The 56,564-nt window shown below is 70.2% G+C and carries 52 protein-coding genes (2 of these 52 running past the window's edge); 26 read left to right on the forward strand and 26 right to left on the reverse strand.

Going from position 1 to position 56,564, the window contains the following annotated elements; all coding sequences use genetic code 11:
• A protein-coding gene (locus tag FHY05_RS02110) for a bifunctional diguanylate cyclase/phosphodiesterase (protein ID WP_183942740.1) crosses the window boundary here: on the forward strand, positions 1-119 show its end. It extends 2,056 nt beyond the left edge of the window; only the last 119 of its 2,175 coding nucleotides appear in the window; the start codon falls outside the window, past its left edge; it ends in the stop codon at positions 117-119.
• Between the two features lie 96 nt (positions 120-215).
• Here the strand turns inward: FHY05_RS02110 and FHY05_RS02115 are convergent, their stop codons facing one another.
• Together FHY05_RS02115 and FHY05_RS02120 are read right to left on the reverse strand one after the other, a co-directional pair.
• Positions 216-1,244 (reverse strand): ATP-dependent DNA ligase, encoded by a 1,029-nt coding sequence (locus tag FHY05_RS02115; RefSeq protein WP_221190934.1) that lies wholly within the window; start codon positions 1,242-1,244, stop codon positions 216-218.
• Between the two features lie 87 nt (positions 1,245-1,331).
• Positions 1,332-2,072, reverse strand: a complete 741-nt coding sequence (locus tag FHY05_RS02120; RefSeq protein WP_183942742.1) for a DUF72 domain-containing protein — start codon at positions 2,070-2,072, stop codon at positions 1,332-1,334.
• A 392-nt stretch (positions 2,073-2,464) separates the two neighbouring features.
• Here FHY05_RS02120 and xth point away from each other — a divergent pair, with 392 nt between their 5' ends.
• The 3 genes from xth (at position 2,465) to FHY05_RS02135 (ending at position 4,994) form a co-directional block, all read left to right on the forward strand.
• Positions 2,465-3,292, forward strand: a complete 828-nt coding sequence (gene xth / locus FHY05_RS02125) for an exodeoxyribonuclease III (RefSeq protein WP_183942743.1) — start codon at positions 2,465-2,467, stop codon at positions 3,290-3,292.
• Between the two features lie 111 nt (positions 3,293-3,403).
• Positions 3,404-4,069, forward strand: a complete 666-nt coding sequence (locus tag FHY05_RS02130; protein ID WP_183942744.1) for an HAD family hydrolase — start codon at positions 3,404-3,406, stop codon at positions 4,067-4,069.
• A gap of 145 nt (positions 4,070-4,214) precedes the next feature.
• Complete coding sequence (locus tag FHY05_RS02135; protein WP_183942745.1) at positions 4,215-4,994, forward strand: SDR family NAD(P)-dependent oxidoreductase; 780 nt, start codon at positions 4,215-4,217, stop codon at positions 4,992-4,994.
• A gap of 152 nt (positions 4,995-5,146) precedes the next feature.
• Here the strand turns inward: FHY05_RS02135 and FHY05_RS02140 are convergent, their stop codons facing one another.
• On the reverse strand, positions 5,147-5,323 hold the full coding sequence (locus tag FHY05_RS02140; RefSeq protein WP_183942746.1) for a hypothetical protein: 177 nt from the start codon (positions 5,321-5,323) through the stop codon (positions 5,147-5,149).
• 152 nt (positions 5,324-5,475) lie between these two features.
• Here FHY05_RS02140 and FHY05_RS02145 point away from each other — a divergent pair, with 152 nt between their 5' ends.
• The gene (locus FHY05_RS02145) at positions 5,476-5,820 is read left to right on the forward strand and encodes a hypothetical protein (protein ID WP_183942747.1); all 345 of its coding nucleotides are present in this window, start codon (positions 5,476-5,478) and stop codon (positions 5,818-5,820) included.
• A gap of 52 nt (positions 5,821-5,872) precedes the next feature.
• Here the strand turns inward: FHY05_RS02145 and FHY05_RS02150 are convergent, their stop codons facing one another.
• Positions 5,873-6,280 carry a DUF3597 domain-containing protein gene (locus FHY05_RS02150; protein WP_183942748.1) on the reverse strand — a complete coding sequence of 136 codons (408 nt, stop codon included), beginning with the start codon at positions 6,278-6,280 and terminating at the stop codon, positions 5,873-5,875.
• Positions 6,281-6,419: 139 nt separating this feature from the next.
• Between FHY05_RS02150 and FHY05_RS02155 the strand changes: the two genes are divergently transcribed.
• The 6 genes from FHY05_RS02155 to FHY05_RS02180 all read left to right on the forward strand — a co-directional run bounded on the left by FHY05_RS02155 (position 6,420) and on the right by FHY05_RS02180 (position 11,143).
• Positions 6,420-7,007 carry a DUF4142 domain-containing protein gene (locus FHY05_RS02155; protein ID WP_183942749.1) on the forward strand — a complete coding sequence of 196 codons (588 nt, stop codon included), beginning with the start codon at positions 6,420-6,422 and terminating at the stop codon, positions 7,005-7,007.
• Between the two features lie 43 nt (positions 7,008-7,050).
• Positions 7,051-7,257, forward strand: a complete 207-nt coding sequence (locus tag FHY05_RS02160) for a hypothetical protein (protein ID WP_183942750.1) — start codon at positions 7,051-7,053, stop codon at positions 7,255-7,257.
• Between the two features lie 7 nt (positions 7,258-7,264).
• Positions 7,265-7,750, forward strand: coding sequence for a DUF2243 domain-containing protein (locus FHY05_RS02165; protein WP_311732343.1), 486 nt, complete (start codon positions 7,265-7,267; stop codon positions 7,748-7,750).
• A 237-nt stretch (positions 7,751-7,987) separates the two neighbouring features.
• A complete protein-coding gene (locus FHY05_RS02170; protein ID WP_221190935.1) occupies positions 7,988-9,382 on the forward strand; it encodes a hypothetical protein in 1,395 nt (464 codons plus the stop codon).
• Entirely contained in the window at positions 9,379-10,071 is a 693-nt protein-coding gene (locus tag FHY05_RS02175; protein WP_183942751.1) for a DUF2161 family putative PD-(D/E)XK-type phosphodiesterase, read from the forward strand. The genes FHY05_RS02170 and FHY05_RS02175 overlap by 4 nt, the downstream gene beginning before the upstream one ends.
• 283 nt (positions 10,072-10,354) lie before the next feature.
• Positions 10,355-11,143: a DUF1206 domain-containing protein gene (locus FHY05_RS02180; RefSeq protein WP_183942752.1), complete on the forward strand. Its 789-nt coding sequence runs from the start codon at positions 10,355-10,357 to the stop codon at positions 11,141-11,143.
• Positions 11,144-11,189: 46 nt separating this feature from the next.
• Here the strand turns inward: FHY05_RS02180 and FHY05_RS02185 are convergent, their stop codons facing one another.
• Complete coding sequence (locus FHY05_RS02185; protein WP_183942753.1) at positions 11,190-12,254, reverse strand: spore photoproduct lyase family protein; 1,065 nt, start codon at positions 12,252-12,254, stop codon at positions 11,190-11,192.
• A gap of 260 nt (positions 12,255-12,514) precedes the next feature.
• On the opposite strand from FHY05_RS02185, the gene FHY05_RS02190 reads away from it, so the two are divergent.
• The 5 genes from FHY05_RS02190 to FHY05_RS02210 all read left to right on the forward strand — a co-directional run bounded on the left by FHY05_RS02190 (position 12,515) and on the right by FHY05_RS02210 (position 17,293).
• Entirely contained in the window at positions 12,515-13,075 is a 561-nt protein-coding gene (locus FHY05_RS02190; RefSeq protein ID WP_183942754.1) for an FxDxF family PEP-CTERM protein, read from the forward strand.
• A 315-nt stretch (positions 13,076-13,390) separates the two neighbouring features.
• Complete coding sequence (locus FHY05_RS02195; protein WP_260181143.1) at positions 13,391-15,256, forward strand: glycoside hydrolase family 127 protein; 1,866 nt, start codon at positions 13,391-13,393, stop codon at positions 15,254-15,256.
• Between the two features lie 151 nt (positions 15,257-15,407).
• On the forward strand, positions 15,408-16,343 hold the full coding sequence (locus tag FHY05_RS02200) for a hypothetical protein (protein ID WP_183942755.1): 936 nt from the start codon (positions 15,408-15,410) through the stop codon (positions 16,341-16,343).
• Between the two features lie 124 nt (positions 16,344-16,467).
• The gene (locus FHY05_RS02205) at positions 16,468-16,941 is read left to right on the forward strand and encodes an SRPBCC domain-containing protein (protein ID WP_183942756.1); all 474 of its coding nucleotides are present in this window, start codon (positions 16,468-16,470) and stop codon (positions 16,939-16,941) included.
• A 1-nt stretch (position 16,942) separates the two neighbouring features.
• Positions 16,943-17,293: a metalloregulator ArsR/SmtB family transcription factor gene (locus FHY05_RS02210; protein WP_221190936.1), complete on the forward strand. Its 351-nt coding sequence runs from the start codon at positions 16,943-16,945 to the stop codon at positions 17,291-17,293.
• 73 nt (positions 17,294-17,366) lie between these two features.
• On the opposite strand, the gene FHY05_RS02215 is transcribed toward FHY05_RS02210, so the two are convergent.
• The 3 genes from FHY05_RS02215 to FHY05_RS02225 all read right to left on the reverse strand — a co-directional run bounded on the left by FHY05_RS02215 (position 17,367) and on the right by FHY05_RS02225 (position 19,482).
• The gene (locus tag FHY05_RS02215; protein ID WP_183942757.1) at positions 17,367-17,594 is read right to left on the reverse strand and encodes a hypothetical protein; all 228 of its coding nucleotides are present in this window, start codon (positions 17,592-17,594) and stop codon (positions 17,367-17,369) included.
• A 248-nt stretch (positions 17,595-17,842) separates the two neighbouring features.
• Positions 17,843-18,709, reverse strand: coding sequence for an NAD(P)H-hydrate dehydratase (locus FHY05_RS02220; RefSeq protein ID WP_183942758.1), 867 nt, complete (start codon positions 18,707-18,709; stop codon positions 17,843-17,845).
• Positions 18,706-19,482, reverse strand: a complete 777-nt coding sequence (locus FHY05_RS02225) for a histidine phosphatase family protein (RefSeq protein WP_311732344.1) — start codon at positions 19,480-19,482, stop codon at positions 18,706-18,708. Before FHY05_RS02225 ends, FHY05_RS02220 begins: the two co-directional genes overlap by 4 nt.
• A gap of 262 nt (positions 19,483-19,744) precedes the next feature.
• Here FHY05_RS02225 and FHY05_RS02230 point away from each other — a divergent pair, with 262 nt between their 5' ends.
• The 3 genes from FHY05_RS02230 (at position 19,745) to FHY05_RS02240 (ending at position 24,346) form a co-directional block, all read left to right on the forward strand.
• A complete protein-coding gene (locus FHY05_RS02230; RefSeq protein WP_183942759.1) occupies positions 19,745-20,224 on the forward strand; it encodes a MarR family winged helix-turn-helix transcriptional regulator in 480 nt (159 codons plus the stop codon).
• Positions 20,221-21,108, forward strand: coding sequence for an SDR family oxidoreductase (locus FHY05_RS02235; protein WP_183942760.1), 888 nt, complete (start codon positions 20,221-20,223; stop codon positions 21,106-21,108). The genes FHY05_RS02230 and FHY05_RS02235 overlap by 4 nt, the downstream gene beginning before the upstream one ends.
• 268 nt (positions 21,109-21,376) lie before the next feature.
• The gene (locus tag FHY05_RS02240) at positions 21,377-24,346 is read left to right on the forward strand and encodes a PAS domain-containing protein (RefSeq protein WP_183942761.1); all 2,970 of its coding nucleotides are present in this window, start codon (positions 21,377-21,379) and stop codon (positions 24,344-24,346) included.
• 87 nt (positions 24,347-24,433) lie between these two features.
• On the opposite strand, the gene FHY05_RS02245 is transcribed toward FHY05_RS02240, so the two are convergent.
• Positions 24,434-25,864 (reverse strand): M20/M25/M40 family metallo-hydrolase, encoded by a 1,431-nt coding sequence (locus FHY05_RS02245; RefSeq protein WP_183942762.1) that lies wholly within the window; start codon positions 25,862-25,864, stop codon positions 24,434-24,436.
• Positions 25,865-25,896: 32 nt separating this feature from the next.
• Positions 25,897-28,215: a TonB-dependent receptor gene (locus FHY05_RS02250; RefSeq protein WP_183942763.1), complete on the reverse strand. Its 2,319-nt coding sequence runs from the start codon at positions 28,213-28,215 to the stop codon at positions 25,897-25,899.
• A 300-nt stretch (positions 28,216-28,515) separates the two neighbouring features.
• Between FHY05_RS02250 and FHY05_RS02255 the strand changes: the two genes are divergently transcribed.
• Complete coding sequence (locus tag FHY05_RS02255; RefSeq protein ID WP_183942764.1) at positions 28,516-31,581, forward strand: glycosyl hydrolase family 28-related protein; 3,066 nt, start codon at positions 28,516-28,518, stop codon at positions 31,579-31,581.
• Between the two features lie 127 nt (positions 31,582-31,708).
• On the opposite strand, the gene FHY05_RS02260 is transcribed toward FHY05_RS02255, so the two are convergent.
• Positions 31,709-32,023 carry a helix-turn-helix transcriptional regulator gene (locus tag FHY05_RS02260; protein ID WP_183942765.1) on the reverse strand — a complete coding sequence of 105 codons (315 nt, stop codon included), beginning with the start codon at positions 32,021-32,023 and terminating at the stop codon, positions 31,709-31,711.
• Positions 32,024-32,152: 129 nt separating this feature from the next.
• On the opposite strand from FHY05_RS02260, the gene FHY05_RS02265 reads away from it, so the two are divergent.
• Positions 32,153-32,887 carry an SDR family oxidoreductase gene (locus FHY05_RS02265; protein ID WP_183942766.1) on the forward strand — a complete coding sequence of 245 codons (735 nt, stop codon included), beginning with the start codon at positions 32,153-32,155 and terminating at the stop codon, positions 32,885-32,887.
• Between the two features lie 37 nt (positions 32,888-32,924).
• Here FHY05_RS02265 and FHY05_RS02270 read toward each other — a convergent pair whose 3' ends face one another.
• From FHY05_RS02270 to FHY05_RS02280, 3 genes are read right to left on the reverse strand one after another with little or no spacing between them, the layout of a single operon-like run.
• Positions 32,925-33,098 carry a hypothetical protein gene (locus tag FHY05_RS02270; RefSeq protein ID WP_183942767.1) on the reverse strand — a complete coding sequence of 58 codons (174 nt, stop codon included), beginning with the start codon at positions 33,096-33,098 and terminating at the stop codon, positions 32,925-32,927.
• The gene (locus tag FHY05_RS02275) at positions 33,085-34,044 is read right to left on the reverse strand and encodes a cupin domain-containing protein (protein ID WP_183942768.1); all 960 of its coding nucleotides are present in this window, start codon (positions 34,042-34,044) and stop codon (positions 33,085-33,087) included. The genes FHY05_RS02270 and FHY05_RS02275 overlap by 14 nt, the downstream gene beginning before the upstream one ends.
• A gap of 26 nt (positions 34,045-34,070) precedes the next feature.
• The gene (locus FHY05_RS02280; protein ID WP_183942769.1) at positions 34,071-35,384 is read right to left on the reverse strand and encodes an MFS transporter; all 1,314 of its coding nucleotides are present in this window, start codon (positions 35,382-35,384) and stop codon (positions 34,071-34,073) included.
• A 117-nt stretch (positions 35,385-35,501) separates the two neighbouring features.
• Between FHY05_RS02280 and FHY05_RS02285 the strand changes: the two genes are divergently transcribed.
• From FHY05_RS02285 to FHY05_RS02295, 3 genes are read left to right on the forward strand one after another with little or no spacing between them, the layout of a single operon-like run.
• Positions 35,502-36,395 (forward strand): cupin domain-containing protein, encoded by an 894-nt coding sequence (locus FHY05_RS02285; protein WP_311732345.1) that lies wholly within the window; start codon positions 35,502-35,504, stop codon positions 36,393-36,395.
• A gap of 19 nt (positions 36,396-36,414) precedes the next feature.
• Positions 36,415-36,831, forward strand: a complete 417-nt coding sequence (locus tag FHY05_RS02290) for a hypothetical protein (RefSeq protein WP_183942771.1) — start codon at positions 36,415-36,417, stop codon at positions 36,829-36,831.
• Between the two features lie 2 nt (positions 36,832-36,833).
• Positions 36,834-37,832 carry an SMP-30/gluconolactonase/LRE family protein gene (locus FHY05_RS02295; RefSeq protein WP_183942772.1) on the forward strand — a complete coding sequence of 333 codons (999 nt, stop codon included), beginning with the start codon at positions 36,834-36,836 and terminating at the stop codon, positions 37,830-37,832.
• 141 nt (positions 37,833-37,973) lie between these two features.
• On the opposite strand, the gene FHY05_RS02300 is transcribed toward FHY05_RS02295, so the two are convergent.
• Both FHY05_RS02300 and FHY05_RS02305 read right to left on the reverse strand, forming a co-directional pair.
• Positions 37,974-38,315, reverse strand: a complete 342-nt coding sequence (locus tag FHY05_RS02300; protein ID WP_260181085.1) for a hypothetical protein — start codon at positions 38,313-38,315, stop codon at positions 37,974-37,976.
• Positions 38,316-38,326: 11 nt separating this feature from the next.
• The gene (locus tag FHY05_RS02305) at positions 38,327-40,249 is read right to left on the reverse strand and encodes a PQQ-binding-like beta-propeller repeat protein (RefSeq protein ID WP_311732346.1); all 1,923 of its coding nucleotides are present in this window, start codon (positions 40,247-40,249) and stop codon (positions 38,327-38,329) included.
• Positions 40,250-40,406: 157 nt separating this feature from the next.
• On the opposite strand from FHY05_RS02305, the gene FHY05_RS02310 reads away from it, so the two are divergent.
• Together FHY05_RS02310 and FHY05_RS02315 are read left to right on the forward strand one after the other, a co-directional pair.
• A complete protein-coding gene (locus FHY05_RS02310; RefSeq protein ID WP_183942773.1) occupies positions 40,407-41,594 on the forward strand; it encodes a CaiB/BaiF CoA-transferase family protein in 1,188 nt (395 codons plus the stop codon).
• A complete protein-coding gene (locus tag FHY05_RS02315) occupies positions 41,591-42,367 on the forward strand; it encodes an enoyl-CoA hydratase (protein WP_183942774.1) in 777 nt (258 codons plus the stop codon). Before FHY05_RS02310 ends, FHY05_RS02315 begins: the two co-directional genes overlap by 4 nt.
• 46 nt (positions 42,368-42,413) lie before the next feature.
• Here the strand turns inward: FHY05_RS02315 and FHY05_RS02320 are convergent, their stop codons facing one another.
• The 10 genes from FHY05_RS02320 to FHY05_RS02365 all read right to left on the reverse strand — a co-directional run.
• Complete coding sequence (locus tag FHY05_RS02320) at positions 42,414-42,863, reverse strand: c-type cytochrome (RefSeq protein WP_260181087.1); 450 nt, start codon at positions 42,861-42,863, stop codon at positions 42,414-42,416.
• Positions 42,863-44,974: a PQQ-binding-like beta-propeller repeat protein gene (locus tag FHY05_RS02325; protein WP_183942775.1), complete on the reverse strand. Its 2,112-nt coding sequence runs from the start codon at positions 44,972-44,974 to the stop codon at positions 42,863-42,865. The genes FHY05_RS02320 and FHY05_RS02325 overlap by 1 nt, the downstream gene beginning before the upstream one ends.
• Complete coding sequence (locus FHY05_RS02330; RefSeq protein ID WP_260181088.1) at positions 44,971-46,437, reverse strand: NAD-dependent succinate-semialdehyde dehydrogenase; 1,467 nt, start codon at positions 46,435-46,437, stop codon at positions 44,971-44,973. Before FHY05_RS02330 ends, FHY05_RS02325 begins: the two co-directional genes overlap by 4 nt.
• Before the next feature lie 17 nt (positions 46,438-46,454).
• Positions 46,455-47,699, reverse strand: coding sequence for an iron-containing alcohol dehydrogenase (locus FHY05_RS02335; protein ID WP_183942777.1), 1,245 nt, complete (start codon positions 47,697-47,699; stop codon positions 46,455-46,457).
• 17 nt (positions 47,700-47,716) lie between these two features.
• Positions 47,717-49,051, reverse strand: coding sequence for an MFS transporter (locus FHY05_RS02340; protein ID WP_183942778.1), 1,335 nt, complete (start codon positions 49,049-49,051; stop codon positions 47,717-47,719).
• Positions 49,048-50,448, reverse strand: coding sequence for an amidohydrolase family protein (locus FHY05_RS02345; protein ID WP_260181090.1), 1,401 nt, complete (start codon positions 50,446-50,448; stop codon positions 49,048-49,050). Before FHY05_RS02345 ends, FHY05_RS02340 begins: the two co-directional genes overlap by 4 nt.
• Before the next feature lie 92 nt (positions 50,449-50,540).
• On the reverse strand, positions 50,541-51,257 hold the full coding sequence (locus FHY05_RS02350) for a GntR family transcriptional regulator (protein ID WP_260181091.1): 717 nt from the start codon (positions 51,255-51,257) through the stop codon (positions 50,541-50,543).
• A 288-nt stretch (positions 51,258-51,545) separates the two neighbouring features.
• A complete protein-coding gene (locus FHY05_RS02355) occupies positions 51,546-54,566 on the reverse strand; it encodes a TonB-dependent siderophore receptor (protein WP_183942779.1) in 3,021 nt (1,006 codons plus the stop codon).
• A 456-nt stretch (positions 54,567-55,022) separates the two neighbouring features.
• Positions 55,023-56,213: an esterase family protein gene (locus FHY05_RS02360; RefSeq protein ID WP_183942780.1), complete on the reverse strand. Its 1,191-nt coding sequence runs from the start codon at positions 56,211-56,213 to the stop codon at positions 55,023-55,025.
• A gap of 347 nt (positions 56,214-56,560) precedes the next feature.
• On the reverse strand, positions 56,561-56,564 hold the 3' portion of the coding sequence (locus FHY05_RS02365) for a TonB-dependent receptor (RefSeq protein ID WP_183942781.1). 3,068 nt of this gene lie beyond the right edge of the window; the window shows 4 of its 3,072 coding nt (coding positions 3,069-3,072); the start codon falls outside the window, past its right edge; its stop codon occupies positions 56,561-56,563.

Here is a 56,564-nt window from a genome sequence, read left to right on the forward strand (position 1 = left end):
TGGCGCAGGGCTACCTGTTCGGCAGGCCGATGCCGGCCGATGACGCGGGGGCGCTGCTCGCTGCCGCCGCATCGACGATCGGCGCTCCCAGATGTGATCGTCCCAGATCGCGCACCTGACCGACGATCGCGCGTCTCGACACCAAGGCGCAGAAGAAGCGGGCGCCCAGGCGCTCGATGCGACGGCGCCATGATCGCGGCACCGTCGACGCGGGCTCAGGTGCCACCCGCGCCAGGGTGTAGCGTCGCCAGCTCGGCCGGACGGATCTCGTGGACGAGCTGGTCCATGCGGCAGTCATGCGGCGCCTTGTCCGGACGCCATCTCAGCAGCTTCGTGCCGTGCCGGAAACGGTCGCCGGTGACCTGATCGTAGATCACCTCGACCACCAATGCGCTTCTGAGAGGCTCCCACTCGCTGTCCTTTCCGTTGTTCCACCTGCTGGGTCCGCCCGGCGCCTCGCCGGTGAAGCCCGGCGCCTGGATCAGCGGCGTGAGACGGGCGAGCAGATCGACCCGCTCGGTCGCCGCGATCCCGGCGGTGAAGCCGACATGGTGCAGCCGACCGGTAACGTCATACAGGCCGAGCAGGAGGGACGCGACGCCCTCACCCCCTCTGACGCGGCGGAAGCCGCCCACGACACAGTCGGCGGAGCGTTGCTGCTTGACCTTGAGCATGGCGCGCTCACCAGGCCGGTACGGCTCGTCGAGCTTCTTCGCGACGATGCCGTCCAGCGCCCCTCCCCCGCGTGCCAGCCACGAGCGCGCCACCGCGGCGTCCCGCGTCCGGTCCGACAGCAGGATCCCCGGCCCGCCATGCGCGCGATGAAAGGCCTCCAGGTGCAGCCGCCGCTGCGCCAGCGGCTCGCGGAGCAGGTCCCGGCCGTCAGTCATCAGACAGTCGAACAGCATGATCTGGGCCGGCGTCTCGCGCGAGAGTCGCTCGATGCGACTGGCGGCGGGATGCAGGCGTGCCTGCAGCGCGTCGAACGAGAGCGCCGCGCCGATCGGCAGGATCAGTTCGCCGTCGAGCGCGAAGGCGGCGCGATCGACCGCCCTGATCGACTGCACCACCTCGGGAAAGTAGCGGCTGAGTGGCTTGCCCGACTTGGACATAATCTCGACCGTATCGCCGTGACGGAAGATCAGCGCGCGGAAGCCGTCCCACTTGGGCTCGAACTGCCACGTCCCGCCGTCCGGCAGGTCCGGTACGAGCTTCGCTTCCATCGGCAGGAGATCGGTTCGCATGATGCTGGCGCTTCGCTCCGACGGCCCCGACGACAACGTCCCGAACGCGCGATGGGCGCGCCCGTTCACGCCCGCGCTGGGGTCGGGTCACGGCGGCGTGGCGCCGCGTTCCAGCGAGCGCGCGAGCGCCAGCGCGTCGCCGAGCGCGGCCGAGGCGGCCGTATTGTCGAACATGCACCAACTGGTTCGCCCCGCCGCGATGTCCGCGGCGATCGCGTCCGCATAGGAGCGCAGTCGCTCCGCGCCATAGGCTGATCGATACATCACGGGCGACCCGTGCAATCTCCGGTAAGAGAGGCCGCGCCAGCCACCGGGCTGGCCTGCCGCGGGCACGTTCGCCGGATCCGCCGCGACGCGCGGGACCGCGAGAGCATCGAGCAACTCCTCGACGTCCTGCGAGAACCAGCTCGGATGCCGGGGCTCACATACGATGCGCGCGCTGGTGCGCGACGAGGCCGCCGCGAGGAAGGCGGACACCACGTCGGCGTCGAAGGCGAAACTCGGCGGTAGCTGGAGGAGGATCACGGCGAGCTTGTTCCCGAGACCACCGGCTTCCTCCAGGAACCGGTCGAGCGCGTCCGTCGCGTCCACCAATCGTCGGAGGTGACTGATCTCCTTGGGTAGCTTGGCCGCGAAGCGGAAGCGGTCGGGCACCGCGGCGGCCCAGCGCTCCCAGGTCGATCGCCGATGCGGCTTGTAGAAGGAGGAGTTGACCTCGACGCAGGGGAAGGCCGCGGCATAACGCTCGAGCGCGGTGCCGCCGTCGGGGAATGAGTGTCGGAAGGCAGTCGGGATCGACCAGCCCGCGGTTCCGATCAGCGGCGACATGCCCTACCTACCCAGTAGCCACCGAACCGTTCCATCAGCGCGATTTCTCCCCGACCATCCAGGGGCAGTCCGGAACCAATTGAATCAAGTGACGATTTCGCCGCCGAGGAGGACGGGATGGCTGACGATAGCGGCAGGCGCGGCGCCGCCGACAGGGCGTGGGTCGTCGGCGGTGAGGGCCCCGCGGTGAACACCTTCGCACACAAGCACGGCACCACCAAGCAGCCGGCGCGCGAACGCGTGGAACGGTTGGTAACGGTCGCGAGAGGCTGGACGCGGCCGTGGCCGAGCCGAGGAAGGTCAAGTGATCATGGATTGTGTCGTCCGTGCCCGATCGCACGAGCGCTCGCCCGCTGGGGAGCCGGTGAGTCCAGCCGGGTCGCTGAGCAGCGGTGAAAGTCGCCACCTTCAACGTGAACGGCGTCAACGGGCGCCTGCCGGTGCTGCTGCGGTGGCTCGAGGAGGAGCAGCCCGATATCGTCTGCCTGCAGGAGCTGAAGGCACCGCAGGATAAGTTTCCGGCGGCGGCGATCCGCGATCTCGGCTACGACGCGATCTGGCACGGCCAGAAGAGCTGGAACGGCGTCGCCATCCTCAGCCGGGTCGGCGAGATCCACGAGACGCGGCGCGGGCTGCCGGATGATCCCGACTCGACGCAGAGCCGCTACATCGAGGCGGCGGTGAACGGCATCATCGTTGGCGGCCTCTACCTGCCCAACGGCAACCCGCGCCCGGGGCCGAAGTTCGACTATAAACTCGCCTGGTTCGAGCGGCTCCTCACGCACGCCGCGGCGCTGCTGGCGAGCGGCCTGCCGGTGGTACTGGCCGGCGACTTCAACGTCATGCCGACGGAGGCCGACGTTTACCGGCCGGAACGCTGGGTCGATGACGCCCTGTTCGCACCCGAGGTCCGGGCGCTCTACGCCCGCCTGCTCGGACAGGGGTGGACCGACTCGCTCCGCGCGCTGCACCCCGACGAGACGATCTACACTTTCTGGGACTATTTCCGGAACGCCTACGGACGGAACGCGGGATTGCGGATCGACCATCTACTGGTCAGCCCCGCGTTGGCCGGCAGGCTCGACGATGCGCAGGTGGATCGACATGTACGTGGCTGGGAGAAGACGAGCGACCATGCCCCCACGTGGATCCGGCTCGCGGACGGTGGCGCAGCGCCCGGGTCCGGTCGTCCCGGCCGGCGCAGGAAGGGCCTTGGCTGAGAGCAGGCCGTCACGGGCCAGGAGCGGTCCTCCCGCGCCCCCACCGCGCTGGCGTCCCGCCCCCTTCTCTCCCCGCCGAGCGTTCAAGCGCCTCAACGGGAGCAGCGTAGCATGACGGTGAAGGCAGTCCTTTTCGATATCGACGGCACGCTCGTCGACAGCAACGACCAGCACGTCGCCGCGTGGCAGGACGTGCTCTCCCGCGCGGGGGCAACGCTCGACGCCGCGGTGATCCACGAGCAGATCGGAAAGGGGACCGACATGCTCGTGCCGGCGCTGCTCCCGAGCGCCGATGAGGCCGAGCAGGAGCGACTCGGTCAGGAACATGGCGCGCTGTTCAAGGAGCGCTTTCTCGACCATATCAGACCCTTCCCCGGCGCGCGCGCGCTGTTGGAGAAGGTGGCGACGAGTGGACGACAGGTGGTGCTCGCCTCGTCCGCCTCCGCCGACGAGCTCGAACATTATGTCGACCTGCTCGAGGCGCGAGATCTCGTCAGCGTCTCCACGACGTCGGATGACGTCGAGGCGACGAAGCCCGCGCCCGACATCTTCTCGACCGCGCTCGACAAGCTGGCGCCGCTCGCGCCGTCCGACGTCGTCGTCGTGGGCGACACGCCTTATGACATCGAGGCCGCGGCGAAGTGCGGTATCCCGGCCGTGGGCGTCCGCTCCGGCAAATTCAGCGACGAAGCGCTGTTAGACGCCGGAGCCATAGGCCTCTATGACGATGTCGCGGCGCTGCTCGACGGTTTCGCGGGATCTCCGCTCAACCAGTGAGCGAGCAACGATCCGCGTCTCGTCGCTGCGGCATCGGCACGCCGCGCCGCTCCCGACGGGCTGGCATACTCGCCGGCCCGGACGGGCGACCTATCACGAGGGCGGTCGTCGCGCTCCCGCCCCAAACCACCGGAAGGATGCGTGAATGTCAGATCCGAGCGGGACGGCGGTGGTCACCGGCGGCAACGACGGTCTCGGGCGCGAGATGGTGCTGGCGCTCGCGCGACGCGGCTGGGACGTCGCGTTCAATTTCCTGACCGGCGAGGATCACGCCGCGACGCTCGTCGCGGCGGTGGAGGCCATGGGCAGACGCGCGCTCGCACGCCGGTCGGACGTCGGCGTGAAGGCTGACGTCGATTCCTTCTACGCCGCGCTCGCCGATTGGGGTGGCACCCCCGACGTCCTGGTCAACAATGCCGGGGTTCAGACCTGGTCGCCGCTGCTGGATCTCGCGGAGGAGGAGTGGGATCGCGTGATCCGCACCAACCTCAAGGGCTGCTTCCTGCATACCCAGGCTGCGGCGCGGCGGATGGTCGCGGCCGGCAAAGGCGGCGCCATCGTCAACCTGGGATCCGGCTGCAACCTCCTCGCCTTCCCGCGCCTGGTCGACTACACCGCCTCCAAAGGCGGCATCGAGCAGTTGACCAAAGTGTCGGCGCTCGAACTCGGCCCTCACGGCATACGCGTCAACTGCGTGGCGCCGGGTGCGATCGAGACCGATCGCACTCGTGCCGAAGTGGGCGATTATGCTGGCCGGTGGTCGCCGATCACGCCGTTGCGACGCGTCGGCACGGTGGCGGATGTCGCCGCGGCCGTGGTGTGGCTGGCCGGACCCGAGTCGGCCTTCGTCACCGGCCAGACCCTGCTGGTCGACGGAGGCGTCTTCTCGCAGGCGGTCTGGCCCGACTATGGCGGCGCCGACTAACGCGCCAGCGAACCGTCTCCGCGCCGCCACGGCGCGGTAGAGGTCCCGCGCCGGCGACGCGGCGGAAGACCTGCGTCGGAGCCCGGGACCGCCGTGGCGGCGCGCCCGGGCTCGTCACGCCGACGCCGGGGGGCACTGCACGGCAGCGGACGTCATTCGTCCTCGCCGTCAGCGTCTTCCTCTTCGAGCAGTTGATCGACCGCCTCGCCGAGCAGGTCGAGTTGCTCCAGCGAGGCGACCAGCTCGAGCGCCTCCCCGGCATCGCTCTCGATGTGCAGCAGATACGCGTCACCGTCGCGCTCGATCGTGAATTTTGCCAGCTTCGCCATGCGCTCACTCCTGTATGTCGGCGGCCCAACGCGGACCACGGGCGCGAGATCCGGGGGAGCGCACGCCGCGCCAGCGCCGCTCGGAACGACGCGGCTCAGCGCGACGGCAACCCGGCGCTGGCTCGCTGGTTGAGCGACCGAGGAGACGGTCGATGCCCCACGCCAGCCACGTGGTCGAGTGCGCCGGGCCCGACTGCCCGCACGCGTTCGACATCATCCCACTGCAACCGCGCAACGGCGCCCTCGACGCGCGCTGTCCGGTCTGCCACGGCCACGGCCAGTGGAATGTCGAGATCGATCTCGTGAGCTTCCGCTGCAAGCGCGCCGTCTGCCCCCGCTGCCTCGGGGCGGGTTGGGTGGAGACCGGCAGCGATCCGGTGGGTCACCCCGACATCGTCATGAACGCCGGCGGCTACCCCGAATGGGTCGTCGCCTATGCGCCGGCCGACGCGGCCGAGGCGAGCGGGCCCTCGCCCAGCCCGCTCGCGGCCGGCTGAGGCGGCGCTCGCCAGCGCCGCCTCACCTGTCGCCTCGCTCCCCGGACGACGGTCAGCCGCGCAGGCTATCGGGCACCACGCCGCCGTTCTCGGCGAGCTTGGCCATGACCGCCTTATGCAGCGCGACATTCTGCTCCGCGCTGCCGTCAACGCCGGCGTGGACGCCGAGCTCGGTGCCCAGCTCCTTGCGCGCGGCGAGGCTCGAGTCGAGGTCGAGCAGCTTGAGCAGATCGACGATCGACGACTGGTAATTGCCTCCGCCGCCCTTGAGCGACGCCATCTCCGAGAGGACCGCGCCCACGTCGACTCCCGCCACCGGCGCGGGCGCCTGGGTCGGGGCCGCCGCGGCCGCCGGCGCCGCCGGCTCCGGCGACGGCGCCGCGCCCGCGCCGGGTTGGTTCGTCGGCGCGGCCGATGGGTGATGGAAGATCTTGTTCATGATCGTGCCGAAGATGCTCATGCTCGCATGCTCCTCAGGAGGGGTGTCGGCGCTGCCGCGCTCGCCGATAACGACGATGCGACGCGATCGGGCTCGTCGCTCCGGAACGTTGCGCGCGCGAACGCGCTTACGTGGCGAAGCTTCGGAGAGGTCTGATATCATGAGCCTTCGTACGACGATCCTCGCCGCCACCGCCGTGCTGGCGCTCGGCGCATGCAGCCGCGGCAACGATGCGACCTCGACCGGCGCGTCGAACGGCAGCGACCTCGGTGCGACCGGCATGGCGACCGCCACGCCCACCGCCACCCCCGCCACCCCCGCCAGCGCCAGCCAGAGCTTCGCCGACGCCGCGGCGGCCAGTGACGCCTTCGAGATCGAGACCTCGCGACTGGCACTCGCCAACAGCTCGTCATCGGCGATCAAGCGCTACGCGCAGGCGATGATCGACGCGCATGAAGCGTCGACCGCCAAGCTGAAGACCGTCGCGGCGGGCCTGTCGCCCGCGATCCAGCCGGTCGCGACGCTCAACCCCGAGCAGCAGCAGCAGGTCGAGAGCCTGCGCGCGGCCAAGGGCGCCGCGTTCGACAGCGCCTATGCCGCGGCGCAGGCTACGGCACACCAGCAGACGCTCGACGTGCTCAAGGCCTATGCCGCCTCGGGCGACGTGCCGGCGCTCAAGACGTTCGCGCAGGGCTTGGTGCCGACCGTCACCGCGCACCTCAACATGGCGAAGGGGCTCAAGGCCTAGGCCGGGCGAGGCGGGCGATGTCGCGACCGTCGCGCGGTGTCACGTGAACCTCGCCGCTCGCCTCGCGGCGCTGCCGCTGCTCCTCGCCGCGTCGCCGGCCTGGGCGTGCACCTTGTGTCACAGCCGGGTCGGCGCCGCGGTACGCGCGGCGGTGCTCGGGCCCGACGTGCTGAGCAACTGCGCCGCGCTGATCGCGCCCGTGCCGGCGCTGCTCATCGCCGCCTGGGCGGCTCGCCGGTATCTCCTGTGAGGCACCGGTGACGCCCGACCGCGCGACGACGACAGCTCCCCTCACCACCGCGGGCATGGTGCTGGGGATCGGAATGGGCGGCTTCGTCGACGGCATCCTCTTCCACCAGATCCTCCAGCTCCACAACATGCTCTCGGCGCGCATTCCGACCGACACGCTCGTCGGCGCCAAGACCAACATGGTCTGGGACGGTCTCTTCCACGCGCTGGTCTGGATCACGACCGCCGGCGGCGTCGTCCTGCTGTGGCGGGCGGTCACCCGTGCCGACGTCCTGCTCTCTGGTCGCGCGCTGTTCGGATCCTGCCTTTTCGGCTTCGGCCTCTTCAACCTGGTGGAGGGCGTCGTCGAGCACCACCTCCTCGCGCTGCACCACGTCTACGAGCGCCTGGGGGAGTCCGTGTGGGACTATCTGTTCCTGGCGTCAGGCGTCGCGCTGATGCTGACGGGCTGGCTGATGGTCCGCGAGGTCCGGGCGCGAGCGACGAGCGGGTGAGAGGAACCCCATGTCCCCGGCGGGAGGAAGCAGCGCAGCACCCACCGCGAGGAGGAGACCAGCGCCCCACGGTCCCTGACGTGGCCCGTCCGGCAGCGCCTGAGCTAACAATCAGATTGCGGGAGATTAATTCCAGCGGCTCCGCGCGGTCGCGCCGGTGATTTGGCGGTGGTGCCGGCACGCCGGACTGGCTAGTCGGCGCTGGTGCATGTTCCGCTAGGTTCGCTCGCCCCGGCGATGGCCCGCGTCCGCGTGGTGCCCGGATCGCCCTATTTCATCACCGAAGACGGCGCGTCCTGGACCCCGATCGGGCACAATGACGCGATCACCTGGCCCGACCTCGCGCCGCTGTTCCGGCGCCGCGACCTGGCGGCGGTGGAACGGCACCTGCTCGAACTCCGCGCCCACGGCGTCACCTGTATCCGGCTGATGCTGGAATATTGCCACCGCGAGCACCGCTATCTCGAGCGCCCCGCCGGGCGCTTCGTACCCGCGATGGTGCGGCTCTGGGACGACCTGTTCCGCCTGCTCGAGCGCGTCGGGCTGCGGGTATTGCTCACGCCCTATGACACGTTCTTCATGTGGGTTCGCTGGCAGCGCCACCCCTATGCGCGCGCGAGCGGTGGGCCATGTGCCGGGCGCGACACGTGGCTGACCTGCCCGGAGACGCGGCGCGCGATCAAGCACCGACTGGCGTTCGCGAGCGATCGCTGGGGCCGCAGCCCGGCGCTGTTCGCCTGGGACCTGTGGAACGAGATCCACCCGGCGCACGGCGGCGGCGACCCGGCCGCGGTCGCGCCGTTCATCGACGACCTGTCGGCATGGCTGCGCGCGCATGAGCGCGAGCGGCTCGGCTATGCCAATCTGCAGACCGTCTCGATCTTCGGGCCCGAGCTGATCCGCCATCCCGCGCTGGTCGAGCCGATCTTCCGGCATCCGTCGCTCGATTTCGCCAACACCCACCTCTACGAGCACGGTACGATCGACGACCCGCGCGACACCGTCGCGCCCGCGCTCGCCGCCGCCCGGCTGATGCGCGACGCGGTGAACGCCGCCGGACGAGCGCGGCCAGTGTTCGACTCCGAGCACGGGCCGATCCACAGCTTCAAGGATCGCAAGCGAACGCTGCCGAGCGCCTTCGACGACGAGTATTTCCGCCACATCCAGTGGGCGCATCTCGCCAGCGGCGGCGCGGGCGGCGGCATGCGCTGGCCGAACCGCCACCCGCACGTCCTCACCCCGGGCATGCGCCTGGCGCAGCGGGCCCTGGCGGACTTCCTGCCGCTGATGGACTGGAGCTCCTTCCGGCGCCGCAATCTCAGCGCGGTGCTGCGCTGCGCGGATCGCGGGGTCGCGGCGATCGGTTGCGGCGATGACCGGCAGGCGCTCGCCTGGCTCGTTCGAACCGACGCCATCGGGCCGGACGGATTGCTTCACCGCTGCGACGCCGCGGACGCCACCGCGCTCCACGTTCCCGGGCTGGCCGACGGTGCCTATCGCGTCGTCACCTATGACACGCGCGCCGGCGCCGTCGTCGGCCGCAGCCACGCCGAGAGCACCGCGGGCGAACTCACCGCCGCGATCGGTGCGGTGCACCGCGATCTCGCCGTCGCGATACGCGCCGCGGCATGAGCGCGGTGACCGAGCCGGGCGACTGGCGCGAGACGGCGCTGTACGCCCCGGTGAAGACCTTCCTCGAGGCGCAGGGCTTCGTGGTGAAGGGCGAGATCTGTGGCTGCGACGTGGTCGGGCTGCGCGGGGACGAGCCACCTGTGCTCGTGGTCGCGGAGCTCAAGCTATCCTTCACGCTCGAGCTGGTGTTGCAGGCGGTCGACCGGATGCGCGGCGCCGACATCGTCTACCTCGCGGTGGCCGCCTCGCGACGCGGGCGCGATCAGGACCAGCGAGTCACGCGGCTGTGCCGGCTGCTCGGCGTCGGGTTGCTCACGGTCGACCTGCGGCTCGGTGCGGTGGCGGTACGCTGCGAGCCGATGCCGTACCGTCCGCGCGCGAACTTACCGCTGCGGCGCCGGCTCGTGAGAGAACATCGCCTGCGGAAGGGCGATCCGAGCGCGGGCGGTTCGTCGCGCCAGCCGATCATGACCGCCTATCGCCAGCGCGCGCTCGCGTGCGCGGCGGTGGTGCGCGACACGATCGTCCGTCCGCGTGACCTCCGTCACGTGGCGGAGGACGCGGGCGTCATCCTGTCGCGCAATGTCTACGGCTGGTTCGAGCGCGTGCGGCCTGGTCACTACCGTCTGACGGAAAGCGGACGTACGGCGGCCGCGGCAGCGCGGGCGGTCGATCCCGAGCTCGCGTGACCGTCGCGGACATGTCGCGCTTCTGCCGCGTTGCCGCAGCGAAGGAGACGTTCGAATGACCGATCATCGCGCCGACGACGACGCCGCGCCCGAGCCGGAGCAGGAAGCGGAGGAGATGGAGAAGGTGCAGGAAGACGCCGCGCGCGAGCGTGAGCAGAACGGCGGCTATCAGTAGACGCGCAGCACCGGCCGCGCCTAGGTGATCCCGCGAGGTCGGGGCGCGCCGGTGCTCCGCCTCGAGGCCACGAAAGTGTCACCGCGCGGGCCGCGGCAGGGGGATCGCATGGACACCAGCTCGCGCCTGACGGCGCTGACCAGGATCGGATTCGCGACTCGCGGCGTCCTCTATATCGTCGTCGCGCTGCTCATCGTTCGGACGGGCAGGGCGGAGGATCCCAGCGGCGCGATCGCATATCTCGGCCAAGGTGGCGGGCAGCTGCTGCTCGGGGTGATCGCGATCGGCCTCACCGCGTACGGCATCTGGCGACTGGCGGACGCGGCGCTGGACGTCGAGCGCCACGGCGCCGATCGCCACGGCGCGATGGAGCGCATCGGCGCGGGCGTCAGCGGCGCCATCCACCTCCTGCTCGCGTGGCAGGCGGTCCAGCTGATGCGCGGCGCGGCCTCGTCCGGCGACGGCACTCAGGAAGGTGCCCGGACGGCGCTGCAATTGCCCGGCGGCTGGGCGCTGGTCCTGCTCGGCGCGGCGGTGCTGGCTGTCCTCGGGACGGTTCAGCTGGTCAAGGCGGCGAAAGGAACCTTCCTGCGCTACCTCGACGGGTCGGTGGCGAGGCGGGCCTGGGTGCGGTGGAGCGGGCGGGCCGGCTATGCCGCGCGCGGCCTGGTGTTCCTCATCAGCAGCTACCTCCTCGCGCGCGCGGGGCTGGAGGAGCGAGCCAGCGAGGCGGGCGGCATGGCGCGGGCGCTGTCCTGGCTGACCAGTCCGTTCGACCTGATCGTCGGTGTCGGACTCCTGGCGTTCGGCCTCTTCAGCCTCGTAGAGGCGCGGCATCGGCGGCTGCATGACGTTCCGATCGAGGGAGCGCTACGGCGCGCGACCCGCTGGCGCTGAGGACCGGTGAGCGCCTGTACGTAAGCTGCCGTTTCCGCCGCGCCGCTCAGAAGGCGTAGCGCACCGCACAATAGGGCATGGCCTCGCTCAGCCAGCCGAGGAAGCGATCGAGCCACTGCCGCTTCCAGGCCGATCTGTAGCGCAGGTTGCGCATGCCCGACTGGCTCCATTTGCGCTCCTGCAGGTCGGGGCGCCAGAGCCATTCCTCCGCGCGCGGGTGCCACATCAGGTTGAGGTCGTGGAGCGCCTCGTTGTGGGTCAGGAAGATGACCTCGCACTTCAACTGCGCCCGCGCCGCGGGGGAGAGCGCGGCGTCGACCTCGGCGAAGAGCGCCTTCCAGTCGGCCTCCCAGCCCTCGTGGACGATCACGGGCGAGAAATTGACGTGTACCTCGTAGCCCGCGTCGACGAAGTCGTTGATCGCGGCGATGCGCTCGCTCATGGCTGACGTGCGCACGTCGACGACCTTGGCGATCGTCTCGGGCATCAGGCTGAAGCGCAGGCGGGTACGCCCCTGCGGGTCATAGTCGAGCAGGTCGCGGTTGACGAACTTGGTCGCGAACGAACCCTTGGCATGAGGCAGGTGGCGGAAGGCGGCGACCAGATCGCGCACGTTGTCGGACAGCGACGCGTCGATCGACAGGTCGCCGTTCTCACCCAGGTCGTAGACCCAGTCGAGCGCGTCGATGCTGTTGGGCTCGGGCTTGGGTCCCAGCTTGGCGGCGTGGCGCCCGATCGCCCGCGCGATCGCGTCGATGTTGACGAAGATGCTGATCGGATTGGCATAGCCTTTGCGCCGACCGACATAGCAATAGGCGCAGGCCATGGCGCAGCCGTTCGACGACGACGGCGCGATGAAGTCTGCCGAGCGGCCGTTCGGCCGCATCGCCAGCCCCTTCTTGACCCCGAGCACGAGGATGTCGCGCTTGACCCGCAACCAATCCTCGGCAAGCGCCGGATCGGACAGCGCCTCGATCTTCCAGTGGCTCGGCACCTCGACCCGCTCAGCGTCGGGAAAGCGCGCCAACACCTCGCGCCCGCGGGCGAAATCGCGCACCGCCGGCTCCAGGTAGATCAGCTTCGGGTCGATCAGCGTGCGGGGCAGTGCCATGGTGACGATATGGGGTGCCGCCGCGCCCGCACCATGCGCTCAGGCCGCGGCGAGGCTCGCCTCCCCTCGGCCGTGCCCGCGCTCGCGCGACGGCGCAGGCGAGCCGCTCGGCTGGCGCCGACCGTGTCCTTCGGGCCGCAGCGGCGCAGAAAGAACGGGGCACGTCATTATTGTGTTAACCTTCTTCGCCGCCGGTGGCAGGGACGCCGCACCGCGGCCGAGCGCCGCATCCCCGACGATGTGACGTAGAAGGAACGCGTATGAAGAATCTCGTGGCTCTGGCCCTGGTGGCCACCGCCGCCACCGGCGCGGCTGCACCGGCCGCCGCCGCCACCTTCCCGGTAGGCTCGCGCAACTTCAAGGCCACGGCGGGTGCCGGCGGTTCCTTCTCGGGCGCCTTCTTCAACCGCGGCATCCGCGCGGGCGCGTTCACCGACGTCTTCACCTTCACCCTGCCCACCGACGGCGTGGGCAGCGGCACGGTGACGACGAGCGTGACCGATCTCGGCTCGGTCAGCGACGTCGATTTCACGTCGGTGTTCATCAACGGCGTCGCCGCGCAGATCACGCGCACGGCGGGCGGTGCCTTCGAGGTGGCGTTCGTCAACAACGTGCCGATCGTCGCGGGTGAGCTGAACCGTCTGGTGGTCAACGGCATCTCGCGCGGGAACGGCGCCTACGGCGGCCAGGCGACCTTCGCGCCGCTGAGCTCGGCGGTGCCGGAGCCGGCGACCTGGGCGATGATGATCATGGGCTTCGGGGTGGTCGGCTACACGATGCGCCGCCGCCGCGTGAGCTTCCGCCCGCGTCAGGCGATCTGATCGGCGATCAGCCCGGATCATACCGGCATGCTGGGGGGAGGGGCGTCGACGCGGCGCCCCTCCCCTTCGCCGTTCGTAGGTCTCCGCCGACGATGCCCCGGCGGGGCGAGCCGACCCCCTGCTCGAACAACTCCCCGGCCTTTCTCTGGCGCGAACACTTGACCGACTGCCCTCGCTCGCGCACGCTGTTGGTAACGATACCGCCGACCGAGTAGCAGGCAGGAGAAAGCGCCGGTGAGGCTACCGAGGGTCACGATCAGCGGGGCCCGCGCCCTCTCGCGTCGCCGCTTCCTCACCAGCGCGGCGGTACTGCCGCTGGCGGGGACCGCCGCCCGCGCCGGGGCGGCACCGGTCAGCGCGACGGTGGCGGATCGGCTCCGCCCCTTCGACCTGCGCGACGTCGATCTCGCCGATGGGCCGTTCCTCCATGCTCAGCGGCTGACCGAGGCCTATCTGCTGCGGCTGGCGCCGGATCGGCTGCTGCACAATTTCCGCGTGAACGCGGGGCTGGCGGCGAAGGCACCCGTCTACGGCGGGTGGGAGTCGGAACCGACCTGGGCCGACATCAACTGCCACGGCCACACGCTCGGCCATTATCTCAGTGCCTGCGCGCTGGCGTGGCGCTCGACCGGCGACGCGCGCTTCCGCGAGCGGGTCGACTATATCGCCGACGAGCTCGCCGCGTGCCAGCGCGCCGCGCGCAGCGGCCTGGTCTGCGCCTTCCCCAGGGGGCCGGCGCTCGTGGCGGCCCATCTCCGCGGTGAGCCGATCACGGGCGTGCCCTGGTACACGCTCCACAAGCTCTTCGCCGGGCTGCGCGACGCGGCGCTGCTGGCGGACAGCCAGCGCGCGCGCGCGGTGCTGATCCGGTTTGCCGACTGGGCGGTGGTGGCGACGCGACCGCTGTCGGACCAGCAGTTCGAGGCCATGCTCGAGACCGAGCACGGCGGCATGAACGAGGTGTTCGCCGACCTCTACCTCATGACCGGGAAGCCCGATTACCGCAGCCTGGCACAGCGCTTCTCGCACAAGGCGATCCTGGAACCGCTGGCGCGTCAACGCGATCACCTCGACGGGCTCCACGCCAACACGCAGATCCCCAAGATCATCGGCTTCGAGCGAGTCTATGCCGCGACCGGCGAGACGCGCTACCGCGACGCCGCCGCCTTCTTCTGGCGCACGGTCGCGCACACGCGCTCGTTCGCGACGGGGGGACACGGCGACAACGAGCATTTCTTCCCCATGGCCGACCTCGCCGAGCACGTCTTCTCGGCCAAGGGGTCGGAGACCTGTTGCCAGCACAACATGCTCCGGCTGACCCGCGCCTTGTTCCTGCAGGACCCCAGCACCGATTACGCCGACTTCTACGAGCGCGTGCTGTACAACGGCATCCTCGCCTCGCAGGACCCCGACAGCGGCATGGCGACCTATTTCCAGGGCGCCCGCCCCGGTTACATGAAATTGTACCACACGCCCGAGGACTCCTTCTGGTGCTGCACCGGCACGGGCATGGAGAACCACGTCAAATACCGCGACTCGATCTACTTCCACGACGATCGCTCGCTCTACGTGAACCTCTTCATCCCCTCCGCCGTGCGCTGGGCCGAGCGACGGGCCACGCTGACGCAGACGACGAACTTCCCGGAGCAGCCCGGCACCGCGCTGCGCTGGACGCTCGCGGCGCCGACCGAGCTGACGCTCCAGCTGCGCCACCCGCGCTGGAGCCGCGAGGCGACGGTGCGGGTGAACGGCCGCGAGGTCATGCGCTCGCGCGCACCGGGACGCTATCTGGCGCTGACCCGGACCTGGCGCGATGGCGACCGCGTCGAACTGGGATTGTCCATGGACGTGACGGTGGAGGAGGCACCGGCAGCGCCGGGCGTCGCCGCGATCCGCTACGGGCCGCTGGTGCTGGCGGGCGCGCTCGGGCGCGACGGTCTCGCCGCCGGCGCGGACATCGTGGCGAACGAGCGCCGCTACGGCAGCTACAACGACGCCCCGTTCACCGCTCCCGTGCTCGCCGGTGACACCGCGTCGCTCGCTCGGTCGGTGCGGCCGACAGGCGCCCCCCTGGAGTTCACGATCGCCGCGGCCGATCGACGCAGCGTCCGCCTGATCCCCTATCACCGCATCGCGCACGAGCGATACGCGACCTATTGGCAGCTGGCCGACCCGACCTGACCACCGCGGGAGCGAAGCCGAGCGATGCCCGCAGTCCGGCCAGGGAACGTCCTCAGCACCGCGCGACCGCAGCCCGCGCCGCCCGACGAAATCTTTTCCTCAGCGTTACTTGAGCGTAATGACTCCGCGAATCGATCAGGGGGAGAACGAAGTGCGGGCTTTTCTGCTCGGGGCGGTGGCGGCCTCGCTGGTGGCCACGCTCGCGGTGCCGGCGTCCGGCCAGTTCGGCATGCTGAAGAAGCTGGTGCCGGGCGGGATCAACCTTCCGACGCTGCGCAAGGAGCCGATCTCGACCAGTCTCGGCGACGCGCGATGGGCGGATCCGACGCAGGACGATTTCACACCGCCCGCACCCAAGCGCCCGCTGGCCGAGCTCCAGCGCACGCCCGCGGGCGGCTTCATCCTCCGGCCCGGCTACTACAGCTTCCACGATCAGAGCTACTGCCTTCACGCCGGGACGTACGGGCCGGGCGGTGGCGACGGCTACCTGTACGCACCGCCGCTCGGCGCTGCCAAGGACGCCGTCATCACGATCGTGCGCAACTCGGTCCAGCATCCGGAGATCGATCAGCACGACATCCAGACGCTGCTATGGGCGATCGTGGCGCGCGCCAAGCTCGAGGATCTCTCCACGGAGCACAAGGCGATCGCGGCGCAGCTGCTGCCGCCCCGCCAACTCGCCGCGCTCAACCGCTCCGTCCTCGACATGGTGTCGCAAGGGCCGATCGCCGACAATCTGCCGCGCGAGGTGCGGCAGGCGATGCAGGCGGAGGCGGACCTGCGCCGCATGCTGGTGACACCCGGAACCAGCTTCGGCGACCTCGAGCGCGTCGCCGTGCTCGCCGGTGCCGCCCCCGCGGGCCGGGGCAGCCTCGACGTGCCGAGTGGGCGCTGGAGTCATCATCCCGACGGCTATTGGGTGCGCTACCTGCCGGTGAGCTATTCCAACACGGTGGTAGAGCTCTGGGTACCCGACGACGCCGCTGGCGTGGGCCATGAGTTCGACCCGGCGACCCATATCGCGGTACCGGGCAACACCGCGCGTCAGCGTCTCATCCAGTCCGGACGAACGTACAAGCCCTCGTGACGTCACTGCCCGCGCGCGGCGGGGCCAGCGAGCGTCATCGCCGTCTCACATAGTGAAGCGAATACTTGACCGACCTGCCGGTCCGCCGTACGGTGAGGCCGTTACTTCAGTGTGGAGGTTTGTCATGGCCCGAACCGTCGGTGTACCCGGGAGTTTCACGATCGAGCGCCGTTATCCGGCGACGCCGGCGCGGGTCTTCGCTGCCTTCGCGGACCCGTCGCTCAAGAAGAGCTGGTTCGCCGCGAGCGACACGCACGAGGTCGAGGCGTTCACGAGCGACTTCCGGGTGGGCGGCGCCGAGCGGCTGACCTATCGGTTCGGCGCGACGACGCCTTTTCCGAGGGCTCTGCTCACCAGCGAAGGCGTCTTTCACGACATCGTGGATCAAGAGCGCATCGTCACGTCGTCACGCATGTCGATCGAGGGAACGGCGATCTCGGTAGCGCTCGAGATGATCGAGATCGTCGACGATGGGGCTGGCACGTGCGTGACCTGCACGTTCCAGGGGATCTTCTTCGAGGGCAGCGACGGTGCGACGATGCGCGAGCAAGGCTGGCACGTGCTGTTGGACCGGCTCGGCGCGAGTCTAGCACGCTGACGTGGCGCGACCTCACCGCTTCAGCGACCCCTCCCCGATCGATCGCTTGTTTCACGCTCTGGGCGATCCCACGCGGCGGCGGATGGTCGAACTCCTGTCGGTCCGTCCGCATTCGGTCAGCGCCCTGGCCGAGCTATGCGGGATCAGCGTGACCGGAGTCGGGCAGCATATCCAGTTGCTCGAAGGGGCGGGCTTGGTGGCGAGCAGCAAATTGGGACGTGTTCGATCGTGCCAGCTGAGGCCCGACGGCTTCGACCTGCTCAAACAATGGCTCCTGGCGTGTCGGTCGCCCTGGGACGCTCGTCTGGATGCATTGGGCGCGGTGCTCGAGCCTCCGGCAGAACACCGGTGAGCCGGTAGCCGCGCCGCGCTGGACCTTCGTGCGCATGGCGCCGGTGCAAGCCGGCGTCCTGCTCGTTCAGCGTCTACTTCAGCACAATCAGCGTGCCGTCCGCGAGTTCCTCGAACCGGAACGCCGTCGCATCCAGCTCGTCCGCGAAGGTGCCCAGGGTTCGCGCGATCAGCGCCCGATCGTGGTCGCCCTGTTCGTCCGACAGGAGGTGAGGGAGCGCCTTGGTGCGCGCGAGGCGCGCTGCCGTCCGCAACCCCTCGGCGAGTATCTGTATTCGACGATCAGCCGGTCCGCCAAGCACGGGTACACCTGGGTCAATCTTGGCTCTCTATGGTGCCACGGCCTTTGTTCGCTTGCTTCAACGTGTGTTAGACTTCGAGGTCGCTCCCTCCCGCGCCTCGTCGCGATGACTGAGATCGCCTGATCCGCCACCTTCCGCGGCGAGACGCATGCCGCCGATCTTGCTCGCTCGACCTGCCCGTTCGTGCGGTAAGAGCCAGCCGGACGACAGTACGCGGCTGCTCTGGCCGATACGACGCCGCTCCCGCCTCATCGCGGCAGCGCGCGCGACACCTCGGGCAGCAGCTCGCGCGCCAACCACCCGATCGGCGCCGCCGTCGCGGCGAGCGCCCGTCCCGCTTGACCGTGGAGCCACACCCCCCATCCCGCCGCGACCCGGGGCGCGAGACCGCGCGCGAGCAGCCCGGCGATGACGCCGGACAGAACGTCGCCGGAACCGCCCGTCGCCAGCCCCGGCCCACCACCGGCGAGATGGAGCATCGTACCGTCGGGATCGGCGACGATGGTGTCCGTGCCCTTGAGCACGATCACGCCGCGATATCGCGCCGCCGCCTCCCCCGCCGCGCCGCCGGGATCGCGGCGAACATCGTCGATCCCGCGTCCCAGTAGCCGCGCCATCTCGCCCTGGTGAGGCGTGAGCACGAGGCGCCCCTCCCACCCGCGCAGCGCGGCGCCTTCCTCTCGCGCGCAGGTCGCCGCCGCCGCGTCGAGCAGCAGACTGGTCTGAGCGGCGGAGGCCGCGTCGAGCCCTTCGATCAGCTGAGCGGCGACATGCTCGCTCCCCATCCCGGGCCCGAGCACCACCGCCTCGTGTGCCGCGGCCTGCTCTCGGAGCGGCGCGGCATCGGCAGCGATCTCCCCGTCGGCCTCGCGCAGGGCCACGATCCCGAGCTCGGGCGAGAGCACGCCCACCAGCGTCGCGGCACTGGCAAGCGTCGCGACGCGGACTCGCCCCGCGCCGGCGCGCAGCGCCGCCTCGGCGGTGAGCCGAACGACTCCCGGCGCGCGCGCCGACCCACCGACGACCAGGACCCGCCCCCGGCTCTTCTTGTCCACCTCACCGGTCGGGAGCGGGAGCGGATGCGCGGCACGCCAAGGCTCGTCGATCTCGATCATCTGGGTTCTCCCGTTCGAGCCGGCTCGACCGTGACCGCAGCTTGCTCCTCGACGAGCGGGGCGGTGACGTTGAAGTGCGCCAGTCGCAGCGCCCCGTCCCGGCCCGCCAACGGATCGAAGATGTATTCGCTCACGCCGCAGTTCGCGACCGGCGCCTCCCGGTCGATCGCGAGGATCCGCTCCTCGTCGAGATTCTCCAGGATGTAGCGCAGGCAGAGGACGACCACCTGGTGCGCCACGATCATGACATCACGCTCGCCGTGATGCAGCGAGACCGTGTCGAGCAGGGAGCGTAGCCGCAGGATGACGTCGCACCAACTCTCGCCGCCAGGTGGCCGGTGGTAGAACTTGCCCAGGGCATGACGCAGTCGAGCCTGCTCCGGCGCGATGGCGGCGATGCCCTCGGCGGTAAGTCCGTCGAGGATGCCGAACTCTTTCTCCCTTAGCCGCTCATCGGGGCAGATCGGTTCGCCAGCGGCGCAGCCACCCGCCTCGCGGAACAGGCGTGCCGTCTCACATGCACGAGTGTACGGCGAGGTCAGCATCACGTCGGGGCGCGCCGCGCCGTCCCGGGCGAACCAGCGCCCGAGCGCCCGCGCTTGCTCCCTGCCGAGCGGCGACAGCGGCACATCCATGTCGCGCTGCTCGAGCGCTATCCGTGTCGCACCGGCGGCGAGTGCCTGACGCCGCGCGACATTCCCGGCGCTCTCGCCGTGGCGAACGATCCACAGCCGGCGCGGCCAGCGCGGCGTCACGTCGATCTCCTTCGACACTCACGTGCCATGCGCTCGTTCGCCACCATAAGGAGCTAACTATCTTTGAAAGCAAGAGTTCTATTGACGAGCTGATCCAGCGTGGAGCGGTGTCTCTCCCGCCGGCTCGCGAGCGGACCGATCACGCGGAACGAACGAGCCGACGTCGTGCGACAGGCTGACTGGCCCGCGAGGCGTGCGTGCGAAGCCACCGGCCCGCGGGAACCCGACGACCGACGCGAAGTTACGACAGCATGTTGTCAACTTGGTAGGGCAGTTTCGGATGACCGAGGCGCGAGACCTCGCGATGGCGGTGTTCGCCGCGAATGGCAGGCTGGTCAGCGCCGGGAACGAGCTGGTCGAGCCCCTGGGCCTCACGAGCGCCTGGTGGCAGGTGCTGGCGGCGGTGCGGTACGCGCCGGCACCGATCTCGGTCGCGTCGATCGCGCGCAACATGGGTCTGACGCGGCAGGCGGTGCAGCGGATCGCCGACCTGCTCGCCGCGCAGGGCTTGGTCGCGTTCGCGGACAATCCCACGCATCGTCGCGCCAAGCTGGTGGTGCTTACCGCGTCGGGGCTCGCTGCCGTGGAGGGCGCCGAGAAGGCCGTCGCCCCGATCGACCAGGCCATCGCGGAACGGATCGGGACGGAGCAGATCCGCCAGGCCGTGGCCACGTTGCGGGCGACGGTCACGGTCATCTCAGAGCAGCTTGATCGGTCAGCCGCGTCGCCTTCTCACCCCGGAAAGGACCCTGCACGATGATCCTCGTCTCCGGCGCCACCGGCGGTATCGGCGGTGAAGTCTGCAGGCTGCTCACGGCAGCAGGCGAGCCCTTCCGCGGCATGGCGCGCAGGCAGGCGCAGGTCGACGCGTTTCGCCAACGCGGCATGGAGGCGGTGCCCGGCGACTTCGATCGTCCCGAGACGCTCGCCGCTGCGATGAGGGGGATCGATACGATGTTCCTCATCACCCCGCCCACGCCCGGCCAGTTCGATCAGGAGATCGCCGCGATCGACGCGGCCGGTCGCGCCGGCGTTCGCCGCATCGTCAAGCTGTCGGCGTCGGACGCCAACATCCGCTCTACCGTCCCCTGGGCACGGACCCACGCGCGCATCGACCATCAGCTGCGCGCGTCGGGCGTGGAATGGACGATCCTGAAGCCGACCGCGTTCATGCAGAACTTCCTGTGGTTCAAGGCCCCGATCGCGCGGGGGTTCCTGCCGCAGGTGGCGGGCTCGGGATCCGTGTCGTGGGTCGATACCCGCGACGTGGCCCGCGTCGCCGCTACCGTGCTGCGTGAGGATGGGCACGCGCGCGCGACCTATTTCCTCACTGGTCCCGAAACGCTCGACATGCGGCAAGCCGCCGCCCGGCTCGGTCAGGAGACCGGGCGCAAGGTGCGCTATCTCGACCTTCCCGACCCGCTGTTCGCCGCGCTCCTGCGGGTGACCGGCAACTCGCGGTGGATGACGCATGGTCTGATCGTGCAGTTCGCCGACGTCGTCGCCGGCCATCACGACATCGATCCCACGTGCGAGATCGAGCGGCTGACCGGCATCCCACCGCGCGATCTCGCCACCTTCATCCGGGATCACCGCGACGCCTTCGCACCGGTGCCACCGCGCGGCGCCGCGCGGGCGGCATGAGTCCGGCGGTCTGTCTGACCGGGGAGGCCGATAGGGGGAGCGGCTGGCGTCCTCGGGCTCGGGCCGGTGCCTCGGACGGGTCCGACCGTCTCTGTTTCCAGCCCGCGACGGGGCGGGGATCGCGGCTGGTCCGCCGCGCGAGCACCGCGACGCTGCGGCATCGCTATATCGCGCCACGCCGCTATAAAGCGCTCCTGATGTCACCTGGCGCGAGCGGCAGGAGGGCGGCGGTGCCCCTTCGCGGATCGTGCAAAGAACGCGAGCGCAGATGCCCTCTACCGACGACCGCTCTGACGAAGAAGCGCTGCACTTCATAGCGGGCGGCGGCGAGTTGGGCTCCCTGATCCGCGCCCGCGATTGGTCCTCCACGCCGCTCGGCGCGCCGGCAGCGTGGCCGCAATCGTTGCGCTCGGCATTGTCGATCTGCCTTCACTCGAGCTTCCCCACGGCGATCTATTGGGGAGCGGAGCTGCGCCTGCTCTATAATGATGCGTGGCGACCGGTCGCCGCGGAGCGTCACCCATGGGCTTTGGGGCGACCAGGCGCCGAAGTCTGGAGTGACATCTGGGACATCGTCGGCCCGCAGCTGGCCGACGTCTTGCGGACCGGAGAAGGGTTCTCGACGCTCGACCAGATGCTGCCCATCACGCGTGACGGAGCGGTGCGAGAGACGTACTGGAACTACAGCTTCACCCCGATCCGTGGCGAGAACGGGACGGTCGTGGGGGTCTTCAATCAAGGGAATGAGACCACCGCGCGCGTGATGACCGAGCGCCGCTCACTCGCCGAGCGCGAGCGGTTGCGCTTCCTGGGTGCACTCGACGATCGGCTCCGCGTCTCGCGCGACCCGACCGACGTCATGAAAGCGGCGGCCGAGCATCTCGCGCGACACCTCGACGCTTCACGGACCGCCTATGCGGACGTGGACGCCGACAACGACCGGTTCGCCATCCGCGACGACTACACCGCGCCGGGTATCGGTAGCTCGGCGGGCAGTTACCGCCTCGATCTCTTCGGCCCGCGTGCCGCCGCGGACATGCGCGCCGGCAACACCTTGGTGATCGCCGACGTGTCGCAGGAGCTCGGCCCGGGTTCCGGTCGGGAGATGTTTCAAACCATCGGCATAGAAGCGATTATCTGCTGCCCGCTGCTGAAGGACGGGCGCCTGGTTGCCATGATGGCGGTGCACCAGGCCAGCGCGCGCGACTGGAAAGCGGAGGAGATCGCGCTGGTCGAGGCGACGGTCGAGCGCTGTTGGGCCTATGTCGAGCGCGCCGGCGCCGAAGCGCGGCTGCGCGAGATGAACGAGACGCTGGAGGAGCGGGTCACCGCCGCCCTTGCCGAGCGCAAGATCTTCGCGGACCTCTTCGAGACGACCAGCGCTTTCGTGCAGATCCTGGATCGCGACTATCGCTTCCTGGCCATCAACAACGCGTCGGCCGAGGAATACCGCCGCGTCTTCGGCATTCGACCCGCGGTGGGAGACAATCTGCTCGAGCTGCTCGCTGGGTCCGACCAGTTCGAGGCGGTTCGTGCGCTGTGGTGCCGGGTACTGGCGGGCGAGAGCTTCGGCGAAGTCGCCCAGATGGGTGAGACGCACCTCGGCCCGACCTGGTACGATATGAAGTTCGCTCCCGTGCGGTCTCCTGCCGGAGAGACGATCGGCGCCAGCCTGTTCGGTTACGACGTCACCGATCGGGTACGGGAGCAGCAGCAACTCGCCGAGACCGAGCTCGCCAGACGCGAGGCGGACGCGCTCTATCGCGCCTATTTCGAGCACACCGCGGAGGCGTTGTTCGTCATCGGGATCGTCGACGGCGCCGGTTTCACGATCGAGGAGCTCAACCCCACCCACGAGACGCTCACCGGCCTCAGTTCGGTCGCGATCAGGGGAAAGCCGATCGAGGAGCAGCTACCCGCCGACGTGGTCGAGGCGGTCGTAGCGAACTTCCGCCGCGCGATGCGCGCGAGACAGCCGATCAGCTACCGTGAGGTCGTCGATCTTCCCAATGGCCGGCGCCATTGGGACACGATCCTCGTCCCCGTAGAGGGTGCCGACGGCCGGATCAACCGGATCATCGGCAGCTCTCGCGACGTCACCGCGCGCGTGCAGGCCGAGGAGCAACTGCGGCAGAGCCAGAAGCTCGAGGCGATGGGCAGCCTGACCGGGGGCGTCAGCCACGATTTCAACAATCTGCTCGTCCCGATCCTGGGCGTGCTCGACCTCCTGCAGCGTCGCGGCGTGGGCGATGATCGGGAGAAGCGACTGATCGACGGCGCGCTCCAGTCGGCGGAGCGAGCGCGCCTCCTGGTGCAGCGCCTCCTCGCCTTCGCGCGGCGGCAGCCGTTGCAGACGGTGTCCGTCGACGTCGCCGAGCTCGTCGGCGGCATGGCGGACCTGATCGGGTCGACGCTTGGACCTCAGATCAGGATCGAGGTGGAAGTGGCGGACGACTTGCCCGTCGCCTCAGCCGACCCGAACCAACTCGAGATGGCGCTGCTCAACCTCGCGGTGAATGCGCGCGACGCGATGCCGCAGGGCGGAACGTTGCGTATCTCGGCACGCGGCGAGGAGGTGAGGAGCGGCGGTGCAGAGGGCCTCGCGCCGGGCCGGTACGTTCGCTTGTCGGTCGCCGACACGGGCGTCGGGATGGATCAGGAAACGCTGAAGCGTGCGGTGGAACCGTTCTTCTCGACCAAGGGGATAGGGAAGGGAACCGGCCTTGGCCTCAGCATGGTCCACGGACTCGCCGCCCAGCTCGGCGGGGCCCTCACCATCGCCAGCCAGCCTGACAGCGGAACGACCATCGAGCTCTGGCTACCGGTCGGTGACGCACCGATCGTGGGCTCGGGCAGCGACAGTTCGGTCCCGTCCCATGTAAGCCACGATGGCACCGCGTTGCTGGTCGACGACGAGCCCCTCGTCAGGGCGAGCACTGCGGACATGCTGAGCGACATCGGCTTCGCCGTGGTCGAAGCGAGCTCGGCCGAGGAGGCGATGGTGTTGCTGGACCGCGGCTTGCAGCCGAACATCGTCGTGACCGATCACCTCATGCCCGGTCGCTCGGGCAGCGAGCTGGCGGCCGAGGTACAGGGCCGGTGGCCTCGGCTACCCGTTCTGCTCATCTCCGGGTACGCCGATGCCACTGGTGTCGACCCCGCCCTCCCCCGCCTGACGAAGCCCTTCAAGCAGGCCGAGCTAGTTGCCTCGGTCGGCGAGCTGATCAGGCACGACTAGCCGCAACGCAACGATCTTCGCGCGAGTGGCCCACGAGCGAACGGCCGGACCATCCCGCCCGCCGCTCCGGTCGGCCGCTCGGTCACCTCACCGTTGAACGACGTAGGTGACGAGATCATAGATATAGTCGCGGCCGCGATACAGCGCGTCGACCGGAATGCGCTCGTTGAGCCCGTGCGTGCCAGCGGTGGCGGGGTCGTTCCACAGCCCGGGGATGCCGTAGGTCGGCACGCCGATCTTGCTCAGGTAGGTCGCGTCGGTCGCGCCGGCGGACTGGGTCGGGATGACCGGCACGCCGGGGAAATGCTTGGCGCCGACCGCGGCGATCGGTGTCAGGATCGCGGGGTCAAGCGGCGCGCTCTCCGCCACCGGACGCTCCTGGATCTTGCTGCGCAGAACCTTTACCTGCGGGTCAGCGACGACCCGCTCGATCGCGGCGCGCGTCTCGTCGGCGGTCTCGCCCGGCACGATGCGGCAGTTGACCGAGGCGGCGGCGCGCTGCGGCAGCGCGTTGGCGGCGTGCCCGGCCTCGAGCATCGTGGCGACGCAGGTGGTGCGCAGCAGCGGGTCGAGCGCGAGGTCGCGCGACACCGCCTCGGCGGCCGCGGGATCGCCGGGCGCGGCGGCGAGCCGCACCATGGCCGCACCGGTCGCGTCCTTGCGCAGGGCGCCGGCCTTGGCGAGATAGGCCAGCGACACCGGGTTCAGCTTGACCGGGAAGCGCAGGGTGCTGAGCCGGGTCAGCGCGGCGGCGAGGCGGTAGATCGCGTTGTCCGGCCGCGGCTGGGAGCTGTGGCCGCCGCGATCGGTCACCTCCAGGATGAAGTTGCGCGGTGACTTCTGCGCGACCTGGACGCCGAGCGTCTCCGGACCGCCGCCCGGCGCGGTGCGCCCGCCGCCGCCCTCGTTGAACGCGAAGCCGGCGCGGACGAGCTCGGGGCGATGATCGACCAGCCAGCCCGCGCCGTTGAGCACGCGCTCGTTCGAGCCCTCCTCGCCGCACGTCAGCGCGAGCTTGACGGTGCGCTTCGGTGCGGTGCCGCGCTGCTTGAGGCGGATCATCGTGTCGGCGAAGATCGCCGCCTGCGCCTTGTCGTCGCTGGCGCCGCGCGCGTAGAAGTAGCCGTCCTCCTCGATCAGCTTGAACGGGTCGCGCTGCCAATCCTCGCGCTTCGCCTCGACCACGTCGATATGCGCGAGCAGCAGCAGCGCGGGGCGCTTCGCGTCCGACCCGGCGAGCGTGGCGACCAGCCCGCCATCGCGCGGGCGCCCCTCCGGGACGTAGATCGTGAGATCGGAGTCAGCATATCCCGCCGCGCGCAGCCGCGTCGCGACCTGGCGCGCCGCCTGGGTGCAGTCGCCGACCGAGGAGGTGGTGTTGGTCTCGACGAGCTCGCGGTACAGCTCGCGAAAGGCGGTGCGGTCCGGGCGCGCCGCGGCGGCGGGAGCCTGCCCCGTGGCGGCGAGTGGTTGGAGCAGGGCGGCGGCCGCGGCCGCGGCGGTGACGAGGCGGTACATGACTTCTCCTCTCGGACGGCGGGAAGGACGGATCAGAAGCTCTGGCGCAGGTTGACCCCGATCGTGCGGGGGCGCGTGCTGACGTAGTAATCGGGCGTTCCCGTCGCCGAGGCGACGCGGTTGAGGCCGTTCTCGTTGAACAGGTTGCTGGCGAAGACATAGGCGCCGAAGCCCCGCCCCTCGATCCCGACGCGCGCGTTGACGATGCTATAGTCGCCGATGCGCCGGTAGAAGGCATTGCTCTCGCGCAGCTCGGTCGTCATCCGGCCGGTATAGGTATAGTCCAGCCGGAACAGCCCGTTGAATCGGTCGTCGATCGGCGGGGCATAGTCGATCCCGGCGGCGGCGGTGGCGCGCGGGACATAGGTCAGCACGTCGCCCGAGCGCCCCGGCGCGGTGATGAATCCCGTTGAGTCGACCTGGTCCGAGGTCAGCTTCGCGTCATTGTAGTTGACGCTGCCGCTCAGCGTGAGGTGGCGCAGCGGGCGCGCGCTCGCCTCGAGCTCGACTCCCTCGACGCGCACGCCGGCGAGATTGTAGATGAAATTGAAGTTGCCGCCGCCCTGCTGGAGGGTCGAGACGCTGGTCTGCACCTCGTCCCAGTCGGTGCGGTAGACCGCCAGGTTGAGCGTCAGCCGTCGGCCGAACCAGGAAGTCTTCGCCCCGAGCTCGTAGTTCCACAGCGAGTCGGGCCGGTAGACGAGATATTGCGCGGGCAGGTTGGGGATGTTGTTGGCGCCGCCCGGCCGGAAGCCCTGCGCGGCATTGGCATACACCAGCAGGTCGCGCGCCAGCTGCAGCTCGGCGTTGAACTTCTTCACCCAGCCCTTCGCGTTCGCGGTCGTCTCCTCATAGGCCCGCGGTTCCTGGCCGTTGGTGAAGTTGTAGCCAAGATACGCGCCGCCGACCGTCTTGGTATAGTCGAAGTGACGGAGCCCGACGGTGAGCGTCAGCGGCGCGAACAGGCGATAACCGAGTTCGCCGAAGAAGGCGGTCTGCTCGACGCTGGTGAGGATGTTGCGGCCGCCGAGATCGTCCACCGGGTCGCGCTGGCCGCCAGTGATCGGGTCGCCCGCGAAGGGCAAGGTGTCGACCCGGTCGAAGCGATCCTCGTGGAACAGGCCCACGGTGTAGGTCAGCGGGCCGGCGCCGTTCGAACCGAGCCGCGCCTCCTGGATGAAGTTGCGGACGTAGCGCGGCTGGTAGGCGCCGAACGGCGCCTTGGAGCGGGCATAGGCCTGATAGGCGCTGCGCTGCGCGGCGGTGCAGCTGGTGACCGGCACGCCCAGCGCGACGCGGGTGTAGAGCGGGCACCAGCGCGCGCCCGAGACCACGCTGGCGAAGGCGGCGTTGTTGTCGTTGGTGCTCTCGACGTCCCAGCGATACCAGGAGGCGCTCGCGGTCAGCGTCGCGAAGCCGAGGTCGAAGCGGCCGACGCCGTTGTACAGCTGCAGCTTGTCGTGCCAGGGCTGGAAGATCTGGAAGTCGGCGCGGTACGGACCCAGCGCCGAACTGTACTGCGAGGTGCCGGCGATGTCCTGCGTCTGCAGCAGCGCGGTCGCGGTCAGCGTCACCGCGCTGCTGGGCGTATAGGCGAGGATCGCGCGCCCGCCCTCCAGCGTGGCCCGATTGGTGTCGCGGCGGTCGAGCAGTGTATAGTCGACGAAGCCCGGTTGACGCTCGCGATAGCCGACGACGCGGAGCGCCAGCCGATCGGCGACGATCGGCACGTTGAGCGCCCCCTTGGCGACATAGCCGACGCCGCCGTCGCGCGTACTGCTCGCCTGGAGCTCGACCGTGCCGGCGTAGGTGGTCGGGTCCGGCTGGTTGAACAGCACGCGCAGCGTGCCGCCCATCGAACCCGAACCGTACAGCGTGCCCTGCGGGCCGCGCAGCACCTCGACGCGCTCGACGTCGAAGAGGTTGAGGTTGGGCGTATTGCCCGCCGGGTCCGAGTTGGTGCCGGAAGGGCCGGTGAGCGGCGTCTCGCCGTAGTAGAGACCGACGGTACTCTCGCCCGAGGCCTGCACGCCGCGGATCGAGACTCGGGTGCGGCCCGAGTCGCTCTCGGTCAGCTGCAGCCCAGGCACCTGGCGGATCACGTCGGCGATCGTGGTGGCGCCTAGCCGCGAGAGCTGGGTCTCGCCGAGCGCCGAGATCGCGATCGGCGTGGTCTGCACCGTCGACTGGCGTCGCAGCGCGGTGACGACGACGTCGCCGGCCTCGTCGGTGGTGGTCGCAGCCTCGCCGGCCGCGGCTGGGGGAGCGGGAGGACGCGCGACCTGAGCGAGCGACGGCGTGGGCGCCGCGATCGTGACGAGAAGGAACGCGGCGGGCCCGATCGGTCGCATGATACCCCTGTTGTCTCTCTGCGAGATGCTCCGCCGAGCGGCGAGCGGACACCAGCATCGTTGCTAACTCCGATCGGAGCAATAGGCTTTATGCGCTTGAGGAAGTTTGCCTTCTGCGAGCCGTCGCGCGTGTCTCGGGTTCGCCGCACGGTCCGCGATCCCGCTCGCTGGCATCGATCCCGCAGCGACCACGGGGCCAGGATGCGACCTTCGTCGCAGTTCCTCCCGCCGCTACGGCTACTTACAGTGTGCGGGCCGGATCGTCTCCGACGCGGGAAGCGGCAAGAAGAGGTCGACGCCATGTCTGTATCCCGCCTGCTCGCCGCGCCTCTCGTCGCGCTTCTCGCCGCACCGGCCGCAGCGGCGCCGGCGGGCGGCCCCTCCGCCTTCGCCTCCGCGCCCATCGACGCGCGGGCCACGACGGTACGCGGCGTCGGCGACGGCCATGCCGACGATAGCGCCGCGCTCCAGCAGGCGATCGATGCCGCGGCGGACCAGGGCGGCGGCGGGATCGTGTTCCTGCCGCAGGGCCGCTACCGCATCACGCGCACGATCTTCCTGTGGCCTGGCGTGCGCTTGTTCGGCATCGGCGCGCGACGGCCGGTGATCGCGCTCGGCGCGAACACGCCGGGATTTCAGAAGGGCGTCGCGCACATGATCGTCTTCGCCGGCGCGCGCCGCTCGGGCGCGGGCGGGCGCAGCGAGGGCGGGCGCGTCGGCGCCGCGCCGCCGCGCCGCATCCCCTTCCCCGTCGCGGGCAGCGTACCGTTCGACCCCGCCATCGCCGACGCCAACCCCGGCACCTTCTACTCCGCCATCAGCAACGTCGACGTCGCGGTCGGCGCGGGCAACCCGGCGACCGCGGCGATCCGCTTCCACGCCGCGCAGCACGCCTACCTCAGCCACATGGACTTCGACCTCGGCCCCGCGCTGGCGGGCCTGTACCAGGTCGCCAACGTCGCGCGCGACCTGCGCTTCCGTGGCGGCCGCTACGGCATCCTCGCCGAGAAGCCCTCGCCGGCCTGGCCCTTCACCCTGCTCGACTCGACCTTCACCGGCCAGCGCGACGCCGCGATCCGCGAGCATGAGGCGGGGCTCACGCTGGTCAACGTGGCGTTCCGCGACACGCCGGTCGGCGTCGAGATCGATCGCGGCTACGGCGACTGGCTGTTCGGCCAGGACGTGCGCTTCGAGAACGTGTCGCGCGCGGGCGTGATCGTCTCCAACGAGAACAACGCCTACACGCAGGTGACGTTCGAGAACGCGCTGGCACGCCGCACCCCGGTGTTCGCGCGCTTCCGCGACAGCGGCACCGAGCGGCGCGGCGCCGGGTCCAGCTATCGCGTGGCCAGCTTCAGCCACGGCCTCGCCGTCGACGGCTATGGCACGATGGGTACGCCGCGCACGACGATGGCAGCCGAGCGGCTCGCCGCGCTGCCGCCGCGCCGCGCCGACGCGATCCGCGCGCTGCCCGCGACGCGCGAGTGGTTCAACGCGCGCGACGCCGGTGCCAAGGGAGACGACCGCAGCGACGACACCGCCGCGCTCCAGCACGCGATCGACGCGCACCGCACCGTCTACCTGCCCGCCGGCCGCTATGTGGTGAGCGACACGCTGCGGCTGCGGCGCGACAGCGTGCTGGTCGCGCTCCACCCCAATCTCACCCAGATCCTGCTGCGCGAGAATAGCCCCGCCTATCAGGGCATCGGCGCGCCGAAAGCGCTGCTGGCGAGTGCCGACGGCGGCGACGCGATCGTCAGCGGCGTCGGCCTCGCCACCGGCGGGATCAACCCGCGCGCCACCGCCCTGCTATGGACCGCGGGGGCGGGCTCGCTGGTCGACGACGTCAAGTTCCAGGGCGGCCACGGCACCGACCTCGCCGGCGGGGTGCGCTTCAACCCGTACAACGCCAATGCCACCGGCGACGCCGATCCGGCCAAGCGCTGGGACGCGCAATATCCCAGCCTGTGGGTGACGCGCGGCGGCGGGGGCACGTTCAACGGCCTCTGGACGCCCAACACCTACGCCCAGGCGGGGCTGTACGTCTCCGACACGACCACGCCCGGTCGCGTGTACCAGATGTCGTCCGAGCATCACGGCCGCGTCGAGATCGCGCTGAACCGCGTCGCGAACTGGGAGCTGATCGCGCCGCAGACCGAGGAGGAGGGCGGCGAGAGCCGCGACGCGGTCGCGCTCGAGATCCGCGACTCGCACGATCTCCTCGTCGCCAATCTCCACGCCTATCGCGTCACCCGCACCGCCAAGGCGCTCCCCGCGGCGGTGACGCTGTACGGCGCGCGCGACATCCGCTTCCGCAACATGCACGTCAACGCCGAGAGCGGGCTGGCGACGTGCGACGAGAACGGCTGCGCCACCTTCCTGCGCGCGAACAGATTCCCGTACGAGAACGCGATCGTCGACATGAGCGGCGGCGCGCAGGTGCGCGAGCGCGAGTTCGCCGCCTTCGACGTGACGGCGCGCACGGCGCCCGCGGCGGCGCCCGCCGCCGGCGGGGCGGTGGAGAAGCTCGCCGGCGGCTTCGACGCGGCGGGCGGCGGCACGGTCGCGCCCGACGGCACGCTCTATTTCGTCGATCGCGTCCAGCAGCGGATCTACCGCTGGTCGGCGGCGCGCGGGCTCGGCATCGAGCGCGACACCACGCTCGACGCGGTCAGCCTCGCCGCCGACGACGCGGGCGACCTGCTGGTGCTTTCGGCGGCGGGACGCGACGGCACCGTCTCGTCCTTCCGCCCCGGCACGAGCGAGCTGGCGCTCGACGTGATCGCGCCCACGCCCGTCGCCGCGAGCACGCCGCGCGTGCTGCTGCCGAGCGCCTGGTGGGTCAACGGCGAGTTCCGCGACCAATATGATCCGGCGACCGACCGCTTCGCCACGCTGGGCCAGCTGTTCGCGCAGGACGTCGCGACCGCGCCGACGCGCGCCGCGGTCTCACCTGACGGCACGCTCGCGCTGCCGGCGTGGCGCGTCTTTCAGCAGGGTCCGCCCGATTTCCGCGCCCGGCGCTTCTCGCACGCGCTCGACAGCTACGGCCTGGTCGCGGCACGTGTCGGCGAACGCACCTATGTCAGCAACGCCTCCGAGGCGCGCACCTACAGCGCGCGCGTCGGCGGCGACGGCGCGCTGACCGACCTACGCGTCTTCGCCGAGCGCGGCGGCGAGAGCGTGATCGCCGACGCGCGCGGGCGCGTGTACGTCGCCAACGGGCAGGTGTTCGTCTACGGCGCGGACGGTGCCGCGCTGGGCCGCATCGACGTGCCCGAGCGACCGCTCCAGCTGCTGCTCAGCCGCGACGGCGCCGCGCTCTACGTGCTGACGCACCACTCGCTGTACCGCGTGCGAATCTGAGCGTCGCGCCCGCCCGGCGACCGCCGGTTCGCACCGGGGCGCCCGGACACTTGCACGAACCGCCGCGCGGTCCCGCAACACCGACGCCGACCCGGGACGATCTGGCCAGGCTCGCGCGATCGGCGGATCATTGAACCGCGCGATTGGCGAGCACCGCGCCGAGCAAGCCCGGGAAGCGCCGGTCGAACTCGTCGCGGCGCAAGGTGTTGATCATCTCACGCCCGACCTGCGTCGTCTCGATCAACCCCGCGGCGCGCAGCAGCTTCAGGTGGTTGGACAGCGTGCTCTTCGGGATGGACTCGCATGGCGCCGCGCCGGCGCAGCTGAGCCGCTCGGTCTCGGCAAGCCGCGCGACCATGCTCAGCCGATTGGGATCCGCCAGCGCGTGGAGGGCCAGGTCGAGCGGCACGTCCTCCAGTCGGGGATGGGTGAAGCGAGGCATGTGACCGATATAGGCCGAGGCGGAAGATATAACAGTTCGGGTATATTGAACTATTGAAGTGTTCCCCCATCTCGCGGCGTGCTGACAGCGCACGATGCCGTGATCGCGGGCCAGGATTGGAGAACACACATGTCACTGCAGGGTAAGAAGGCGCTCGTCACGGGCGGGTCGCGCGGCATCGGCGCGGCGATCGCCAAGCGGCTGGCGGCCGACGGCGCGACGGTCGCGGTCACCTACGCGGGCAACAAGGCCGCGGCCGACGCCACCGTAGCGGCGATCGAGGGCGCGGGCGGCACCGCTTTCGCCTTTCAGGCCGACGCCGCGGATCCGGCGTCGCAGCGCGCCGGCGTCGAACAGGCCGCCGCGGCACTCGGCGCGATCGACATCCTGGTCCATAACGCCGGTGTCGCCGAGTTCTCGACCGTCGCCGAGGATACCGACGATACCTACGATCGCCAGTTCGGCGTCAACGTGAAGGGACTGCACGTCGGCACGCGCGCGGCACTGCCGCACCTGAACGATGGCGGCCGGATCATCCTGATCGGCAGCATCTCGGGTGAGATGGCCTTCCCCGCGACCACGGTCTACAGCGCCACCAAGGCGGCGGTGGCGGCGCTGGCCCGCGGCTGGGCCAAGGATCTCGCCTCCCGCAACATCCTGGTGAACACGGTTCAGCCGGGCCCGATCGACACCGACATGAACCCGGCCGACAGCGAATTCGCGGGACACGTATTGGGTGCCATCCCGCTGGGCCGCTACGGCAAGGTCGAGGAGATCGCAGGCGCGGTCGCCTTCCTCGCCGGCCCGGATGCGAGCTATATCACCGGTACAACGCTCAACATCGACGGCGGTGCGACCGCGTAAGGCGCTCGGCCGGCCCTTCGCTGGACGGGGTCGGTCGTCATCGCCGCGACGCGGCGTGATGGCCGCCGATCGACGGCTGGCGGCGGCGCAGGTCGGGGATCCCGAGCAGCCCGACCGGCTCGATCCTGTGCTGTTCGAGCGCGTGTCCCCGGTCGGGCCGATCGGCCGGGCGCCGATCGGCACGGCGCGCGCCGGGGTCACTGCCGCCCACGCGACTCGACGCTATAGCCGTGCAACCCCGACGGATAGGGATTGACCGCCACGCGCGTCCCCATCTGTCCCTCCGGCCCGCCGAAGCTGGCGCGGTGCCAGCGGCCCTGTTTGGCGATCAGCACGTCGCCGGGCGCCGCCGCCTTGATCAGCGGCTCGCCCTCGATCTGCAGGTCGATATTGCCCTCCATGACGAACCAGAACTCGTCGTAGCCGACGTGGAAATGGCCGAGGTTGGAGGGCGGCGGGGTCGGCGTGGCGCGGCCGCGGATGTTGTTCACGAACAGGTGCTGCGCGGCGATGAAGGCCGTCGGGCGCGCGTTCGCCTGCACCACGTCCTTGTAATAGTCGAGGTAGAGCGGGTTGTCCGCGTCGGGTGCCCCGGCCCCGCCCGACACCAGCCGGCGCTCGTAGCGGAAGCCGGCGCGGTCGCGCGGCCGCTCCGTCGTGCTCGTCACCGGGTACAGCGGCATGTCGGCCGCCGCGTGGATCTCGAACCACAAAGCGGGCTGGTCGCCGACCGTCTCCAGCGTGAAGGGAACGCGGAGCGGCACGTCGATCTCGAACCCCTTGCCCGCGACGAACGGCGGCTGACCCGCGATGATGACACGGAGCTGCCCACCCCAGACGATGATCGCGGTCCGGTTGTCCGAGTAAGCGACCTCGGCGGTGCGCTTGCGCGGCGCCTGCTGGTGCCAGTCGGCCACGATGTCGCGGTTGCGCACGATCGGCTGCGACCAGTCGGTCGCCCCCTTGTGCAGCGCGAGCACGTCGGCGAGCTTCCACCAGGGGCGGTTGGGCGAGTCATAGGCGGCATAAGGCGTCTTCTTGGGCACCCACATCTCGACCGGCGCGGGCGGCGTCGGGCGCGGCGCCTGCGCGGTGAGCAGCAGTGCAGCGCCGGCCGCCGCGGCGACGCGCGCGCGGCGTCGGGTCAGGTGGATCATGGTCGCTCCCCTCCTCTGTTGTGTCACTATGCCGCGGCGACCGCGGGATCATGGCTCGGCGGACGCTCGGCGCCGATCAGCCGGCGCGGGTCGACGATCGCCCAGGCGGCGACGCCGAGGATCACCACGCCCGCGCCGGTGCCGAACGCCGCCGCCCAGCCGTAGCGCGCGGCGATCCACGGCGTCAGTGACGCGGTCAGCGCGCCGCCGATCTGGCAGCCGACGTTCATCAGCCCCGAGACCACGCCGGTGTGGCGCCCCGCGATGTCCGCGGTGACCGACCAGAAGGAGCTCTGCGACAGGTAGATCGCGCCGCCGCCGAGCGCGAGCGTCAGCACCGCGAGCGGCGCGCTGTCGACCTGCGAGCCGACCAGCAGGAACAAGGCGGTCAGCGCGAAGGACAGCATCGCCAGCCCCGAGCGCCCCCAGTAGAGGCCGTGCCGGCGCGACACCGCGTCGTTGACCACCCCGCCGGCGAGGCAGCCGAGCGTCATCGCCAGGAACGGCGCCATGCCGAACAGCGCGCTCGATTTCAGATCGAGCCCGCGCGCCTCGGCGAGATAGATGAAGAACCAGCTGAAGAAGATCCAGATGACGTAGCCGAAGGCGAAATAGCTCAGGAACAGCCCCCACACCGCGCGACTCGCCAGGATCGCGCGCCACGGGATCGGTCCGGCGGTGCCGTCGGGCGAGTCGGGCAGGCCCGTCCCGATGTGCGCCAGCTCGGCCGCGTTCACCGCTGGATGCTCCTGCGGCCGATCGCGCGCGACCGTGAACCACACGATCGCCGCGATCAGGCCGATCAGCGCGCAGACATAGAAGGACGCGCGCCAGCCGCCGTAAGCGACCACCGCGCTGATCAGCGGCGGAGTCAGTCCCGATCCCGCGCCCACGCCCGCGAAGATCAGGCCATTGGCCTTGCCGCGCTCCTGCGCCGGCACCCAGCGCGAGACGAACTGGTTGCCCGACGGATAGACTGCCGCCTCGCCGATGCCGAGCCCGAAGCGGACCAGCATCAGCAGCGTGACGGCGTGCGCGCTGCCGGGCGGCACCCAGGCGGTGGCGACGCTGAACACGCCCCACCACAGCAGTGCGAGCGTCAGCAGCCGGCGCGGCCCGATCCGCGCGGCGAGCCACCCCGCCGGCACCTGGAACGCGGCATAGCCGATCAGGAAGGCGCTGAAGACCCAGCCGAGCCGGATCTGATCGATCGCATAGTCCTGCCGCATCTGCACGCCGGCGACCGAGATGTTGGTGCGATCGAGGAAGGCGATCGCGCTGATGACGAACAGCATCGCCACCAGTCGCACCCGGACGTTGCTCCGCCCCGCTCCCGCCATCACCGCTCTCCCGGACGCGCGGCTGGACGCCGCATTATATCCTATATGATTCTATGTAGAGCCGTTGTAAGCGTGCGTAAAGCCCGGCGCAGTTCGGCACGAGCAAGGAGAGAGAGGGTGGAAGCGATCGGATCGCTCGCGCGCGGCGCGGCGCTGCTCACGCTGGCATGGGCCGCGACCGCGACCGCGCGACAGGCGCCCGCGCCGCGGCCCCTGGCAGCGCGTATCGGCCACACCGACCCGGCCCGCTACCGCCAGCTCGCCAAGGTACACGACGGTGCAGGAACCATGGCCTTCGCGCCGCTGCTCGGCGCCGACGCGCTCTCCACCAACCTGATCTTCGTCCACCGCGGCGTGATCCCGCCGCACAGCGGGATCGGGCAGCATTTCCACCACCAGTGCGAGGAGATGTTCGTCATCCTCGACGGCGAGGCGCAGTTCACCGTCGACGGTCGCACCGCCGCGCTGGCGGGACCGGTGGCGGTGCCCGACCGCATGGGCCACGCGCACGCGCTGTACAACGCGTCCGACCGGCCGGTGCAGTGGCTCAACATCAACGTCGGCCAAACCAAGCGCTACGACAATCTCGATCTCGGCGACTCCCGGGAGGGCGCGCCGCTCGACCGCGTCGCGCAGTTCGCCGCAGTGACGTTCGACCGCGACAAGCTCAGGCCGCAGGGCAACGTGCGAACGCGCCGGCTGCTCGGGCCGGAGGTCTTCACCACGCCATGGGCCTTCGTCGACCATGTGCTGGTGCCCGCCGGCGCCGCGCTGGACGGCGTCGCCGCGCCGGGTATCAGCGAGATGGTCTATGTCATCGCGGGCGCGGGCGAGGCGCAGGTCGCGGGCGAGCGCGCGCCGCTGCGCACCGGCGACGCGCTCCCGGTCGAGGTCGGCGCCGCGCGCACGCTGCGCGCCACCGGCGCCGCGCCGCTCGAGCTGTTGGTGGTCGGGGTCGCGCGCGATCTCGCCGCCAAGGCCGAGTACGCCGCTTCACTTCCCCCACGCTGACCGTCGAAAGGACCTGCCGATGCAACGCCGCTCGCTCCTGCACCTGATCGCCGCGCTAGGTGCCGGCTCGACCTTCCCCGGCGCCGCGCGTGCCGCCGCGCCGAGGCGCAAGCCGATCGTGCTCTACTGCGACCTCGCGGTCGATCCGGCGCGCGAGCAGGAGATGCTCGACGCCTTCCACCAGCATTTCCTGCCCGCGGCGCAGAGCTTCCGCGGTCGCGGCTTCATCGACCTCAAGATGCTGAAGCTCCGCACGGTCATCCAGGGCCAGCCCGCTCCCTCGCCCGGGGTGAACTACCGCTTCCAGCTGACCTATGAGAGCGAGGAGCAGCGCCAGGCGTGGATCCGCTCGGACGTGCACCAGCGCAATTGGCCGCTGATCGAGCGTACCGTGCTCAACCGCGACTATCTCGTCCTGCTGACCGACGCGGTGTGAGCATGCGGACCGCTCCCCTGCTCGCCGCCGCGCTGCTCGCGCCGCTCGCTTTGCACGCCCCCGTCGCCGCGCAGGAGACGGGCCCGCGGGTCGAGCGGCTCGATCCGGCGCTCGACTCGCTGATCGCGCCGGGCACGACAGTCGAGCGAGTCGCGACCGGCTTCGGCTTCACCGAGGGCCCGCTGTGGCACGACGGGCGGCTGTGGTTCTCCGACGTCAGCGGCGACAAATTGCGCGCCGTCGACCCGTCCGGCCGCGTCGAGGAGCTGATCGCCAACGCCGGCGGCCTCCCCAACCCGCCCGCGGGCAAGAGCATCGGACCCAACGGCATGGCGCCCGACCGTGACGGCAGCGTGCTGATGGCGCAGATGGGGGCGCGCCGTATCGTGCGCGTCGGCGCCGACCGCCGCGTCACGCCGGTGATCGCCGACTATCGTGGCAAGCGGCTCAACAGCCCCAACGATCTCGTCTTCGCCCCCGACGGTGCGCTGTGGTTCACCGATCCGCCCTTCGGCCTGTACAACGGCATGGACAGCGATCCCGCCAAGCAGCTGCCGTACAACGCGGTGTTCCGCTACGCCGGCGGCACGCTGACCCCGGCCATCACCGATCTGAAGCTGCCCAACGGCATCGGCTTCTCGCCCGACGGGCGTACCTTGTACGTCACCGATTATGGTCCGCCGGGCGTGATCTACGCCTACGACGTGGGGCGCGGCGGGGCGTTGTCGGGGCGGCGCGTGCTGATCAGCTTTCCCGCGGGCGGTGCCGGCGGTGCGGACGGGCTCAAGGTCGATCGCCGCGGCAACGTCTGGGCGACCGGGCCGGGTGGCATCCGCGTGATCTCGCCCGCGGGGACGGTGCTCGGCCAGATCGTGCTGCCCGAGGTCGCCGCCAACCTCGCCTTCGCCGGCGACGGGCACACGCTGTACATCACTGCCTCGACGAGCGTGTACCGGCTGCGGACGGTGGTGGCGGGAGTGCGGCCGCGCTACGCGCGGTAGCGGCCGACGGTCGGGCAATCGCTGCCCGTCGCGCGCCCATGCCCCGCCTCGGCGTCATCCTGAGACCAAGCCCAGGATGACGCCGCTATCGGGGCCGAGCGCGCAGCGGCGGCCGGGGGCGGCGCCCCTACACAATCCCGCTCATTGCCCCGTGGCGCCGGCCTTCCTGTCCGTCGCGACGTTGGCGACGAGATAGTCGCTCACCGCCTTCTGCTCCTCCGGCGAGAGCTCGGCACCGCGATCGATCATCGACTGCACCAGCGCGGGCCACTCGGCGGCGGTCTTGTGCGCGGTGAAGACCTGGTTGGTGGTGTGGCAGAAGCCGCAGCGCTCGTTGATCAGGTCGAGCCCGGGCCCGGGCGCCGGCGCAGCAGCGGAGGGGGCGGGCTGCTGCGCGGCCAGCGCCACCGCGCCGAGCAGCGCGCTACCGGCGAAGACCGCGCAGCCGGCGGCGAGGCGGACGATCGGGTCGATGCGCGTCATGGCTGGGGTCCTCAGCGAACGGCGAAGGCGACCACCTGGTCGCTGGTCGCGGGTTGGAAGGCGAAGCCGCCGGTCGCCACCGCGGCGACCATCTGGCGGCCGTCGGCGGCCTGGTAGGTCATCGGCGTGCCGTAGTTCGAGGCAGGGAGCGGCGCGGACCACAGCAGCGCACCGCTTTTCGTCTCGAAGGCGCGGATCGTGGCGTCGCGCGTCGCGCCGATGAAGGTCAGCCCGCTCGCCGTGGTGATCGGACCGCCCGCGCTGATCACGCCGTTCGCGGCGAAGGCGGGATCGTCGTTCTTGCCCAGCACCTTGCGCCATGCCACGGCGCCGGTGTCGACGTTCACCGCGACCAGCTCGCCCCACGGCCCCTTCTGGCACGGGTTGCCGGTCTCGGCGTCCTGGAAATAGGCGTAGCCGGCCTTCATGCCCCAGCTGCCGTCGGGCTGGCGCGCGAGCTGCTGCGGGCTGGCCAGATTGTTGACGTTGATCACGTACAGGCCGCTCTTCGGATCGAACGCGCCCCCGCCCCAGTCGACTCCGCCGAGGCTGCCGGGGAAGAAGTTGACCGCGCTGTCGGCGCGCAGCGGCTGGAACGGCCGGCTCGGCGCGATCGTCAGGTCGGCGACCAGCTTCTCGCAGGCGGCGCGGTGCGCGGGCGGACCGTCGATCAGGTCGGAAGTGGCGTAGCTGGTGCGCGCCAGTGGGGGCGGCGTGACCGGCATCGGCTGGGTCGGCCAGGGCTGCTCGCCGGGCACGTCGGTGTCGGTCGGCACCGGCACCTCGCGCACGTCGTACAGCGGTTTGCCGGTGACGCGGTCGAGGATGAACAGCGTCGCGGTCTTGTTCATCACCGCGATCGCCGGGATCGTCCGGCCGCCGCGGCGCACCTCGATCAACGTCGCGGTGGGCAGGTCGACGTCCCAGATGTCGTGGTGCACGGTCTGGAAGTGCCAGAGATACTTGCCCGTCGCCGCCTCCACCGCGACGACCGAGTTGCCGTAGAGGTTCTGACCCTTGCGGTCGCCGCCCCAGCGATCGAACGTCGGCGCGCCGATCGGCAGATAGGCGATGCCGCGCCTGTCGTCGACGAGCACGAAGGTCCAGACGTTCACGCCCGAGCGCTTCTGCCAGCTGTCCCCCTCCCAGGTGCCGAAGTTCGGTTCGCCCGGCTGCGGGATGGTGTGGAAGGTCCAGAGCAATTTTCCGGTGCGCGCGTCCCAGCCGCGCACGTCGCCGGCGGCGCCCTTGACGGGCATCTCCTGCACGCGCGACCCGGTGATGATGACGTCGCGGTAGATCGCCGGAGGACTGCTCATGCCGAGCGGCGCGCGCGTGCCGTTCATCACCTCGGGCGTCTTCATGTCGACCGAACCCCCGGTGCCGAAGCCAGCGGCCGGCTGACCGGTCGCGGCGTCGAGCGCGATCAGCTTGCCGCTGCGCGTGCCGAAGACGATCCGCGCGGCCGCCCCCTTCCCGCCTGGCCAGTAGGCGACACCGCGGGTCGATGCCTGGTCGTTCCCGGGCAGCTGGAAGACCCAGCGCTCGGCTCCCGTCGCGGCATCGAGCGCGACCACGCGCTTGTACGGCGTGGCGAGGTACATCACGCCCTTCACCACCAGCGGCGTGGCCTCCGAGGCGGAGAAGCCGGTGCGGAACTTGGCGGGGACGCTGTCGGGCATCGGGATCGCCTCGCCGGTCGTGCCGGCCGGACGCATGTGGTAGGTCCAGACCTGCCGCAGCCTGGCGACGTTCGCCGGCGTGATCTCGGTCAGCGGCGAGTGGCGCGCGTGGCTCTCGTCGCGGCCATAGCCCTGCCAGTCGCCCTTGGCCGGCGCCGCGACCGCGGCGGCCGGCGCGAGCGCGACCGCGGCGACCACCATCGTGCCCGCCCAGGACACGCGCCACCTCTGCTGCCTGGTCCTGCTCGCCACGCGTCACTCTCCTGTTCGGCGACGTTGCGTTCCACCCGCGATGGCCGCAACGTTGTCCTGTCATTTCAACGGTGCTAGCAAGCTGCACGATCCTATACAATATGATCTGTGCCATAGGCCGAGATACGGCCCACGCGCGCCACGAGAGGAGACATACATGCCGGACCTACCGCTGAAGGGCCTGAGAGTGCTCGATATCTCGCAGGTCATGGCGGGGCCATTCTGCTGCATGCTGCTCGGCGACATGGGCGCGGACGTGATCAAGATCGAGCCGCCGCGCACCGGCGATTCGACCCGCCACTCGATGGGCTTCCGGCTCAAGGGCGAGGACAGCCCGGGCTTCCTCGCGCTCAACCGCAACAAGCGCAGCATCACGCTCGACCTCAAGGACGAGGGCGACCGCGCGGTGCTCTACGCGCTGGTGCAGACCGCCGATATCGTCGTGGAGAACGCGCGCCCCGGCGTCGCGCAGCGGCTCGGCATCGACTATGACACGCTCGCCGCGCTCAACCCGCGGCTGATCTACGCCAGCATCTCGGGCTTCGGCCAGACCGGGCCGTGGGCGCAGCGCCCCGGCTTCGACCTGATCGCGCAGGCGATGTCGGGCGTGCTCAGCTCGAACGGCTTCCCCGGCATGGAGCCGGCCAAGAACTCGATCGCGGTGGCGGACCTCGGCGCGGGGCTCTTCTCGGTGTACGGCATCCTCAGCGCGGTGATCGGCCGCCAGACATCGGGCCAGGGGCAGTATATCGACGCGTCGCTGCTCGAGGCCGCGATGGGGCTCTCGATCTGGGAGACGACCGAATATTGGGGCACCGGCCGTGCGCCGACGCCGATCGGCTCGGCCAACCGCATGTCGGCGCCCTATCAGGCGGTGCGCGCGTCGGATGATTGGTTCGTGATCGGTGCCGCCAACCAGGGCCTGTGGCTCAAGCTGCTCCAGGTGATCGGCCGGCCCGAGCTGCAGGACGACGAGCGCTACGCCACCAACGCGGCGCGCGTGGCGAACCGCGAGGTGCTGATCGAGGAGCTGGCGCCGACCTTCGTGACTCGCGCCAGCCAGGACTGGATCGACGCGCTGCTCGCCGCCGGCGTCCCCGCCGCGCCGATCCTCGACTACGGCGAGGCGGTCGCGAGCGAGCAGGCGGTCGCGCGCGACATGGTGATGCAGGTGCCGCATCCGGTCGAGGGCGAGTTCCGCGCGCTCGGCTTCCCGGTCAAGATGCGCGGCACGCCGCAGGAGGTGCGCCTGCCCCCGCCCCTGCTCAACGAGCATGACGCCGCGATCCGCCGCGAGCTGGTCGAGCGCGGGCTGCTCCCCGCCGCGACCGAGGCGGCGGCGTGAGCGGCGTCGTCGTCTCGCGCGACGGTCCAGCTGTCCACGTCCGCTTCGACAACCCGGCCGCGCACAACGCGCTCACCGGCGCGATGTGGCTGGCGCTGCGCGACGCCGCGCGCGCGGTCGCCGACGATCCGAGCGTGCGGGTGGTCACCTTCCGCGGCACCGGCGGGAAGGCGTTCATCTCGGGCACCGACATCACCAAGTTCGCCGACTATGCCGAGGGTGCGCAGGGCGTCGCCTATGAGCGCGAGATCGACGAGTGCATGGGCGCGGTCGACGCGATTCCCTGCACGACGATCGCGGTGGTGGAGGGCTGGGCGGTCGGCGGCGGGCTCAACATCAGCTCGGCCTGCGATTTCCGTCTCGCCACGCCGGACGCGCGCTTCGGCTCGCCGATCGGGCGCACGATCGGCAACTGCCTCTCGGCGGCGAGCGTGGCGCGGATCGGCGGCGCGGTGGGGGTCTCCGTGGCACGGCGGATGGTCCTGCTCGGCGAGATCGTGGGGGCGGAGGAACTGCGCGCGAGCGGCTTCCTGCTGAAGGTGGTCGAGCGCGACGCGCTCGACGCCGAGGTGGCGGCCTTGTGCGCACGCGCCGCGGAGAACGCGCCGCTGACGACGCGCGCGACGAAGGAGACGCTGCGGCGGATGACCTTCGATGGCCTGCCCGCGATCGAGCCGCTGATCGCGCAGGTGTACGGCAGCGCGGACTTCCGTCGCGGGGTGGCGGACTTTCTGGCGAAGACCAGGCGCGTGCCGGCGTGGACGGGGGAGTGAGGGCGACCTTGAATTCTCCCCGTGCCGGGGAGGAGTTCAGGTCCCCCTACCCCACCGGCTTGGGCGCGATCATGATCCCGGCCGCCATCGGCTGGCTCGGCGGCAGCGGCAGCTTGCCGGCGGGGAAGCCGTTGACCTCGAAGATATAGGCCTGGATGTCGGCGACGGTCTTGGCGGGTAGGCTGCCGGGCGCGCTCAGCGGCATCGTCGTCTTGATGCGGGAGAACAGGTCGCCCGCCGAGGTGCCGTTCCAGTTGTTGAGGAAACCGCCCCCGACCAGGGCCGGCGCGACGTCGATCCCGGCGAGCGTGTCGCCGTGGCAGGCGGCGCAATTCTCGGCATAGGCGACCTTGCCGCGCGCGGCCTGCTCGGCGGTGTAGACGCCGTTCCACACGTCGCGCTGGCCGCCCTGCGCGCGCACCACCACCGCGCTGCCGAGCGTCAGCGCGGCCGCGCCGAGCGCCCAGAGGCCGTATCGCGTCGTCCGCTCCATCATCACGCTACTCCCGGTAGTCGGTAGGCCACCAGCTCCGCGCTGGCATTGCCGCCGCCCGTGGCGACGACGATATATTGGCGCCCTTTCAAGCGATAGGTCATCGGCGATCCGCTCTGCGGCGCGGTCATGTACACCGCGCCCTTCTCCTCACCCGTGGCCTTGTCATAGGCGCGCAGCATCGCGCCGCGGAGGCCGTATTCGTTGGTGTAGAAGCCCGCCTCGCCGCAGATCACCAGCGTCTTGGTCACCAGCGGCCCGAGGTTGCCGGCGCGGCCGGTGCGCGGGATCTTGAGCCCCTTGAGCGCGGGATGGTTGCGCACGTTGTCGGGCGTCTCGCCGTGCGCGACCTGCCAGGCGAGGTCGCCCTTGCTCAGGTCGATCGCGGTGATCCGGCCGTAGGGCGGCTTGAGCAGCGGCAGGCCATCGACGGCGAGGAAGCCGGGCGGCGGTCCCTTGGAGGCGCCGGCGGGCTTGCCACCCGCGGGGGCTGCCGCGGGGGGCGCCTCTATGTTGCGCATTCTCGGCCCGCCCGAGCCCATCGCCGGCATCGCACGCGCCTCGCGGCCGGCGACGCCGTGCACCTGCGGGAACTCCGACACCTTGGGATCCGCATTGGGCACGATCCCCATCAGCGACGGCTGCGTCTTGGAATAGACGTAGACCATGTGCGTCTCGGGGTCGTAGCAACCGCCCGGCCAATTGGTCCCGCCCTGGACGCCCGGGGCCGAGATCGTGCCCCAGCGGCCCGGCTTGCTCACCGTCGGCGGCGTGAAGAGCGGACCGATCTTGTACGACTTCACGAACTCGATCGCCTTGGCGCGCAGCGCCGGCGTGAAGTCGATGAGGTCGTCCTCGCTCACGCCCTGGAGATCATAGGCGGGCGGCTTGGACGGGACCGGCTGGGTCGGGCTGTACCATTCGCCCGGCACGTCGCCGCGCTCGACCTTGCGCTCGACGATCGGCCAGATCGGCTTCCCCGTCTCGCGGTCGAACACGTACAGGAACGCCTGCTTGGTCGGTTGGGCCAGCGCCTTGACGGTGCGGCCGTCGACCGGGATGTCGCACAGGATCGGCGCGCAGGGCACGTCGCGGTCCCACAGGCCGTGGTGGACGAACTGATAGTGCCAGCGGCGCTGCCCGGTCTCGAGATCGAGCGCCACCAGCGACTCACCGAACAAGGCGTTGCCGCGGCGGAACATGCCCATCTCGTCGCCGGTCGGCAGCTCGACCGGGACGTAGACGAGCCCGAGCTCCTCGTCCGCCGACATCTCGGCCCAGGCGCCGCCGTTGCCCGCCTCGTCGGCGTCGCCGTTGAGCCAGGTATCGTAGCCGAACTCGCCCTTGCGCGGGATGGTGTGGAAGATCCACTTGCGCTTGCCGGTGCGCACGTCAAAGCCGCGGATATAGCCCTTCACGTTCTTGCGCACCGCCGGCACGTCGCCAGCGGTATGCGCCGCGCCGACCACCACCGTGTCGCGCGCCACCATCGGCGTGGCGTGAAGGCCGACGTCGGCGGTGTCGACGTCGAGCTCCTGGTCGAAGTCCTTCTTGAGGTCGACGATGCCGTTGGTGCCGAAATCAGGGTCAGGAATGCCGGTGTTGGCGTCGAGTGAGACCAGCTGGTAGCCGATGGTGACATACAGGATCCGCTCGACCTTGCCGTCGGTCCAGTAGGACACGCCGTGGCCGGAGAGCTGGCGCGGCGAGTTGAGCGCGCGCTGGCCCTCGTCGACCCGGTGCATCCACAGCAGCTCGCCGGTCGCGGCGTCGAGCGCGACGCAGTCGCGGCGCGAGCCGGCCGGAAGGAACAGCCGCCCCTTCACCAGCAGCGGGGTCGGCTCGAACTGATACTCCTTGCGCGCGCCGAACACGTCGGTCTTGACGCTCCAGGCGATCTCGAGGTCGTTGAAATTGTCGGCGTTGATCTGGTCGAGCGGCGAGTAGCGCGTGTTCGCCTTGTCGGCGGCGTAGCTGCGCCACTCGGTGTCGGGCGCTGGCGCGTCGGCGTCCTGCATCGGCGCCGCCAGCGCCGCCGGGTCGATCGCGAGGATCAGCGCCGAGGCGGCGGTGCCCGCCAGCAGGCGGCGGCGGGTGAGACCGGGCGCGCTCACCACGTCACCGCGATGTATTTCGCCTCGCAATATTCGAGCAGGCCGTGGTGTGATCCCTCGCGCCCGAGCCCGCTCTGCTTCATGCCGCCGAACGGTGCCGCGGCGTCCGACACCAGCCCGCGGTTGACCGCCACCATGCCGCATTCGATCCGCTCGGCCACCGCCAGCGCACGCTTGAGGTCGCCCGAATAGACGTAGGCGGCGAGCCCGTATTCGGTGTCGTTGGCGAGCGCGACCGCCTCGTCGGCGGTGTCGAACGCGGTCACCGCGGCGACGGGGCCGAACACTTCCTCGCGCAGGATCTCGGAGCCCGGCTTGACGTCCGCGATCACCGAGGGCGGGTAGAAATAGCCGTCGCCGCCGGGAGTCTGGCCGCCCAGTTCGACGCGTGCGCCCTTGGCGACCGCGTCGGTGACGAGCCGCTCGATCTTGTCGACCGCCTTGCGGTTGATCATCGCGCCGCACTGGGTGGCGGGATCGGTGCCGGCGCCGACCTTCAGCGCGCCCATCCGCTCGACCAGCTTCGCGACGAACGCGTCGTGGATGCCGCGCTGGACGTAGAAGCGGTTGGCGGCGGTGCAGGCCTCGCCCGCGTTGCGCATCTTGGCGACCATCGCGCCCTCGATCGCGGCGTCGAGGTCGGCATCGTCGAACACCACGAAGGGCGCGTTGCCGCCGAGCTCCATCGACGAGCTGACCACCTGGTCCGCCGCCTCGCGCAGCAGCACGCGGCCGACCTGCGTCGACCCGGTGAAGGAGAGCTTGCGCACGCGCGGGTCGTGCAGAATCGCGCTGCATACCGGACCGGGCTGGCTGGTGGTGACGACGTTGACGACGCCCGCGGGCACGCCGGCGCGACGCATGATCTCGGCCACCGCGAGCGCGGTCAGCGGCGTCTCCGCGGCGGGCTTGAGGATGCAGGTGCACCCTGCCGCCAGCGCCGGGGCGATCTTGCGCGTCGCCATCGCGGCGGGGAAGTTCCACGGCGTGATCAGCAGCGCCACGCCGATCGGCTGGTACTGCACCATGATGCGGTTGCCGCCCGCCGGCGAGATCCCCAGCTCGCCCGGGATCCGCACCGCTTCCTCGGCGTACCAGCGGAAGAACTCGGCGGCATAGGCCACCTCGCCGCGCGCGTCGGTCAGCGCCTTGCCGTTCTCGAGCGAGATCAGCTGCGCCAGCCACTCCTGCTGCGCCATCATCGCGTGGAAACAGGCGAGCAGCACGTCGGCGCGCTTGCGCGGGGCGGTCGCGGCCCAGTCCGCCGCGGCGGCGGCGGCGGCGTCGACCGCGGCGATCCCCTCCTCCACCGCGGCGTCGGCGACCTCGGTGAGCGTCGCGCCGGTGGCGGGATCGTCGACGGCGATGGTCGCGCCGCTCGCGGCGGCGGTCCAGCGCTCGCCGATCAGCAGGCCGGTGGGGATGGCGAACGGGCCGTCGCCGGGCGGGGTGTAGCTGGTCATCGGTGGCGTCCCGTGCATCAGGCGTGGAGGAGCGTGGCGCGGTCGCCGGCGAAGGCGGCGCGCGTGATGGTCTGCATCGCGGCGAGATCGAGCGGCCGCGGGTTGTTCTTGATCAGCCGCGCCGCGTTGAGCGAATATTCGGCGACATGGTCCTGCTGCTCGGGGCGCAGCCCCAGGTCGGCGAGCGAGCGCGGGATGGCGATGCGCTGGAACAAGGCGTCGACCGCGTCGATGAACGCCTGCGCGCGCTCCGCCGGCGTCGCGCCCGCGATCCCGACCAGCTCGGCGAGCTCGGCGAAGCCGTCGGCGCAGGCGGGGCGGTTGAACTGCATGACATAGGGCAGCAGCGTCGCCACGCCCTGCCCGTGCGCGGTGTGCGTGAGGTTGCCGACGGGATATTGCAGCGCGTGCGCCGCCGCGGTGCCGGCCGTGCCGAAGGCGCAGCCCGCCGCGAGCGCGGCGAGCATCACGCCCTCGCGCGCCTCGATGTCGCTGCCGTCGACCACCGCACGCTCAAGGTAGCGGAACACGTTGGTCACCGCGAGCCTGGCGAAATGGTCGGAGAGCACGTTCTTGCCGACGAAGACGTGCTGCTCGGTCAGCATCGCGTCGATCGGGCGCGCCAGCGTCGTATAGGCCTCCACCGCGTGGGTCAGCGCGTCGGCGCCGGAGAAGGCGGTGAGCGCGGGCGGGCAGGTGACGGTCAGCTCGGGGTCGCAGATCGCCACCTGCGCGATCAGGTGCGGGCTGGCGATGCCCACCTTGGCGCCGCGCTCCTCGTCGGCGACCACCGCTACCGGCGTCGCCTCTGAGCCGGTGCCCGAGGTGGTCGGGACGGCGACCAGCGGCATCACCGGCCCGGGCACCGCGAACTCGCCGTAATAGTCGCGCACGCTCCCGCCATGCGTGAGCAGCACCGCGGCCACCTTGGCGAGGTCGAGCGAGCTGCCCCCGCCGACGCCGATCACCACGTCCGCGTCGAAGCCGCTCGCCGCCGCGACGCACGCGTCGATCGAACGCAGCGGCAGGTCGGGCACGGTGCCGTCGAACACGCGCGTCTCGACATCGTGCGCGGCGAGGTCGGCGAGCATCGCGGCAAACTCGGGCTGCGCCGCCTGGCGCTCGTCGGTGCAGAGCAAGGCGCGCTTGCCGAGCCGCGCGGCGGCCGAGCCGAGCGCGGCACGCTGGCCGCGCCCGAAGAGGATGGAGCGCGGCAGGCGCGCCGCGCCGAACAGGGCGGGCGCGGTCGGGTCGGACGTCATCTAAGTGTCTCCAGGAGTCATGCCGCGGCGACCGCGTCGGCGGTGGCGAGCCGCCGCGACGCGTCGATCCGCAGGAAGAGAAGAGCGGCGATCGCGCACAGCACCGCGAGCACCATGAAGGCGGGGAACCAGCCGCTGACGGTGACGATATAGCCCGTCACCGCGGCGGCGATCGCCGCGCCGAGATTGCCCAGCGTGTTCATCACCGCGGAGACCGAGCCGGCGAACTCGCCGCCGATGTCGAGCGTCACCGCCCAGGACACGCCGACGGTCAGCTCGAGCCCGAACACCGCGACGCAGAAGCAGATGATGCTCGCGACGGGCGCGTCGATCGCGGCGGCGAGCGGCATCATCACCGCGGCGGTGACGAAGCCGACCACCGCGACGACGCGCCGCGCCATCTTCAGCCCGGCACCGCGCTTGACCAGCAGGTCCGAGGTCCAGCCGCCCGCGAGATCGCCCACCACACCCGCCATCAGCGGCAGGCTGGCGAACAGCCCCATCACTGCTAGGTCATAGCCGCGTGCGTCGTGGAGGTACTTCGGGAACCAGGTCAGGAAGATGTTGATGCAATAGGCGTAGCAGAAATACATCGCCGACAGCGTCCAGAGCTGCGGCTGGCGCAGCAGCCGGCGCCACGGCACCTTGGCGCGCGCCGGCCCGGTGCCGAGCGCGTCCTCGATCATCGCGCGCTCGGTCGCGTTGACGCGGCGATGCTCGCGCGGCGTGTCGCGGTAATAGACGAACCAGCAGAACGCCCAGACGAGCCCGACGCCGGCGAAGAGCAGGAACGGCATGCGCCAGCCGAAGTCGACGATCAGCAGCGCCACGAACACCGGGGTCACCGCGCCGCCCAGCCGCGCACCGGCATGGGTGAGTCCCTGCGCCCAGCCGCGCTCGGCGGGCAGCATCCAGCGCGACAGCGAGCGGGTCGCGATCGGGAAGGCGCCCGCCTCGCCGAGGCCGAACAGGAAGCGGCACACCATCATCGATCCCGCCGACCAGGTCAGCGCGGTCGCCGCGGTGAAGGTCGACCACCACACCACCACCCCGGTCAGCGCGCGGCGCGGGCCGAAGCGGTCGCCGAGCCAGCCGCCCGGGATCTGGAACAGCGCGTAGGCGAACTGGAAGGCGGCGAAGATCCAGCCCATCGTGACGAGCGAGAAGCCGTATTCCTTCTGGATCGACGGCGCCGCGGTGGCGATCACGACGCGGTCCATATAGGTGATCAGATAGGCCAGCACGGTGAGCCACAGCACCGCGTGGCGCACCCGCGTGGGCCGCAGCGCCTGCTCACCCGCGCCGTCCGCGACCGACGTCGCCGGCTCGACCAGGGCACCCGAGACGCTCACGGGCGCGCCGTGCCGCACGCCTCGGCGGCGCGGCCGACGCAGGTCTGCCAGATCGTCGGCACCTTGCGCCCGGCGACATAGACAGCGTTGATCGCGCGCGTGTTGCGGATATCGCGCGTCGGGTCGCGGTCGAGTACCAGCAGGTCCGCCCATTTGCCCGGCTTCAGCACGCCGCTCTCGTTCTCGCTGAGGAAGCTGGCGTTGGTGCCCGTCGCGGCGGTGAGCGCCTGGAGCGGCGTCAGCCCCGCTTTGACCATCAGCTCCAGCTCCCAATGGGCGAAATAGCCGGGGAAGCGCGCGGTCGGGCCGCTGTCGGTGCCCATGCCGTAGCGCACCCCGCCCTTCGCCTCGGCGGCGAGGCTGGCCATCGCGTTGCGCAACACCGGCGGGTATTTCGGGAACAGCGGCGAGGCAGCGAGCTTCTGCCGGCGTTCCTGGCTCTTCAGCGTGGCGATCGTCGAGGGCGCGACCCCGCGCGAGAAGAAGGGCTCGTCGACGAAGGGCAGCAGCGTGTAGGTGAAGCTCGCCTCCCGGCTGAGCGTCGAGGCGAGCTGCCACGTGCCGCGCTGCTTCATCGCACCGACGAGCGCCGGGTCGGCGACGCGGTCGCGCACCTGATGCATGAAGACGTCGACGCCCTCGCGCGTCAGTTCCGCGGCGTTATCATAGTAGAAGATGTGCGCCGCCGCCCTCTTGTTCGCGGCGTGCGCGGCGTCGATCACCGCCTTGCTCACGTCGTAGGGCATACGCTTCGCCACGGTGCCGAACTCGTCGTCCATCCACAGCTTGACGAAATCGTCGCCCTTGGCGGTCTCGCGCTGGACCATCGCGGTCGCCTCGGCCGGGGTGGCGACCGACTGCTCGAGCCCCGGCACGCCGCCGTAGCTGCCCTTGTACACCACGCCGCGCCCCGCGGTGTAGGCGCGTGCCCGGTCGATCCGCCCCGCGCGACGTTGATCCGCGATGACCTGGTGGATCAGGTCGCCGTCGGTGCCGAGCGTATAGACCGAGGTGACGCCGTAAGCGGCGTACAGCTTGAGCTGCGCCTCGACGTTGGCGCGGTCGTAGTATTTGGAGAAGCTCTGATCGACGCCGTCCACCAGCCCGAGGTGAACATGGCTGTCGATCAGGCCCGGCATCAGGAACTTGCCGCGCAGGTTCTCGACCGTCGCGTCGCTCGACTTCGGCCGGGCCGCCGAGGCGCCGACCCAGGTGATGCGGCCGTCGGTCATCACCAGCGCCTGGTCGGCGCGCGGCGCGCCGCCGGTCCCGTCGAACAGCGTGACATGGTCGAGCACGACCGTCTCCGCCGCGGCCGTGCCGCCGAGACACAGCGCCGCTACCGCGACGCCGGCGCGGATCATCGCCCGCGCGCGACCTGGGCGAAACCGCCGCATCGCACTCCCCTCCATGTCATATCCTATATGATCTGACTAAGTGGGGGTCGGTGGGCTGTCAAGCGCCGCGAGTGGCCACGAGATGAAGGATGTCAGTCGCTTGCCGCACTTTCCGCGAGCACGTCGTCCATCCGCTGCTGTGAGCATTCGAGATGGTGACGCACCGCCTGCTCCGCCGCGGCGGGATCGTGCGCGACCAGCGCATCGATGATCGCACGATGCTCGCGCGCGGCCTCGTGCGGCGCGTTGGTGGCGTAGAGCGCGCGGAAGATGTGGAGGTGCGCGTGCAGCCGCTCGATCGTCTCCGCGATCAGCCGGTTGCCGCTGCCGGTCGCGATCAGCCGGTGGAGCGCGGCGTCGGCCTCGGCGAAGCGCGAGTACGCCCGCGCGTCACCGTCGGCGACGCCCGACATGTCGCGGTCGATCGAGCGCAGCGTGGCGATGGCGGTGTCGGTCATCGCCTCGGCGGCGCGCGCGGCGGCATAGGGCTCGATGAGCTGCCGCAGCGTGTAGAGGTCGCGCACCTCCTGCCGCGTCATCTGCGGGCTGGCGCGATAGCCGACGTTCGGCATCTTGTAGACCAGCTTCTCCGCCTCAAGCTGGCTCATCGCCTCGCGAACGGGCGTCTGCGAGATGCCGAGCTGGCGCGCGACGGTATCGATCGCGATCCGCTCACCGGGCGCGATCTTGAGGCTCATCAGCATGTCCAGCAGGTGGTCGTAGGCACGTTCGACCATCGTCGGCCCGGGCGCGGGCCGCGCCGCGCGCGCGTGGGTCGGGACGGTGCTGGTCGTGTCGAGGTGCCGCAAGTGAGTTCGCCGGTCCGTGAAGATACGGGCCGGATCATATAGGGTTTATACGATCGACGTAAGATGCTGCAGGAAGCGGGGCGTCGCCGCGAGCCGCGCGGCGGACCCGCACCTTGAAGGCTCAAGTTGCCTCCCACTCCTCTCGTCAAGCCGCGCTCGACCCGCAACCATGGTGCCGCGAGCACCGCGGTTGTCGCAGATGCGGCACGATGGATCCCGGCCGGAGGCAGGGATGACGCCAGGGACCGAGGCCGGCGCGCCGGTGCGTGCGCGCCGGCGCGCGCCCTCTCAGAAGCTGAAGCGCACACCCAGGCGGTAGGTGCGCCCCAGCACGTCGTACAAAGCCGGGTTGACGAAGAAGGGCGACTTGGCGGGATCGCGATTGAAGAGGTTGTCGACCTTGGCATAGGCCGTCACCGCCTCGGTGATGTTATACGTGCCGCCGAGATCCATGTAGAACGCGCCCGGCATGAAGTTCTGATCGATCGTCGGCCGTTGCGGGGTCGACTCCGGGCAGGTGCCGGCGCCGCATTGGATGTACTGATGGCCCAGCACACCGTCGCTGAACCAGCGCTCCTGCACCAGGAGCGAGAAGTCGTCGGTCTCGTAGGTCTGCACCGCGAGCCACTTCCAGTCGGGCGTGTTGCCCGTGTTCACGCCCGCGGTGTCGTTGGGGATCGTGCCGGTAAGGCCGGTGTCGGTGACGAACTTGCTGATATGCGTGGCCAGCGCGCGGACGGTCAGGCGGCCGGGCAGGCCGAGCGGCCGCTGCCAGCGGTAGCTCGCCTCGATGTCGAAGCCGGACGTGTCGATCGACGCCAGGTTGAAGGCCTGGACGTTGATGAAATTGGGCCCGGCCTGGTTGTTCAGGTTGAACGCGCTGCACGTCTCGGGGAGCACGTTGCGGAAGCACAGGTTGACGATGTCTCCCGCGCCCAGGCTCGAGATCACGTCGGTGATCTTGAGCTTGTACCAGTCGAACGACAGGCTCAGCCCCGGCGCCCAGCTCGATCCGGAGAAGGAGATGCCCGCGGTGGTGTTGCGCGCGATCTCCGGCGTCAGGTTCGGGTTGCCGATCGTGTTCTGGATCGCGAGCACGTTGACGTTGCGGAACGGGTCGAAGAAGTTCGGCTGCGTCGTCGTCACGGGAGCGGCGAACAGCTCGGAGAGGTTGGGCGCGCGCACGTCGCGCGAAGTCACGCCGCGCAGGCGGAAGCCGTCGATCGGCAGGTCCCAGGTGCCGCCGACCTTCCACGCCCAGACCGTGCCCGAGGTGCTGTAGTCGGTGACGCGCGCCGCACCGGTGACGTTGGCGCGACCGACCGAATCTCCGTCGAGCAGCGGCACCGCGACCTCGAGGAACGCCTCCTTCACGCTATAGGCGCCGGTCCCGTTCTTGTAGTTGCCGGCGTACCAGTTGTTGCCGGCGGGCAGTTGCACCGGGTCGAACGGATAGATCGAGTCGTACGGCTGGGCGTCGATACCCGCGCCGTAAGGGTCAGCGGTGACCTTGTAGAATTCGTGCCGGAACTCGCCGCCGAACGCCACCGACACCGGCCCCGCCCAGGAGCTGAACGGTGAGCCCGAGAAGTTGAGGCTGGCCACGTCCTGCGTCTGTCGCGTGCGCTGGCGCGGACCGTTGGCGGGCATGACATAGTCCAGCGCCTGCTGCGACGGGTTGCCGCCGAAGACGTTGAGCGGCTGGCATCCGGCCGCGCGCGCGACCGGGTTGGCGCAGACGATCGCGCCGTCGAGCGATGTCGCGTTGATGGCGTTGTTATAGCGCTGCGTCAGCAGGATATTGTCGACGTCGATCCTGGTCTTGTTGGTGCCGTGCTCGACGTAGATGTCGTAGCTCCAGTCCGACCCGAACACCGGCTGGCGCCCCTTCGCGCCGACCACGAAGCGGTACTGGCGCCGATCGGTGTGGACCTGGGTGTTGCCCAGCGCGGCGTTGCTCGTCCCGAACTGGAAGCTCGTGATCCCCGCGGTGGCGCACGCCGCCTTGATCTGCGCCGGGACGTAGGGATTGGCGCACTGGATCGTCAGCGCGGGGCGGTTCTGCCCGCCGACCGGCTGGTTGTTGGTCTTCACCTGCGCGATGTTCGAGGTGACGTAGATCTCGTTGTTGGGCGCGAAGTCGAAACCGATCCGGCCGTAGCTGTTGAGCCGTTCCAGCCCCGACAGCAGCGAGCGCCCCGCATCGACGTTGCCGGAGAGATCGCCGCCCTGGCAGAAGCCCGCGAAACAGCCGATCACCGCGCCGGACGACGTACGCGAGGGCACGCCGTTCGAGCCGTACTGGAACTGGAACGGGTTGCCCGACTGGTCGAAGGCGATGCCCTGCAGCGGACCGGCGGTGATCAGGCCGTATTTGGCGAAGGTGATCGACTGAGCGTAGTCGCGCAGCACGTATTGCGGCGAGCCGTCGTTGGTGACGTTGCGGTTGACCAGCGTGGTCTGCTTGAACCAGTCACGCCCGCCGGCGAGCCCGATGCCGAACTCTCCGCCGCCGACGCCCTCGTCGCGCGCATATTCCGTGCTGCCGACGATATGCAGGCGATCGTCGAGCAGGCTGGTACCGGCGGCGAGCTGGACGAGCACCTGCTCGTTGTCGCCATAGTCGGTGATGCCGCCCTGGACGTTGCCCTTCACACCCTTGAAGCGGGTGTCGGTGATGAAGTTGACCACGCCGCCGACCGCGTCCGAGCCATAGGAGGCGGAGGCGCCGCCGTTGACCACGTCGACGCGCTTGATCAGCAGTTGCGGGAACTGGCTGACGTCGGGCACGCCGGTCACGTTGGCGCCGACGACGCGCTGACCGTCGATCAGCGTCAGCGTGCGGATCGCGCCCACGCCGCGCAGCGAGAACGAGCTCAGCCCTTGCGCGCCGCTCGAGGTGCTGAAGGTGTTGACGCTGGTGCCGGTCGAGCCCTGCAGCGACGGCAGTTGCGAGATGGTGGTGAAGACGTTGGGCTGCGCGTTGGCGGCGATCGCGCCGGAGTCGATCACGGTCGTCGGCGTCGGCGCGGTGAAGCCGCCCGTGGTGATGCGCGAGCCGGTGACGATGATGTCCTGCGCGGCAGCATCGCGCGCGCCGGCGCCGTCCTGCTCGGGCTGGGCGGTGGAACCAGCGGTGGTGTCGAGCTGCGGCGGCACCTCGGCTTGGGTCGTCGCGACGCCCGCTTCCTGCCCGGCCGGGGCCGACTGCGCCCGGGCGGTCGTCGGCAGCGCGATGGCGGTGATCAGTGCGGCGAGCGCGACGCCGCCCCGCATCCCGGCACGACGTGCGCTGGTGGTGGCTCTCATCATTTTCCCCTCCTCCAAGAGTTATATCTCTGATCGTTCATCGACAGCAGTGTGCGGCAGCCGACTCCACGATGAGCCGTACTTCTTCGCATTGTCGTGGTGAGAACCGGGCGCTTGCGACAGGCCATCGCGCCAGTGATCGTCGATGATCCCGGGTCAAGGCTCGTCCGCGCATCGCAACGAAGTCTTTGCCATCGACACGACGATGGCGCGTCACCCTCCTCCTCTCGCATTCTCTCCGTTCGCTCGAGAACATACCGTTTCGATCGTCCGATCGATTCGGCCCTCGATTGCTCACGGTAACGTTACCATCAAAGCGTAATGGAGCTTTTCCCTATGTCAACACTCTCTCATGAATAAAATCTACAGGCTATTACTTGGATGTCCCCGGCGCGAGTGACGCCGGGCACCAGTAGATTACGGCTTGAAAATCAGCATGTAAGATCGAGACCAGCGCTAGCGGTCGCGAAACAGCAAGGGCGCCATCTGGTACAGGCTGCGCCGCCACGACAGGAACTCATGCCCGGTGTCGGGCGACACGTAGAAGACGCTGTTGAGCCCCGCACGCTTCAGCGACTCGGCGTTAGCACGCGGATCGGTGCTCGGCCGTCCCGGGCCGCCGCGGGTACGCCCGTCCTCTAGCTCGCGGCTGCCGTAGCTGACGAAGGTGAGCCGCACCTTGTCCTTGTAACCCGGCGTCGCGGCGACGTCCTCGGGTGCGATGGTACCGCCGCTCAGCAGCCCGATCGCGCCGAACGTGTCGAGATTCTTGGGCGCGATCAGCTTAGTCTCGAAGCCGCCCATCGACAGCCCCGCCATCGCGCGATGCGGCGCGTCCGCGAGCGTGCGATAGTGGCGGTCGACATAGGGGATCAGCTCGTCGATCAGCACCGTTCGGAACGGCGTGATGTCGAAGCTGGCGAGCCCGCCCGGGCTGCCCGGCCGGACATCGTTGGTCATGCCGTAGGTCATCACGATGATGAACGGCTTCGCCTTCCCGGCGGCGATCAGATTGTCCATGATGAGGTTGGCGTGCCCCTGGTTGGACCAGGCGGTCTCGTCCTCGCCCCAGCCGTGCTGCAGGTACAGCACCGGGAAGCGCGTGCCGGCGGCGGCGTCATAGCCGGGCGGCGTGTAGACGAAGGCGCGGCGGTGCGTGCGCGTGCTCGGCGAGGCGAACAGGATCTGCTCGACGCGGCCGTGCGGCACGTCCTTCACCGCGTAGAAGTCGGCGTCGCGCGCGGGGATCTCGATGCCGCTCTCCCACCGCGTCGAGCCGTAGAAGTTGAGCGTGCCGGGATCGTTGAAGGTGCCGCCGTCGACGGTGAGGTGATAGTAATGGAAGCCCTCGTCGAGCGGCCCCTCCGACGTGCCGATCCAGCTGCCGTCCGCGGCCTTGGTCAGCACGGTGCCGCCGCGCCCGCCGAGACCGAGGCTGACCCGCACCGCCTTCGCGTCGGGCGCCGTGACGCGGAAGCGGACGTAGCCCTGCGAGTTGACCTGAGGGTAGGACTGGCCAGGCTGGTTGAGTGACGAGGGCTTGAAGTCTTCCACCACCGCCGCGGGTGGCGTCGGCGGTGTCGTCTGCGCGATCGCCGGCGCCGCGGCGACGAGGCACGCGAACGCGGTGGCACGAGCTCGTCTCATTGCCCTCTCCTGTGCTGGTCCGCGGTGCTCTAGGTGGCGCTGCGAATCCTATCAGATATGGTCTATAGCATCCGCGAGACGGTGCAAGGGCCCAGTGGTCGATGGCGCACCGTCGCGCGACGAGTGCCTCCCCGTGACTTGTTCCCCGACGGACGCCGAGGTCCAGGTGGGAAGGCTGCCGTGGCGCTCATCACCGTCTCCCCACCTGGATCCCGGCTTTCGCCGGAGAACAGCAGCGCAGGCGCGCTGTCCCGCGCCCCCGCGCCGCGCGGCGCGCCGGTGCTCATACGAAAAGAGGATGCCGGCCTGAGCCGACATCCTCCAGGTGGGGAAGCTGGTGGTAGCCCCTAG

Source organism: Sphingomonas sp. BK580 (assembly GCF_014194975.1).
Lineage (GTDB): Bacteria > Pseudomonadota > Alphaproteobacteria > Sphingomonadales > Sphingomonadaceae > Sphingomonas.

Bases quoted from the DNA above. Each gene is read 5' to 3' on its own strand.
- FHY05_RS02345 (WP_260181090.1), bottom strand. From the start codon at position 50,448: ATGCGGCGGTTTCGCCCAGGTCGCGCGCGGGCGATGATCCGCGCCGGC.
- FHY05_RS02135 (WP_183942745.1), top strand. From the start codon at position 4,215: ATGTCAGATCCGAGCGGGACGGCGGTGGTCACCGGCGGCAACGACGGT.
- FHY05_RS02265 (WP_183942766.1), top strand. From the start codon at position 32,153: ATGTCACTGCAGGGTAAGAAGGCGCTCGTCACGGGCGGGTCGCGCGGC.
- FHY05_RS02335 (WP_183942777.1), bottom strand. From the start codon at position 47,699: ATGACGTCCGACCCGACCGCGCCCGCCCTGTTCGGCGCGGCGCGCCTG.
- FHY05_RS02145 (WP_183942747.1), top strand. From the start codon at position 5,476: ATGCCCCACGCCAGCCACGTGGTCGAGTGCGCCGGGCCCGACTGCCCG.
- FHY05_RS02295 (WP_183942772.1), top strand. From the start codon at position 36,834: ATGCGGACCGCTCCCCTGCTCGCCGCCGCGCTGCTCGCGCCGCTCGCT.
- FHY05_RS02255 (WP_183942764.1), top strand. From the start codon at position 28,516: ATGTCTGTATCCCGCCTGCTCGCCGCGCCTCTCGTCGCGCTTCTCGCC.
- FHY05_RS02115 (WP_221190934.1), bottom strand. From the start codon at position 1,244: ATGCGAACCGATCTCCTGCCGATGGAAGCGAAGCTCGTACCGGACCTG.
- FHY05_RS02320 (WP_260181087.1), bottom strand. From the start codon at position 42,863: ATGATGGAGCGGACGACGCGATACGGCCTCTGGGCGCTCGGCGCGGCC.
- FHY05_RS02245 (WP_183942762.1), bottom strand. From the start codon at position 25,864: ATGTACCGCCTCGTCACCGCCGCGGCCGCGGCCGCCGCCCTGCTCCAA.
- FHY05_RS02355 (WP_183942779.1), bottom strand. From the start codon at position 54,566: ATGAGAGCCACCACCAGCGCACGTCGTGCCGGGATGCGGGGCGGCGTC.
- FHY05_RS02185 (WP_183942753.1), bottom strand. From the start codon at position 12,254: ATGGCACTGCCCCGCACGCTGATCGACCCGAAGCTGATCTACCTGGAG.
- FHY05_RS02300 (WP_260181085.1), bottom strand. From the start codon at position 38,315: ATGACGCGCATCGACCCGATCGTCCGCCTCGCCGCCGGCTGCGCGGTC.
- FHY05_RS02220 (WP_183942758.1), bottom strand. From the start codon at position 18,709: ATGATCGAGATCGACGAGCCTTGGCGTGCCGCGCATCCGCTCCCGCTC.
- FHY05_RS02170 (WP_221190935.1), top strand. From the start codon at position 7,988: ATGGCCCGCGTCCGCGTGGTGCCCGGATCGCCCTATTTCATCACCGAA.
- FHY05_RS02250 (WP_183942763.1), bottom strand. From the start codon at position 28,215: ATGCGACCGATCGGGCCCGCCGCGTTCCTTCTCGTCACGATCGCGGCG.
- FHY05_RS02155 (WP_183942749.1), top strand. From the start codon at position 6,420: ATGAGCCTTCGTACGACGATCCTCGCCGCCACCGCCGTGCTGGCGCTC.
- FHY05_RS02260 (WP_183942765.1), bottom strand. From the start codon at position 32,023: ATGCCTCGCTTCACCCATCCCCGACTGGAGGACGTGCCGCTCGACCTG.
- FHY05_RS02205 (WP_183942756.1), top strand. From the start codon at position 16,468: ATGGCCCGAACCGTCGGTGTACCCGGGAGTTTCACGATCGAGCGCCGT.
- FHY05_RS02140 (WP_183942746.1), bottom strand. From the start codon at position 5,323: ATGGCGAAGCTGGCAAAATTCACGATCGAGCGCGACGGTGACGCGTAT.
- FHY05_RS02310 (WP_183942773.1), top strand. From the start codon at position 40,407: ATGCCGGACCTACCGCTGAAGGGCCTGAGAGTGCTCGATATCTCGCAG.
- FHY05_RS02275 (WP_183942768.1), bottom strand. From the start codon at position 34,044: ATGATCCACCTGACCCGACGCCGCGCGCGCGTCGCCGCGGCGGCCGGC.
- FHY05_RS02230 (WP_183942759.1), top strand. From the start codon at position 19,745: ATGACCGAGGCGCGAGACCTCGCGATGGCGGTGTTCGCCGCGAATGGC.
- FHY05_RS02330 (WP_260181088.1), bottom strand. From the start codon at position 46,437: ATGACCAGCTACACCCCGCCCGGCGACGGCCCGTTCGCCATCCCCACC.
- FHY05_RS02290 (WP_183942771.1), top strand. From the start codon at position 36,415: ATGCAACGCCGCTCGCTCCTGCACCTGATCGCCGCGCTAGGTGCCGGC.
- FHY05_RS02120 (WP_183942742.1), bottom strand. From the start codon at position 2,072: ATGTCGCCGCTGATCGGAACCGCGGGCTGGTCGATCCCGACTGCCTTC.
- FHY05_RS02190 (WP_183942754.1), top strand. From the start codon at position 12,515: ATGAAGAATCTCGTGGCTCTGGCCCTGGTGGCCACCGCCGCCACCGGC.
- FHY05_RS02130 (WP_183942744.1), top strand. From the start codon at position 3,404: ATGACGGTGAAGGCAGTCCTTTTCGATATCGACGGCACGCTCGTCGAC.
- FHY05_RS02180 (WP_183942752.1), top strand. From the start codon at position 10,355: ATGGACACCAGCTCGCGCCTGACGGCGCTGACCAGGATCGGATTCGCG.
- FHY05_RS02280 (WP_183942769.1), bottom strand. From the start codon at position 35,384: ATGGCGGGAGCGGGGCGGAGCAACGTCCGGGTGCGACTGGTGGCGATG.
- FHY05_RS02235 (WP_183942760.1), top strand. From the start codon at position 20,221: ATGATCCTCGTCTCCGGCGCCACCGGCGGTATCGGCGGTGAAGTCTGC.
- FHY05_RS02150 (WP_183942748.1), bottom strand. From the start codon at position 6,280: ATGAGCATCTTCGGCACGATCATGAACAAGATCTTCCATCACCCATCG.
- FHY05_RS02175 (WP_183942751.1), top strand. From the start codon at position 9,379: ATGAGCGCGGTGACCGAGCCGGGCGACTGGCGCGAGACGGCGCTGTAC.
- FHY05_RS02360 (WP_183942780.1), bottom strand. From the start codon at position 56,213: ATGAGACGAGCTCGTGCCACCGCGTTCGCGTGCCTCGTCGCCGCGGCG.
- FHY05_RS02240 (WP_183942761.1), top strand. From the start codon at position 21,377: ATGCCCTCTACCGACGACCGCTCTGACGAAGAAGCGCTGCACTTCATA.